Source organism: Ligilactobacillus murinus DSM 20452 = NBRC 14221 (genome assembly GCF_001591685.1).
GTDB classification, from domain to species: domain Bacteria; phylum Bacillota; class Bacilli; order Lactobacillales; family Lactobacillaceae; genus Ligilactobacillus; species Ligilactobacillus murinus.
In genome coordinates this window covers 1-43,976 of sequence record NZ_BCVJ01000010.1, presented here as the reverse complement: position 1 = coordinate 43,976, position 43,976 = coordinate 1, and the positions used below count along the sequence as shown (strand labels likewise).

46 protein-coding genes, 1 other RNA gene and 1 pseudogene are annotated in these 43,976 nt (G+C 40.7%); 38 read left to right on the top strand and 10 right to left on the bottom strand.

Translation table 11 applies throughout. The annotated features are described in order from the left end of the window. Window positions 1–387: 387 nt before the first annotated feature. From LMU01S_RS03500 to LMU01S_RS03430, 15 genes and pseudogenes are all read left to right on the top strand, one after another. The gene (locus LMU01S_RS03500) at window positions 388–819 is read left to right on the top strand and encodes a PH domain-containing protein (protein ID WP_056959898.1); all 432 of its coding nucleotides are present in this window, start codon (window positions 388–390) and stop codon (window positions 817–819) included. Between the two features lie 88 nt (window positions 820–907). After that, window positions 908–2,365: pseudogene (locus LMU01S_RS03495) on the top strand (glycoside hydrolase family 1 protein). A 125-nt stretch (window positions 2,366–2,490) separates the two neighbouring features. Continuing rightward, the gene (locus LMU01S_RS03490; protein WP_056959896.1) at window positions 2,491–3,096 is read left to right on the top strand and encodes a class I SAM-dependent methyltransferase; all 606 of its coding nucleotides are present in this window, start codon (window positions 2,491–2,493) and stop codon (window positions 3,094–3,096) included. Window position 3,097: 1 nt separating this feature from the next. After that, complete coding sequence (gene tadA, locus LMU01S_RS03485; protein WP_010689444.1) at window positions 3,098–3,550, top strand: tRNA adenosine(34) deaminase TadA; 453 nt, start codon at window positions 3,098–3,100, stop codon at window positions 3,548–3,550. Window positions 3,551–3,613: 63 nt separating this feature from the next. Next, window positions 3,614–3,700: signal recognition particle sRNA small type (gene ffs / locus LMU01S_RS03480), an RNA gene on the top strand. A 76-nt stretch (window positions 3,701–3,776) separates the two neighbouring features. Beyond that, complete coding sequence (dnaX, locus tag LMU01S_RS03475; RefSeq protein ID WP_056959894.1) at window positions 3,777–5,513, top strand: DNA polymerase III subunit gamma/tau; 1,737 nt, start codon at window positions 3,777–3,779, stop codon at window positions 5,511–5,513. Window positions 5,514–5,531: 18 nt separating this feature from the next. Further along, window positions 5,532–5,846: a YbaB/EbfC family nucleoid-associated protein gene (locus LMU01S_RS03470; protein ID WP_103050398.1), complete on the top strand. Its 315-nt coding sequence runs from the start codon at window positions 5,532–5,534 to the stop codon at window positions 5,844–5,846. 20 nt (window positions 5,847–5,866) lie between these two features. Further along, window positions 5,867–6,466, top strand: coding sequence for a recombination mediator RecR (gene recR / locus LMU01S_RS03465; RefSeq protein ID WP_004048359.1), 600 nt, complete (start codon window positions 5,867–5,869; stop codon window positions 6,464–6,466). 14 nt (window positions 6,467–6,480) lie between these two features. Continuing rightward, window positions 6,481–6,720 carry a YaaL family protein gene (locus LMU01S_RS03460; protein ID WP_039936044.1) on the top strand — a complete coding sequence of 80 codons (240 nt, stop codon included), beginning with the start codon at window positions 6,481–6,483 and terminating at the stop codon, window positions 6,718–6,720. 124 nt (window positions 6,721–6,844) lie between these two features. Then, window positions 6,845–7,477, top strand: coding sequence for a dTMP kinase (gene tmk / locus LMU01S_RS03455; protein ID WP_056959892.1), 633 nt, complete (start codon window positions 6,845–6,847; stop codon window positions 7,475–7,477). A gap of 10 nt (window positions 7,478–7,487) precedes the next feature. Beyond that, window positions 7,488–7,811 (top strand): cyclic di-AMP receptor DarA, encoded by a 324-nt coding sequence (darA, locus tag LMU01S_RS03450; RefSeq protein ID WP_056959891.1) that lies wholly within the window; start codon window positions 7,488–7,490, stop codon window positions 7,809–7,811. Window positions 7,812–7,933: 122 nt separating this feature from the next. Beyond that, on the top strand, window positions 7,934–8,926 hold the full coding sequence (gene holB, locus LMU01S_RS03445) for a DNA polymerase III subunit delta' (RefSeq protein WP_056959888.1): 993 nt from the start codon (window positions 7,934–7,936) through the stop codon (window positions 8,924–8,926). A gap of 21 nt (window positions 8,927–8,947) precedes the next feature. Next, window positions 8,948–9,298: a DNA replication initiation control protein YabA gene (locus LMU01S_RS03440; protein WP_010689434.1), complete on the top strand. Its 351-nt coding sequence runs from the start codon at window positions 8,948–8,950 to the stop codon at window positions 9,296–9,298. Continuing rightward, entirely contained in the window at window positions 9,298–10,179 is an 882-nt protein-coding gene (gene rsmI, locus LMU01S_RS03435) for a 16S rRNA (cytidine(1402)-2'-O)-methyltransferase (RefSeq protein WP_056959886.1), read from the top strand. The genes LMU01S_RS03440 and rsmI overlap by 1 nt, the downstream gene beginning before the upstream one ends. Window positions 10,180–10,193: 14 nt before the next feature. Beyond that, window positions 10,194–10,934: an acyl-[acyl-carrier-protein] thioesterase gene (locus LMU01S_RS03430; protein ID WP_056959884.1), complete on the top strand. Its 741-nt coding sequence runs from the start codon at window positions 10,194–10,196 to the stop codon at window positions 10,932–10,934. Window positions 10,935–10,983: 49 nt separating this feature from the next. On the opposite strand, the gene LMU01S_RS03425 is transcribed toward LMU01S_RS03430, so the two are convergent. Further along, the gene (locus tag LMU01S_RS03425; protein WP_004048344.1) at window positions 10,984–11,961 is read right to left on the bottom strand and encodes an asparaginase; all 978 of its coding nucleotides are present in this window, start codon (window positions 11,959–11,961) and stop codon (window positions 10,984–10,986) included. 204 nt (window positions 11,962–12,165) lie between these two features. Between LMU01S_RS03425 and tsaB the strand changes: the two genes are divergently transcribed. Genes tsaB through tsaD form a run of 3 tightly spaced genes read left to right on the top strand, consistent with a single transcriptional unit; the run spans window position 12,166 to window position 14,484 of the window. Then, window positions 12,166–12,888, top strand: a complete 723-nt coding sequence (gene tsaB, locus LMU01S_RS03420) for a tRNA (adenosine(37)-N6)-threonylcarbamoyltransferase complex dimerization subunit type 1 TsaB (RefSeq protein ID WP_004048342.1) — start codon at window positions 12,166–12,168, stop codon at window positions 12,886–12,888. Next, window positions 12,872–13,474 carry a ribosomal protein S18-alanine N-acetyltransferase gene (gene rimI / locus LMU01S_RS03415; RefSeq protein WP_056959882.1) on the top strand — a complete coding sequence of 201 codons (603 nt, stop codon included), beginning with the start codon at window positions 12,872–12,874 and terminating at the stop codon, window positions 13,472–13,474. The genes tsaB and rimI overlap by 17 nt, the downstream gene beginning before the upstream one ends. Next, on the top strand, window positions 13,453–14,484 hold the full coding sequence (tsaD, locus tag LMU01S_RS03410) for a tRNA (adenosine(37)-N6)-threonylcarbamoyltransferase complex transferase subunit TsaD (RefSeq protein ID WP_056959880.1): 1,032 nt from the start codon (window positions 13,453–13,455) through the stop codon (window positions 14,482–14,484). Before rimI ends, tsaD begins: the two co-directional genes overlap by 22 nt. 476 nt (window positions 14,485–14,960) lie before the next feature. On the opposite strand, the gene LMU01S_RS03405 is transcribed toward tsaD, so the two are convergent. Further along, a complete protein-coding gene (locus LMU01S_RS03405; protein WP_056959878.1) occupies window positions 14,961–16,919 on the bottom strand; it encodes an ABC transporter ATP-binding protein in 1,959 nt (652 codons plus the stop codon). 169 nt (window positions 16,920–17,088) lie between these two features. On the opposite strand from LMU01S_RS03405, the gene LMU01S_RS03400 reads away from it, so the two are divergent. Next, window positions 17,089–17,718, top strand: coding sequence for a redox-sensing transcriptional repressor Rex (locus LMU01S_RS03400; RefSeq protein ID WP_056959876.1), 630 nt, complete (start codon window positions 17,089–17,091; stop codon window positions 17,716–17,718). Between the two features lie 37 nt (window positions 17,719–17,755). On the opposite strand, the gene LMU01S_RS03395 is transcribed toward LMU01S_RS03400, so the two are convergent. Further along, on the bottom strand, window positions 17,756–18,394 hold the full coding sequence (locus LMU01S_RS03395) for a CPBP family intramembrane glutamic endopeptidase (protein WP_056959874.1): 639 nt from the start codon (window positions 18,392–18,394) through the stop codon (window positions 17,756–17,758). A gap of 207 nt (window positions 18,395–18,601) precedes the next feature. Between LMU01S_RS03395 and groES the strand changes: the two genes are divergently transcribed. The 4 genes from groES to LMU01S_RS03375 all read left to right on the top strand — a co-directional run bounded on the left by groES (window position 18,602) and on the right by LMU01S_RS03375 (window position 23,812). After that, a complete protein-coding gene (gene groES / locus LMU01S_RS03390) occupies window positions 18,602–18,886 on the top strand; it encodes a co-chaperone GroES (protein ID WP_004048331.1) in 285 nt (94 codons plus the stop codon). A 47-nt stretch (window positions 18,887–18,933) separates the two neighbouring features. Next, window positions 18,934–20,550, top strand: coding sequence for a chaperonin GroEL (gene groL, locus LMU01S_RS03385; protein ID WP_056959872.1), 1,617 nt, complete (start codon window positions 18,934–18,936; stop codon window positions 20,548–20,550). A 174-nt stretch (window positions 20,551–20,724) separates the two neighbouring features. Further along, a complete protein-coding gene (kimA, locus tag LMU01S_RS03380; RefSeq protein ID WP_061773553.1) occupies window positions 20,725–22,554 on the top strand; it encodes a potassium transporter KimA in 1,830 nt (609 codons plus the stop codon). Window positions 22,555–22,717: 163 nt separating this feature from the next. Continuing rightward, entirely contained in the window at window positions 22,718–23,812 is a 1,095-nt protein-coding gene (locus LMU01S_RS03375; protein ID WP_039936040.1) for a glycosyltransferase family 4 protein, read from the top strand. Between the two features lie 45 nt (window positions 23,813–23,857). On the opposite strand, the gene LMU01S_RS03370 is transcribed toward LMU01S_RS03375, so the two are convergent. Further along, window positions 23,858–24,505, bottom strand: coding sequence for a YigZ family protein (locus LMU01S_RS03370; RefSeq protein WP_056959868.1), 648 nt, complete (start codon window positions 24,503–24,505; stop codon window positions 23,858–23,860). Window positions 24,506–24,658: 153 nt separating this feature from the next. Here LMU01S_RS03370 and LMU01S_RS03365 point away from each other — a divergent pair, with 153 nt between their 5' ends. The 15 genes from LMU01S_RS03365 (at window position 24,659) to trxB (ending at window position 39,888) form a co-directional block, all read left to right on the top strand. Then, window positions 24,659–26,005, top strand: coding sequence for an ATP-dependent helicase ComFA (locus tag LMU01S_RS03365; RefSeq protein WP_056959866.1), 1,347 nt, complete (start codon window positions 24,659–24,661; stop codon window positions 26,003–26,005). Then, window positions 25,983–26,675, top strand: a complete 693-nt coding sequence (locus LMU01S_RS03360; RefSeq protein WP_056959864.1) for a ComF family protein — start codon at window positions 25,983–25,985, stop codon at window positions 26,673–26,675. The genes LMU01S_RS03365 and LMU01S_RS03360 overlap by 23 nt, the downstream gene beginning before the upstream one ends. Window positions 26,676–26,825: 150 nt before the next feature. Next, entirely contained in the window at window positions 26,826–27,380 is a 555-nt protein-coding gene (gene hpf / locus LMU01S_RS03355; RefSeq protein ID WP_004048318.1) for a ribosome hibernation-promoting factor, HPF/YfiA family, read from the top strand. A gap of 157 nt (window positions 27,381–27,537) precedes the next feature. Further along, complete coding sequence (gene secA / locus LMU01S_RS03350; RefSeq protein ID WP_056959862.1) at window positions 27,538–29,898, top strand: preprotein translocase subunit SecA; 2,361 nt, start codon at window positions 27,538–27,540, stop codon at window positions 29,896–29,898. Between the two features lie 74 nt (window positions 29,899–29,972). Beyond that, a protein-coding gene (prfB, locus tag LMU01S_RS03345) for a peptide chain release factor 2 (RefSeq protein WP_179211839.1) occupies window positions 29,973–31,089 on the top strand; the annotation gives its coding sequence in 2 pieces (ribosomal slippage) (window positions 29,973–30,044 and window positions 30,046–31,089; 1,116 coding nt in all). Between the two features lie 21 nt (window positions 31,090–31,110). Beyond that, complete coding sequence (gene ftsE / locus LMU01S_RS03340) at window positions 31,111–31,806, top strand: cell division ATP-binding protein FtsE (RefSeq protein ID WP_056959860.1); 696 nt, start codon at window positions 31,111–31,113, stop codon at window positions 31,804–31,806. Next, entirely contained in the window at window positions 31,787–32,674 is an 888-nt protein-coding gene (gene ftsX, locus LMU01S_RS03335; RefSeq protein WP_056959859.1) for a permease-like cell division protein FtsX, read from the top strand. Before ftsE ends, ftsX begins: the two co-directional genes overlap by 20 nt. 232 nt (window positions 32,675–32,906) lie before the next feature. After that, window positions 32,907–34,049, top strand: a complete 1,143-nt coding sequence (locus LMU01S_RS03330) for a PDZ domain-containing protein (RefSeq protein ID WP_056959857.1) — start codon at window positions 32,907–32,909, stop codon at window positions 34,047–34,049. A gap of 45 nt (window positions 34,050–34,094) precedes the next feature. Further along, window positions 34,095–34,808, top strand: a complete 714-nt coding sequence (locus LMU01S_RS03325) for a response regulator transcription factor (protein ID WP_056959906.1) — start codon at window positions 34,095–34,097, stop codon at window positions 34,806–34,808. Beyond that, window positions 34,801–36,180 (top strand): sensor histidine kinase, encoded by a 1,380-nt coding sequence (locus LMU01S_RS03320; RefSeq protein WP_082613098.1) that lies wholly within the window; start codon window positions 34,801–34,803, stop codon window positions 36,178–36,180. Before LMU01S_RS03325 ends, LMU01S_RS03320 begins: the two co-directional genes overlap by 8 nt. Window positions 36,181–36,205: 25 nt before the next feature. Next, window positions 36,206–36,529 carry a PspC domain-containing protein gene (locus LMU01S_RS03315; protein WP_056959855.1) on the top strand — a complete coding sequence of 108 codons (324 nt, stop codon included), beginning with the start codon at window positions 36,206–36,208 and terminating at the stop codon, window positions 36,527–36,529. A 1-nt stretch (window position 36,530) separates the two neighbouring features. Then, window positions 36,531–36,887, top strand: coding sequence for a phage holin family protein (locus LMU01S_RS03310; RefSeq protein ID WP_056959853.1), 357 nt, complete (start codon window positions 36,531–36,533; stop codon window positions 36,885–36,887). Window positions 36,888–37,090: 203 nt separating this feature from the next. Continuing rightward, window positions 37,091–38,035, top strand: coding sequence for an HPr(Ser) kinase/phosphatase (gene hprK, locus LMU01S_RS03305; protein ID WP_056959851.1), 945 nt, complete (start codon window positions 37,091–37,093; stop codon window positions 38,033–38,035). Between the two features lie 10 nt (window positions 38,036–38,045). Further along, on the top strand, window positions 38,046–38,888 hold the full coding sequence (lgt, locus tag LMU01S_RS03300) for a prolipoprotein diacylglyceryl transferase (protein WP_056959849.1): 843 nt from the start codon (window positions 38,046–38,048) through the stop codon (window positions 38,886–38,888). 73 nt (window positions 38,889–38,961) lie between these two features. Then, window positions 38,962–39,888, top strand: a complete 927-nt coding sequence (gene trxB / locus LMU01S_RS03295; protein WP_056959848.1) for a thioredoxin-disulfide reductase — start codon at window positions 38,962–38,964, stop codon at window positions 39,886–39,888. Window positions 39,889–40,511: 623 nt separating this feature from the next. On the opposite strand, the gene LMU01S_RS03290 is transcribed toward trxB, so the two are convergent. From LMU01S_RS03290 to LMU01S_RS10435, 6 genes are all read right to left on the bottom strand, one after another. Further along, on the bottom strand, window positions 40,512–40,706 hold the full coding sequence (locus LMU01S_RS03290) for a hypothetical protein (RefSeq protein WP_056959846.1): 195 nt from the start codon (window positions 40,704–40,706) through the stop codon (window positions 40,512–40,514). Between the two features lie 660 nt (window positions 40,707–41,366). Next, window positions 41,367–41,537: a hypothetical protein gene (locus tag LMU01S_RS10440; RefSeq protein ID WP_153551980.1), complete on the bottom strand. Its 171-nt coding sequence runs from the start codon at window positions 41,535–41,537 to the stop codon at window positions 41,367–41,369. 12 nt (window positions 41,538–41,549) lie between these two features. Beyond that, complete coding sequence (locus tag LMU01S_RS03285; protein ID WP_056959902.1) at window positions 41,550–41,975, bottom strand: ArpU family phage packaging/lysis transcriptional regulator; 426 nt, start codon at window positions 41,973–41,975, stop codon at window positions 41,550–41,552. A gap of 645 nt (window positions 41,976–42,620) precedes the next feature. Continuing rightward, window positions 42,621–42,812 (bottom strand): hypothetical protein, encoded by a 192-nt coding sequence (locus LMU01S_RS03280; RefSeq protein WP_056959844.1) that lies wholly within the window; start codon window positions 42,810–42,812, stop codon window positions 42,621–42,623. Window positions 42,813–42,824: 12 nt separating this feature from the next. Further along, window positions 42,825–42,950 (bottom strand): hypothetical protein, encoded by a 126-nt coding sequence (locus LMU01S_RS10745; protein ID WP_257577793.1) that lies wholly within the window; start codon window positions 42,948–42,950, stop codon window positions 42,825–42,827. 66 nt (window positions 42,951–43,016) lie between these two features. After that, window positions 43,017–43,163 (bottom strand): hypothetical protein, encoded by a 147-nt coding sequence (locus tag LMU01S_RS10435; RefSeq protein ID WP_153551966.1) that lies wholly within the window; start codon window positions 43,161–43,163, stop codon window positions 43,017–43,019. Window positions 43,164–43,976: the final 813 nt, after the last annotated feature.

Here is a 43,976-nt window from a genome sequence, read left to right as displayed (position 1 = left end):
CAAACTGCGAGTGCAAAAAAATTACCCTCCAACTTTTTGTTGGAAGGTAAGAAGGTTGCGAGTAACCAGTTCGCTAAGCAGGAGATGTCCCCATGCTCACTTCAATTCTAAGCTTGATCTTGGCTATCTTAGTCAATCTTGTATCAAGTATCATCTATGACTGGTTGAAAGATCGTCACTAGATGAATGTGCCCGCTCGGTTCGCTGATTGGGGTTGTTTTTTGTGCCCCCAAATGTCCCCCTAATTTTAAAACTTCATAGACTTTAGATAACACAGTAAAGTCATCTAAAATTTGTTTCAAACACTTCAGAAGGCTTTTTAGTAGCTGATCTGTCTAAAATCTTTTATCATCAAGATATGAACGATTTTGTGAAAGGATGAGTCAAATGTTTAAAAATCTAGTCCAGGGTGCCTTGGGAAATTATTCTGAAGTCAGTGTGCGTGAATTGACCCAGGAATATGGTGATTTCTTACTGACAGAAGAAACGATCAGCAGTGGCTATAAACTGGTTCGTGATGCCTTGATCTTTACAAATTACCGGATGATTTTTGTTGATAAACAGGGGGCAACTGGTAAAAAGACTGCTTACCACACGATCTATTTAGATGGAATCGTTGATGTGACGATCGAGACAGCGGGATTTGGGATCGATGACAGTGAGATCAAAGTGACTGTTTTAGAAAATGTTTATCAAAAGCCACATAAGGAAAATTTGACAACGATGAAATTTGAATTTCCTAAGCGGATCGATATCTTGCCACTCTATCGTTACTTATCCGAATTAGCATTGGCAAATCGGCAACGAATAAATGAATAAGACTAAAGGCTGTAGGTAAAACTGCAGCTTTTTATGTGCCTAAAAGTGCTACGCTCAAAGTGAGTTAATGATAAAGAAGGTAAGCAAGATGTATCAAACAGATTATCCACACACATTTCCAAAAGATTTTCTATGAGGTGGTGCTACAGCGGTAAATCAGATCGAAGGGGCCTTTGATACTGATGGCAAGGGACTGACGACTGCCGAAGTCGTAAAAAAGGCCACTGATAGGCGTCAGATCTCAATGGGAAATGTGACAAAAGCTTCCCTTAAAAAAGCACTAGCGGAGAAAACAGTAGGTGATTATCCTAAACGCCGGGGGATAGATTTTTATCATCAATATCCAGCCGACATCAAATTATTTGCGCAAATGGGCTTTAAAGCGTTACGGATCTCGATCGCCTGGGCTCGGATCTTTCCGAATGGTGATGAAAAGCGGCCAAATAAAGCAGGTCTGAGATTTTATGATAATTTGATCGCTGAAATGAAAAAGTATAACATTGAGCCGGTCGTGACCTTATTGCACTATGAGATGCCTTTGGGTTTGACCTTAAAATACAATGGCTGGGCCAGTCGAGAAGCTATCAGTGATTTTACACGCTTTACGCAAACTGTTTTTGAACGCTATAAAGATAAGGTCAAGTATTGGATCACTTTCAATGAGATCAATACTGGTGCATGGGGGTTCCATGAAACTGGGGCGCTGGAGGATGGTTTGACAGAGCAAGAAAAGTTACAACAACGCTATCAAGCTCTACATCATCAATTTATTGCTAGTGCTTTAGCAACAACGCAATTACATGAGATGGAACTAGAGGATAAAATGGGATGTATGGTGGCTCGGATGCAGACTTATCCAGCAACGACTGATCCAGCCGATGTTTTAGCTGCTCAGCAAGCAAATGACCAAAATCTATTTTGTACTGATGTCCAGGTCAGAGAAGAGTATCCTAACTATATGAACCGTTTCTTTGCTAAACACAAGATCACGCTCAAAATGGAACCTGGCGATCAAGCAGTTCTACGAGAAGGTAAAGTTGATTATTTGAGCTTTAGCTATTATATGTCGACTGTGACAGCTGCAGCAGAAGAGAAAAAATTAGGTAACTTTTCACATGGACTAAAGAACAAGTATCTAGAAGAAACTCCTTGGGGTTGGCAGATCGATCCCGTGGGTCTTAGGATATCTTTAAACGAGTTGTGGGATCGTTACCAGGTGCCATTATTTATTGTTGAAAATGGGATCGGGATGCTCGAAGTCCCAGATGGCAATGGCAAGATCCATGATGATCACCGAATTGATTATTTGCGGGCGCATATCGAACAGATGCAAGAAGCGATCGCTGATGGAATAAAATTACTTGGCTATTTGATGTGGGGACCGATCGATCTGATCTCGTTTTCAACGTCTGAAATGTCAAAACGCTATGGTTTTATCTATGTTGATCAAGATGACGAGGGTAAGGGAAGTTTGAAGCGGATCCCTAAAGACTCTTTTTATTGGTATCAAAAAGTGATCGCAACTAATGGTAAAGACCTTGATTGAGCAAACTAAGGATAGGTTAAGCCCTGTCCTTAGTTTTTTGTTATTGTCTTGTAAGCAAAGGCTAAAACTAGATATGATATAATTAAGAGCGTGAAGATAACTTGAAAAGGAAATTTGGTGACTGAATGGAAAACTACTATTATTCAAAGAATCCAAATGTCGAACACGATGAGAAATACTGGAATTTTGAACTATTGGGACACGATCTTGCTTTTGTAACAGATAATGGGGTCTTTTCTAAAAATACAGTTGATTATGGCTCACGCGTCTTGTTGAATGCTTTAGCAACGACCGAGCTTACGGGCGCGATCTTAGATGTTGGTTGTGGTTATGGCCCGATCGGCTTAGCTTTGGCTAAAAAAGTGCCTAGTGTGACAGTCGATATGGTCGATGTCAATGAATTAGCGTTAGAATTAGCTCAAAAAAATGCAGTACAAAACGAGATCGAAAATGTCAATATTTTTGCGTCAAGCATCTATGAAAATGTGACGAAGACAGATTATCAGTTGATCGTAACTAATCCGCCGATCAGAGCCGGAAAAGCAATCGTACATGAGATCTTGGAAGCTGCCAAAGAGCATCTCGCTGTCGGGGGTAAGTTAGTTGCAGTTTTACAAAAAAAGCAAGGGGCACCATCTGCGAAGAAGAAAATGGCAGCCGTCTTTGGTAACTGTGAAGTTATCTTAAAAGATAAGGGTTATTTCATTTTACAGAGTGTGAAAGAAAGCTAAAATGAAACGAGAAGAGTTTATGCAAGCTGCTCTAGCTGAAGCTAAGAAGGCTCAAGCTTTAGGCGAAGTCCCGATCGGTTGTGTCATAGTGCATCAAGGTCAGATCATCGGGCGAGGCCATAATTTGCGTGAAACGACCCAGCAAGCAGAAAAACATGCCGAGATGATCGCGATCGCTCAGGCTAATCAAGTGTTGGACAGTTGGCGCTTACCAGAAGCTGAGTTATATGTGACACTAGAGCCTTGTCCAATGTGTAGTGGAGCGATCATCAATTCGCGGATCGCTAAAGTTTATTATGGTGCAGCCGATGAAAAGGCTGGTACAGCTGGAACTTTGATGAATTTACTGACGGATCCGCGCTTCAATCATCAAGTCAAGGTGCAAAAGGGATTGCTCCAAGCTGAATGTGCGCAGATCCTAAGTGATTTTTTTGCAAATTTGCGTAAAAAATAAAAATAATTGATTTAAAGACTGGAAATTTTACTTAATTTCATGTAATATAGAATATGCCGTAAGGCCTTAGGGCAATGTTGTCCTTACGAAGCGTGTCAGGTCCGGAAGGAAGCAGCACTAAGTTTGGTTCAGCATGTGCCCTAAGTTAATATGAAATTAGGCTCTCGGTCATTTAACGTTGATCGAGATTTTTTTTTAAACTGAAAAAGAAAGGAAGCAATGGTTGATGAGCTATCAGGCTTTATACCGTGTCTGGCGTCCGCAAGTTTTTAGTGATCTTGTAGGGCAAGAATTTATCACGAAAACGCTGAAAAATGCGTTGTTGACAAAGCAAACGACACATGCCTATCTATTCACCGGCCCGCGGGGAACTGGGAAAACTTCGGCAGCTAAGATCTTTGCCAAAGCGATCAACTGCCAAAACCAAAAAGACGGTGAACCTTGCAATCAATGTGAGACTTGTAAGGCGATCACGGCGGGACGGTTAAATGATGTGATCGAGATCGATGCGGCCTCAAATAATGGGGTCGAAGAGATCCGAGATATTCGCGATAAGGCTAAATACGCTCCAACACAAGCGGATTACAAGGTCTATATCATCGATGAAGTTCACATGCTGTCGACCGGAGCTTTTAATGCATTACTAAAAACGTTAGAAGAACCACCCGCTAATGTCGTCTTTATCTTGGCGACGACCGAGCCACATAAGATCCCAACGACGATCATTTCGCGGACACAGCGCTTTGATTTTCGCCGGATCACCCCACAAGCGATCTTGAAACGAATGGAATATATCTTACAGCAAAAAGATTTTGCCTATGATGAAGCAGCACTCAAAGTGATCGCCAAGGCTGCTGAAGGTGGGATGCGGGATGCGTTGAGTATTTTAGATCAGGTGTTATCTTTTGGGGATAATCAAGTGACGTTGGATAATGCGCTACTTGTTACCGGAAGTGTCACCCGCGATAATTTGACTAAGTATCTACATCAAGTTGTGGCTAAAGATACGAGTAGTGCTTTAGCTACGATCCATGAGATCTTGGAAGATGGCAAGGATGCCAAGCGTCTGATCGAGGATCTGATCAATTATTGCCGTGATCTTTTATTGTACCAACAAGCACCAAAACTCGTCGAAGAAAGCGAGTTAGGGATGCTCGATGATGATTTTAAAAAATTCGCAGGTGAGGTCGATCCAGAACAGCTCTATCAAATGATCGATATTTTAAATGAGCAACAAGAAAATATGCGTTTTACTGTTCATGAAGCGATCTATTTAGAAGTGCTGACGGTCAAATTGTCACGGCTACAGGCCACAAGTGCGCCACTCACAACGCAAGTCACTTCAGATCCAGCAACTGATGCTAAAATGTCACAGTTACAAAAGCAACTCAACGCATTGGAGCAAAGTTTCAAACAGCTTCAGACCACGGGTGTACCTGCTAAAACACAGACACCACCAAGATCAAACCGTAAAGCTACTAAGCAAAATGGTGAGTTGAAGTTGAACTTGAGTAAGATCTATGAAGTCTTAGGTCAAGCTTCTAAGCAAGATTTGATGCAGGTCCGTCAAGTTTGGGGCGATCTGATGAACATGTTAAATGTGACTCAACGTGCAATGATGCAAGTAGCCAAGCCAGTCGCAGCTAGCCCAGATGGGATCGTGATCGGTTTTGAATACGACATCTTATGCCAACGTGCCCTTGAAAATCAAGAACTCCAAGATGTTTTAGGGAATGGCTTGAGTCGTTTACTTGGTGTTGCGCCCCATTTGATCTTTATCCCAGGTAACCGTTGGCCTGAGATCAGAAGTAACTATTTGAGTGAACATGGTGATGTCAGGCAAAAAGCACCTGAAAGTGATGAACAAGTGATTCAAGCACCGCCACAGCCAGTTGTGCCAGAAGTTGTTGCCAAGGCCCAAGAGCTCTTTGGGGAACAACTAGTTGAAGTCAAAAATGATTAGAATTTGAAAGGATGATTTATTATGATGCGTGGAATGAACATGCAAGGTATGATGAAACAAATGCAAAAATTGCAAAAGCAAATGCAAAAGGATCAAGAAGAATTACATGCAACGATCTTTGAAGGGCATGCTTCTGATGATGCGGTAGTAGTCAAATTTACTGGTGATCACAAGATGACTGATATTGCGATCAAAGAAGAAGCTGTTGATCCAGATGATGTTGATATGTTACAAGATCTAGTTATCATGGCTGTTAACGATGCGATGGCTAAGATCGATGACCAAACACAAAAGACAATGGGTAAATATTCCCGCAACATGCCTGGCTTTTAAGCGTGAAAGAAGGTTAGACGATGCAATATCCTGAACCGATCGCTAAGTTGATCGATAGTTATCTAAAGCTCCCAGGGATCGGTGAAAAGACCGCAACTCGCTTGGCCTTTTTTACGATCGACATGGAGCAAAGCGAGGTCGTTGCTTTTTCTAAAGCACTGGTCGCAGCTAAAAAAGATCTCAGTTACTGTAGCATTTGTGGCAATATCACGGAAAATGATCCGTGTGTGATCTGCGCGGATAAGACCCGCGATCAAAGTCAAGTCATCGTAGTTGAGCAAGTCAAGGATGTGATGGCTTTGGAAAAAATGCAAGAATATCGTGGCTTATATCATGTTTTACATGGTGTTTTGTCGCCGATCGAAGGTAAAGGACCTGAAGACATTAATATCACCAGTTTGCTACGACGGCTCCAGCAAAATAGTCAGATCAAGGAAGTCATTTTGGCGACTAATGCAACGCCTGAGGGTGAAGCAACGGCGATGTATATTTCGAAGTTGATCAAACCAGCTAATATCATGACAACTCGTTTAGCACACGGCTTAGCGGTCGGAAGTGATATTGAGTATGCTGATGAGATGACATTGTATAATGCGGTGAAAAACCGCCAAGAGATCTAGTTGGGGTGAAGTTGATGTTTAAAAGAAATAAGCAAAAACTTAGACGCTCTTTTAATGAATTATTATTAGAAGATATTGATCAAGCTAAGTTGGATTGGGATCAAGCCCGCCAAACTGCAGCTGCAGTCTATGACGTTGATGATGAATTGTTGGCTGAAGTTAGTCTAGCTCGTGCTAAGTATGAGTTTCTCTATCGTGAAGCTAAATATCGTCAGGTCAAGGGCCATATTCAAGCGTCAGTGATCAATTATTAAAAATTAGCCTGTCAAGCAGTCCAACTGAAGTGGCAGGCTTTTTCTTTTTGAAAAAATGGGGTCGTGGACAGCCAGCAAATGTTACAGTACAATAAAATCAATAAATGAAAATGGGGTTTTACAAGTGAACGGATTTTTTATTACCTTTGAAGGTACTGATGGATCAGGGAAAACTAGTGTCCTAAACGCGATCGAAGCCAAGTTAAAAACTACCAAGGTCGATTATTTACGGACGCGTGAACCAGGTGGTAATCGCATATCAGAACAGATCCGCAATGTTATTTTAGATGAGAGATCCACTGAAATGGATGCCCGAACTGAAGCTTTATTATACGCTGCTGCACGGCGTCAACATTTGGTCGAGACAGTGCTTCCGGCCTTAGAAGCGGGAAAAGTAGTGTTGTGTGATCGTTTTGTCGATAGTTCTTTAGCTTATCAAGGGGCTGGGCGCGGTATTGGAGTAGCTGAAGTAAAACAGATGAATCAGTTTGCAACAGCTGGATTAGAGCCAGATCTGACCATTTACTTAGCGCTCGAACCGAGACTAGGGCTGGAACGGATCAAGCAGAATCGTCAAGATGAAGTTAACCGTTTGGATAAAGAAGCACTCTCATTTTATGAGACTGTCTATCGCGCCTATCAAAAACTCGCTACTGAAAATGAGCGGATCGTGACGATCGATGCCAGCCAAAAACTTGCTGATGTGATAGCTGAGGTCGAGCTGGTCTTAAGTAGTAAAATTCCCGTTAGGAACTAGGTGTTTGGAAATGAAAATGATCATTGCGATCGTTCAAGATAAAGATAGCAATAATTTGAGCAATGCTTTTGTTGAAGCTGATGTTAGAGCGACCAAGTTAGCAACGACTGGTGGTTTTTTACGGTCGGGGAATACGACTTTTATGATCGGGATCGAAGATGATCGGGTAGCTGAAGTTTTAGCATTGATCAAGCATATATCCTCTAAACGCGCGGAATACCTTACACCGCCAGTGAATGTTGAAGGTCAAGTTGAGCGGACTTATCCGGTCGAGATCGAAGTCGGTGGGGCCACCGTTTTCGTTTTACCGGTCGAGCAGTTCTTTCATTTTTAAGAATAGATCAGTTAGAAAGAAAAAATGTGCAACTGATAACAAGAAATAATTTAAGAAGGGAAAACTATATTTTTTCTAGTCATCCAGTCTTGATGGCGCCACATTTGATATAGTTGAAGTTTATGGAACAGTCGATCATCGAGCTCCAACCACGTTTGACAAAGCACTTTGCCAAATTGGTGGACAATAAAAAATTGGCCCATGCTTATTTATTCTCTGGTCCACGGGGGACAGGAAAAAACAAGCTAGCTCATTGGGTCGCCCAAGCCGTTTTTTGTAAACAAAAGCAAAACGGTTATCCATGCTTAAAATGCAATGAGTGTCGGCGGATCGCCCAAAATAATCAACCTGATGTAGTCGAGATCAAGCCAGAAGGAAATTCGATCAAAGTCGACCAGATCAGATATTTGAAAGCTGAATTCGTCAAAAGTGGGGTCGAGAGCAATCGGAAGCTTTTTATCATTCAAAATGCTGAAAAGATGACGATCAGTGCCGCTAACAGTCTGTTGAAATTTTTAGAAGAACCAAGTGGCGATGTAACGGCCTTTTTATTGACAGATAGTGTAAACCAGATCTTGCCAACGATCATCTCCCGGTGTCAGTTAGTTGAATTGTCTTCGCTGACATTAAAGAAATTGGTTGCAAGGTTAGAAACTAAAGGGATCGGGGCAGATAAGGCTAATTTATTAGCACATCTGACCAATAGTCAAAAAGAAGCCCAAGAACTTGATGGTGATGAAGATTTTAATAAATTACTCGCCAATGTTTGGGAGTGGTTTAATCAAGTTTTACGAAATGATTGGCGTGCTTTTGTAGGGGTCCAGACCAAATTGATGCCATATGCGACCGATAAAACTAGCCAAGATCGGTTATTACAGTTGATAGTCTTATTAACACGTGATATTTTATTGTTAAAATATGGTAAAAATGAGGACGTTGCCTTTATAATGTATAGTAAAGAGCTCAATGAAAAAAATTTAAAGATCCCAGAAAATGGGGCTATCCGCGCCGTTGAAGCCGTCCTTTCGACTAAACAGCAACGAGCGGTCAATGTCTCATTTCAGAGTATCTTAGAGGCGCTGACTTTGAATTTATGCAGTTGGTATCAAGCATGATAACAGGTTGAAGGTGATTTTGTGGATAAACGCGAATTATATGACAATTTTGAAAATATGGAAGAAATGTCACGCGATGTACAAGCGATGTTGGCGAGCGTGAAAGAAGAGATGACACGGATCATCGAGAAAAATGCAGAGTTAGAGATCGAAAATCAGCATCTACGTGAAAGACTTCACGAATTAGAACAAAAGAAAACACAAGAGACAAGCAATGAAGAAGCCGGTCTTTCCAAGTCACGTAAAAATTTGGAAAAACTTTACGAAGAAGGCTTCCATGTTTGTAATGTAGACAACATGTATGGCTCACGGCGGATAAACGATGAACCGTGTGTCTTTTGTCAAGATGTTATCTATGGGGAGCGACACTAATGTCAATTAAGCAAAAGAGTAGTTTTAGAGAAAAAAACGAGCAGGGAACGTTGTATTTAGTACCGACACCGATCGGAAACCTACAAGATATGACGTTTCGGGCACTTGAGATCTTAGAAAATGTGGATCTGATCTGTGCTGAGGACACGCGGAATACGCTACGTTTATTGAACCATTTTGAGATCAAAACACCGCAGATCAGTTTTCATGAGCATAATACGCAAGAACGGATCCCGTATTTGATCGAAAAACTTCAGGCGGGACAAGATCTGGCCCAAGTAAGCGATGCAGGGATGCCTTCGATCAGTGATCCAGGACATGAATTGGTCAAAGCTTGTATTCAAGCTGATATTTCTGTCGTTCCACTGCCGGGAGCAAATGCGGCTTTGAGCGCACTTATCGCTTCAGGGATAACGCCTCAACCCTTTATGTTTTATGGCTTTTTACCCCGGAAGAAAAATGAGCAACGGGAAGTTTTAGAGCAGTTAGAGCAACAAACTTGTGCGCTGATCTTTTATGAATCACCGCACCGTTTGAAAAAGACGTTGCTGGCAATGCAAACTGCTTTTGGTCCTGAACGTAAGATCGCTTTGTGCCGCGAGCTGACCAAGCGCTATGAAGAGTTCTTGCGTGGTACGTTAGCTGATGCGGTAAAATGGGCTACCAAAGAAGAGATCCGGGGTGAATTTGTGATCGTGGTCCAAGGCAATAGTGCCCCTAAAGCTAAAAAAGCAGATCCTTTACTGGAGTTGCCATTAGCTGAGCAAGTGGCAACTTTGATCGCCCAAAAACAGTTGAAACCTAATGCAGCGATCAAAGAGGTCGCAAAATTAAATGGTTTGAAAAAACAAGATGTTTATAACAAATATCATCAATTATAAGGACAAATAAGACAATGACAGAAAATATATATCGGTTGCCCCATCAGATCGTTTACTATGAAACTGACCCTACTGGTAAATTGAGCCTAGGCAAATTAGTCGATTTGATGATGTTAGCTTCCTATGCGCAAGGAAAAGCTGTCGGGATGCCGGAAGAAAAATTAAATGCGCAAGGTCATGGTTGGGTGATCACACAGCACCTGCTTTCGGTCACTCGGTTACCTAGACGTGATGAAAAAGTTGTGATCGAAACCAAAGCAACGGCCTACAATCGCTATTTTTGTTACCGTGATTTTTGGCTTCGGGATGAACAAGGTGAAGTGTTAGCCCAGATGCATACTGCTTTTGTATTGCTTGATCTAAAAACACGAAAGATCACGCGAATAACCTCTGATGTGATCGCACCTTTTGGTCCTGAACCGCTCAGATCGATCGAACGTTTAGCCAGTCCTAAACGGTTAGAAGAAGTCGAGCTAGCCAAAGATTATCGTGTGCGGTATTTTGATATCGATAGTAATCATCATGTCAACAATGTTCATTATATCGAATGGATGCTAGATGTTTTAGATAAAGATTTTTTAATGGAACATGAGCCCGTAGCTTTGAATATCAAATATGAACATGAATTGAATTATGGGCAAACTTGCACTAGTAAAGTGGAATTACTTCGTTCAAAAGACGAATTGACCACATTACACGAGATCTATATGGCTGATGGGACTTTGAGTTGTAGTGCGCAAGTGACTTGGAGATAATAAAAAATGAGAGTGTGAGCAATACGGTGCTTACACTCTCATTTTTTATTTAAGAAACAGCATCTGAAACAAAATCGGCTAGTTCATCACCACTTAGTCCAGCGCTTAGCCCGACTAAGAGTTTGATCCGAGCTTTTTGACCATTTAAGCCGTGACAGAAGGTGACGCCCATTTGTTTTAGCTGGACGCCTCCACCAGGATAGGCATAAACATCTTGGGCGATCCCGTTGAAACTCCGGGATACAAGCACTACGGGGATCTTTTTAGCCAGTAATTTTTCGATCACAGGTAAAACTTTAGGTGGAAGATTCCCCGCACCCAAAGCTTCGATCACGACGCCGTTAGTTTGCTCATTGAGCGCGATCTCAAGTAATTCTGGATCCATTCCAGCATATGCTTTGAAAAGATAAACGTGGTCAACTACATGATCGAGCAAAACACTACGGTGGCGGAGTAATTTTTCAAAAAAACGCACTTCATCACGTAAGATCAGCCCGATCGGACCAAAAGTTGGCGTTCTAAAAGTCGCAACATTAGTGGTATGAGTCTTAGTCACATAGCGAGCAGTGTGGATCTCATCGTTCATGACCACTAAGACGCCCATGCCTTTAGCTTCCGGACTAGCAGCAGTCAAGATCGCTGTTTTGAAGTTATACAAGCCATCAGAACCGATCTCATTAGCCGAACGCATCGCTCCAGTCAAGACGATCGGCAGCTTAAATGGGATAGTCAGATCGAGAAAATAAGCTGTTTCTTCAAGGGTATCCGTTCCGTGAGTGATCACGACACCATCGATATTTTCATTTTCATAGGCTTTAATGATCCGCTGTTGCAATACGAGCATATTAGCGGGGTCCATATGGGGTGAAGGAATATTGAAGATGTTTTCGATCACGAGTTCATAATCAGCACCAAAAGGGTTCTTAAATTGATTGAGGGGATTTTCTTTTCCGGGAGCGACCGCACCGTTTTTATCTTCTGACATTGCGATCGTACCACCGGTGTGCAAAATAAGAATTTTTTTCATTTTGCGTCTTCCTTTCTAGGTGCACCAGTAATGCTAGTGATGCACAAAATTAGCAAAATACCGTTTTTTTATTATAACGATTAAACCAATGAATGTCGATAGGCTGTCTAATTGAAATAAAAGCTTTTTTCTGTAATGATTTATGTTAAGATATTCATTGTGATTTTAAGTAATAAGAATAGATAAAAGGAAGTTAGCTGCAAGATGAAGATATTAGCCTTGGATACTTCAAATCGTCCTTTGAGCGTGGCGGTTTTAGAAGATGATACGTTATTAGCAGAAACAACGCTCAATATGGCGCGAAAGCACAGTACGACTTTGATGCCGATCATTTCTGAAATGCTCCAAAAGTCAGATACGACACCACAAGATCTTGACCGGATCGTTGTTTCTGCCGGACCAGGTTCATACACTGGACTTAGGATCGGAGTGACGGCTGCTAAGACGCTAGCATTTACTTTGAATAAGGAATTAGTTGGAGTTTCAAGTCTAGAACTTTTGGCAGCTAATTGTCAAAATGATACGGCTGAACTTTTAGTACCGATCTTTGATGCGCGTCGGGAAAATGTTTTTGTCGGTGTTTATCAAAATAAAGCAGGCAAGCTAGTTGAAGTTTTACCTGATCAACATCTCTCAGTCGTTGAGTTATGCGAATTCTTAAAGGATAAAAAAGTTTGCTTGATCGGAGATGCCAAAGTTTATCGTGAACGCTTTGAAGAACTTCTGACAGCTGATAATTATCGTTTTAGTGCTCCTAAAGATGATTATCCGAGTGCATATTTGTTAGGACTTTTGGGTAAAGATCGCCCTGTAGCGGATACTTTGACATTTGTGCCACATTATTTACGTTTGACACAAGCAGAAGTACAATGGATGGAAAAACACCCTGGAAAGGATCAAGCGGATTCTTATGTTGAAAAAGTATAAAGATAAACTTTTGACGTTGCTAAAACCAGTTCAAGCAAGACCTAATTTAGATTTTGGTTGTCATAATATAGTCGTTGAGGATAAAAATTATTTGATATGTCGTGCGATCGTCCCCGACATTGCTGAAATGCTTGAGATCGAAAGTGCAGTATATGCGGGAGATCAACCTTGGAGCTACGAAGATTTTGAAAAGCATATTCAAAATAAACTGACCTCCCTTTATATCGTTGTGCGCTATGAAGATCGCATGGTAGCTTTTGCAGGATGTGACTTTACTTACGGACCTAGTGAAGCGCATGTGATTAACATTGCAGTTTTACCAAAATATCAACGTCAAGGCTTAGGTCTGATGATGTTAGAGACTTTGCAGACTGAAGCTAAAAAATATGGGTGCCGCCATTTGAGTTTAGATGTCAGACGTAGCAATTTAGAAGCACAAGCGCTATATAGACGAGCAGGTTTTAAAGAAGTAGCTGTTAAAAATGCTTATTACAAAGATGAAGATGGACTAGAATATAGCTATAACTTGGTAAATAGAAATTTAAAAAAGAGAGTTGAAAAAGGATGGAAAAAAATCAGAATTTGATTTTGGCTTTTGAATCAAGCTGTGATGAGACGAGCGTTGCAGTGATCGAAAATGGTAATAAGATCTTATCAAATATCGTCGCGACCCAGATCAAGAGCCACAAGCGTTTTGGCGGCGTCGTTCCCGAAGTGGCTAGTCGGCACCATATCGAACAGATAACTTTATGTATTGCGGATGCCTTAGAAGAAGCAGATGTGACTTATGACGACTTGGATGCTGTAGCTGTGACTTACGGTCCAGGTTTAGTGGGATCATTATTAGTTGGGGTCACAGCCGCTAAGATGATCGCTTTTGCACATGATCTTCCCTTGATCCCAGTAAATCATATGGCAGGGCATATCTATGCTGCCAATTTTGCTGGTGAGATCAAATTTCCAGCCTTAGCGTTACTTGTCTCAGGTGGACATACGGAATTAGTCTATCTTGCTGGACCAAATGACTTTAAGATCATTGGTGAGACGCGTGATGATGCAGCGGGGGAAGCGTATGATAAAGTCGGGCGTGTTTTAGGCTTAGCGTATCCAGCTGGAAAAGAGATAGATGAATTAGCGCATAAAGGAAAAGACACGTTTGCTTTCCCACGTGCAATGGAAAAAGAAGACAACTATGACTTTAGTTTTAGTGGATTAAAGAGTGCCTTTATCAATACGGTCCATCATGCTGATCAAGTAAAAGAGTCCTTGGATAAGGCTGACTTGGCTGCTAGTTTCCAACAAAGCGTCGTTGATGTTTTAGCTCAAAAAACAGTCAGGGCATTAGAGAATTATCCGGTCAAACAATTGATCTTGGCTGGTGGTGTGGCAGCTAATCAAGGCTTACGTGATCGTTTAGATGAAGAGTTGAAACAATTTGAAGATGTTGAATTATTAAAAGCACCTTTGAAACTTTGTGGTGATAATGCAGCGATGATCGGAGCGGCTGGTTATGCGGCTTACAAGGATAAGATATTTGCTGGTCTAGATCTAAATGCTGATCCAAGTTTAGAATTTGACTGGTTAGAAGAAGCCTAGGTAAATTAAGAATAAGCTCTACGAATAACACGAGGCTGTGACCATAAGGCTTCAAAAAACGGTCGTAAATGGACTTAAAAAATTGTTCATTTACGACCGTCTTTGTATACTATAAATAAAAAGGACTGATGCCCCGTAGTCTATCCCCAAAAAAGAAAGCAGATAAACTCATGCGCAGTGATTATAACATAAATCAACTCAGTTTCTACATGGCGACTTTCTATGAAAAGATTGTTGCCATGTGGTTGACTGAAGTAAGAAAAAGATAAATCGACAAATGGAAATAGCGTTAATGGCATTGAATATGTGAAAAATGTCTACCAGTAGTTCAAAAATATCACCAAATAATAAAAACAAAAAGAAGACCATCCGAATTTTTCAAAATTTTCAAAAAATTCGAGTGATCTTCTTCTTTTTAGGTTTGTGAGTTTAAAGATACCTGTTGGTCAATGTTTAGAAGTTATCTGTTTTGTGCTCTAGTTTTCACTTTTGAAAATTTCCAGTTCCAGGCTACTATTTTCCCAAGCTGTTTCTGCTTGGGCTAATTGGGTCGTGAGTGTTTCGAGCTGTGCTTGTAATTTTGCCATCTTATCGAGGTCATTGAAGTTTTCTGGTAATGCCATCGCTTGTTCTAATTTGGTCTTATTTTCATCGAGTTCTTCAACTTTAGCTTCTAATTCAGCGACTTTACGTGTGAGTTTGCGTTCCATTTTTTGCTGCTCTTTACTTTGAGCATAGCTTTGTTTTCCTGCAGAGAGCTCTTTTTTAGTTACGACTGGAGCCTGAGTTTCTTTGGCTTTTGCTTGAGCCAACTCAGCTTGTTCTTCTTTTTTAGCTACATAATAGTCATAATCACCTAGATAAAGTGTGCTACCCGTTGGAGCGATCTCTAAGACGCTGGTAGCTACTTTGTTGATGAAATAACGGTCGTGTGAGACTAAGAGGATCGTGCCATCAAATTCTTTGATAGCCTGCTCTAAGACTTCTTTACTGTCAATATCTAAATGGTTGGTCGGCTCGTCTAGAATTAGGAAATTATCGTGTTTCATCGCAAGTTTTGTCAGTAACAAACGGGCTTTTTCGCCCCCAGATAGACTGTGCACTGTCTTTTTGACATCGTCGCCACTGAAAAGAAAACTCCCTAAGAGCGAACGGATATCTTTTTCAGGTGTCGTTGGATGATCATCCCAAAGTTCATTTAAGACGGTTTTTTGTGGGTGAAGATTGTGTTGTTCTTGATCGTAGTAACCGGGATGAACATTGGTACCAAATGTAGCTTTTCCTTTGATGAAAGGGCGTTTACCAAGAATACTTTTTAATAAGGTCGATTTACCGATCCCGTTTGGTCCTACAACTGCAAAGATTTGGCGCTTGCGCAGCTCAAAGTTGATCGGTTCAGAAATGATCTGACCGTCATAGCCGATCGCACCGTCACTGACTGTTAAAACGACATTGCCACTTTCTTGCTCGGCTTTGAAGCGAAAATGCATATTTTTTTCGGGACCTTCAGGACGAGCGAGGCGATCCATTTTTTCAAGCTGTTTACGTTTACTTTGAGCGCGTTTAGTTGTAGAAGCCCGCACGAGATTTTTGTTGACGAAATCTTCAAGTTTATGGATCTCGGCCTGTTGTTTTTCATAGTTCTTCCACGCTAACTGAGCTCTTTTTTCGCGTTCAGTGATATAGTTAGAATAATTTCCTTTGTAATAGTGAGCTTTACCATGTGTGATCTCATAAACCTCATTGACGATCTTATCTAGAAAATAGCGGTCATGAGAAACGATCAAGAGTGCGCCTTGATAATTTTGGATATAACCTTCTAACCAAGTTAAAGTTTCGATGTCTAAGTGGTTAGTCGGTTCGTCTAAGATCAAAAGATGGCGTTTTTCCAAAAGGAGTTTAGCCAAAGCTAGGCGGGTCTTTTGGCCTCCAGAAAGCGAGGCGATCGGGCGGTCAAGATCTGCTGGATAAAAATGAAAACCGTGTAAAACAGAACGGATCTCATTTTCATAACCATAGCCGTTTTGCTCTTTAAAATCATGCAATAGTTGATCATAGCGATTTAGTAGTTGTTGATAAGCTTTAGAGGCATGCTCAGCATTTGGATCAGCGATCTTAGCCTCTAATCTGTGGAGATCTTGTTCCATTTGGCGTAAATTATCAAAGACGCTGAGCATTTCTTCATAGATCGTTTTATCAGATTCAAGTCCCGTATTTTGGGCAAGATAGCCTATTGTTAAGCCTTTTTTTGTTACGATCTGGCCTTCATCAGGCGCCTGTTGTCCGATGATCATTTTTAAAAGTGTCGATTTACCGGCACCGTTTTTTCCGACCAAAGCGATCCGAGAATGTTCCTGAATATCAAGATCGATATTTTCAAACAAGACATCCGCCCCAAAATGGCGAGCGACTTGTTGTGCTTGTAATAAAATCATTTTTTCACCTACTTGAATAATTAGTCGATTCACAAAGTTAAAAAAATAAAACCGCGCCAAAACAGCATTTATTGGCTATATTGTGAATTAATTTACAATTTTTTAATTTCTTTAGTACAGTTGTTATGCTAAAATTTATCATATTGATCAATCTGAGAGGAGAAACTAGATGGTGACCCCAAATATTCCTAAGGCAACGGCCAAACGTTTGCCGATCTATTACCGTTATCTCAACATTTTAGCGGATGCTGGTAAGAAGCATGCCTCTTCGACTGAATTAGCGGAAGCTGTTAAGATCGATCCAGCAACGATCCGACGTGATCTCTCATATTTTGGTGCTTTAGGCAAGCGTGGCTATGGTTATGATATCGCAAGCTTGCAAGCATTTTTCAAAAAGACGCTACGGCAAGATAAATTAAATAATGTAGCTTTGATCGGAGTGGGCAATCTAGGCCATGCGTTGTTGAATTATAACTTTCACAAGAGCAATAACGCACGGATCAGTGCGGCTTTTGATATTGACCCAAAGATCACCGGTTTGATCCAAAGCGGGATCCCAGTCTATCCGATGGAAGATATGCAAGAGCAACTCCAACTACAGCAAATAGAGATCGCGATCTTGACTGTTCCAGCGGATAAAGCTCAGAGCGTGACGGATGAATTAGTTGCAGCCGGTATCAAGGGGATCTTGAACTTCACTCCTTTGCGGATCACGGTCCCTAATGATGTTCGCGTCCAAAATGTCGATCTAACTAATGAATTGCAGACTTTGATCTATTTTTTGCAACACTTTGAATAACTATGAAAAAGGATGTGTGGTGCACACATCCTTTTTGTTACCAAGCACTTATAATAATAAGCAAGTTCATTAAACTATGGGATAAGATCGTGATGCGTAAGCGGCCCGTCTTAGCATATAGAAAACAAAGCACTAGTCCAATGCCAGCATAAGTTAGATAATGTCCATCTTGATGAGCAAAACTAAAAAGCAAACTAGAGGCAAGGGCAGCTCCGATCGGATCGATCACGGAGCTAAGATTAGCAAATAAGGCCTTGCGAAAGACAAATTCTTCCATGATCGGAGCCAAGATGACAATATTTACCAGATAGTATGGATATTTGGTAAGGACCGTCAAAAGATAACCAGTATTAGCCGAATAGCTGGGCTGTCCGAGAAGCGCGCTCTCTATATATGAACTGAGCCATTGCCACAAAATAAGCGCTAGTGTACCAAAGATAATGTAATAAATTTCTTGGCGAAGTGCAAGTTTTTTTGAAGCGCGCAAAAAACGATCCTTAAAAGAAAATTTATGCGCCAAGTAGAGCATCGTCCCACAACCAATGAGCTCCAAAACGGTCACGACTGGGTAATACCAGGCATTTTTGAAGATCATCCATAATAAAGGGATCAAAGTCATTGTGCCACAATAGACACTTAAAATGATAAGTGAATTTAATTGTAACTTTTTTTTCATCAATAAAGATCCTAACTATAAAGTTTCATAGTTAGATTATATGTTTTTACCGCTATTTATTCAAACTAATTTCAAAAATATTTTAGCACTCTGGGGGTGCGAGTGATAAAATGCTTGCAATTTAAAAGTAAAGTTAGTATAGTAATAGTTGTAATCGATTAGCACTCAAGTTGTTAGAGTGCTAAAAAGAATTTGGAGGGATATAACGTGCTTAAACCATTAGGAGATCGCGTGATTTTAGAGGTCGAAAAAGAAGAAGAAAAAACTGTGGGAGGGATCGTCTTAGCCGGCGGTGCTAAAGAAAAACCACAAACAGCTAAAGTTGTTGCTGTTGGTACGGGACGTATCCTTGATGATGGCAAAAAATTAGAAATGACACTTAAAGTCGGTGATGTTGTCGTTTTTGACAAGTACGCTGGTGCTCAAGTTGAATTTGAAGGCCAAGAATATTTAGTAATGCACGAAAAAGATATTCTTGCCGTTGTGGAATAAATATAATAAGTAAACATTGAACTTAATTCGTATGAGGTGAATTGGAAATGGCAAAAGAAATCAAGTTTTCAGAAGATGCACGCGCAAAAATGCTTGCTGGTGTAGATAAGTTAGCTGATACTGTAAAATCAACGATCGGTCCTAAGGGGCGCAATGTTGTTTTAGAACAATCATACGGTACACCAACGATCACAAATGATGGTGTAACGATCGCTAAGGCGATCGAATTAGAAGATCATTTTGAAAATATGGGTGCTAAGCTTGTAGCCGAAGTAGCTTCAAAAACTAATGATATTGCTGGTGATGGGACTACAACAGCTACTGTTTTGACACAATCGATCGTTAACGAAGGAATGAAAAACGTGACGGCTGGTGCTAACCCAGTAGGTATCCGGCGCGGAATCGAGTTGGCTACTAAAGCTGCGGTAGATGCTTTGCACAAGATGTCACATAAAGTTGAATCTAAGAGTGATATTGCTCAGATCGCATCGATCTCTTCAGCTAATGAAGAAGTTGGTAAATTGATCGCTGATGCCATGGAAAAGGTCGGTAATGACGGTGTGATCACGATCGAAGAATCCAAAGGGATCGATACTTCACTAGATGTTGTCGAAGGTATGCAATTTGATCGCGGTTACCTTTCTCAATACATGGTAACTGATAATGACAAGATGGAAGCAGATCTTGAAAATCCATATATCTTGGTAACTGACAAGAAGATCTCTAACATCCAAGAAGTTTTACCATTGTTACAATCCATCGTTGAACAAGGTCGTCCATTGTTGATCATCGCTGACGATGTTGATGGTGAAGCCTTGCCAACGCTTGTTTTAAACAAGATCCGTGGGACATTCAATGTGGTAGCAGTTAAAGCTCCAGGTTTTGGTGATCGTCGTAAAGAAATGTTACAAGATATCGCTATTTTAACTGGTGCAACTGTGATCACAGATGATCTCGGTCTTCAATTAAAGGACACGACTTTAGATCAATTAGGGACAGCTGGTCGTGTAACAGTTACAAAAGAAAATACAACGATCGTCGAAGGTGCTGGAGATAAAGCACAGATCGCTGAACGTGTTGAACAACTCAAAAAGCAGATCGCTGAAACGACCTCTGAATTTGATAAAGAAAAACTCCAAGAACGTTTAGCTAAATTAGCTGGTGGGGTAGCGGTCATCAAAGTCGGGGCTGCTACTGAGACTGAATTAAAAGAACGCAAATACCGGATCGAAGACGCTTTGAATGCTACACGCGCAGCTGTTGAAGAAGGTTTTGTTCCTGGTGGTGGGACAGCTTTGATCGATGTGATCGATGATGTAGCTGCTTTGAGTGAAGCTGGTGATGTACAAACAGGTATCAACATTGTTAAACGTGCCCTTGAAGAACCAGTTCGTCAAATTGCGATCAACGCTGGTAAAGAAGGCTCTGTGATCGTTGAAAAGCTCAAGGAACAAAAAGCTGGCATCGGTTATAATGCTGCTACTGATGAATGGGTCGATATGATCGAAGCTGGGATCGTTGATCCAACTAAAGTAACTCGTTCAGCGCTACAAAATGCGGCTTCTGTCTCAGCTTTATTGTTAACAACTGAAGCAGTTGTGGCTGATAAGCCAGAAGAAAACAATGATGTTGCAGCTCAAATGCCACAAGGGCCAATGATGTAAGCAAGTTAGATCAAAATTTTTTGAAGCATCCTAAAAATTTAGGGTGCTTTTTTTGTGAGATTGGTGTAAAATTCAACTGTTACTTTTTGAAGTGACCTAGAAATTTTGAATTTAAAATCTAATCAGCTAGTAGCTATCAAAATGGCTAACTAGCTAAAAGGGGTTTTTCTGTTTATGTATCGATATTTAAAGAGATTATTGATCGGACAACCATTAAAAACCGCTGAAGAAAGTGGGCAGTCTTTGACTAAATTCAAAGCTTTGGCCTTGCTTTCCTCAGATGCGTTGTCATCAGTGGCATACGGGACAGAACAGATCACAACAGCACTATTTATTTTATCGGCTGCTGCGACCTGGTATGCACTACCAGCTGCTGGGATCGTGTTACTCTTGTTATTTGCGATCACGATGTCGTATCGTCAGATCATCAATGCTTATCCTTCTGGAGGCGGAGCTTATGTAGTTGCGACCAAAAATTGGGGGACAAGCGCAGGCTTAGTTGCCGGTGGATCACTTTTAGTTGATTATATGCTGACCGTGGCTGTTTCAGTCACATCAGGAACAGAAGCTATTACATCAGCGATCCCGAGCTTACAAGCACACAGTGTTTTGATCTCTGTTTTGATCGTTTTATTTATCATGACATTGAATTTACGCGGGATGCGCGAATCAGCTTCGTTTTTGACGGTCCCAGTGTACTTTTTTGTGATCATGATCGTTTCGATGGTCGCCTTGGGCTTATTTAATATTGCAACAGGTAAGATCCAATATTCAGCCGCAGCTCATATTGGTGATGCAGTACCAGGGATGTCATTATTGCTGTTTTTAAAAGCTTTTTCAGCTGGTTCATCTTCATTGACTGGGGTAGAAGCTATCAGTAATGCAGTGCCTAATTTTAAAGAGCCTAAAAAGCGTAATGCGGCGAATACGTTAGCGATCATGTCGTTGATCTTAGCGGTCTTCTTTAGTGGGATCACCTTTTTGAGTTATTATCTAGGTGTTTTGCCAGATCCTAAACAAACAGTGCTTTCTCAGATCGCCGGTGCTGTTTTTGGTCACGGTATTTTCTACTATTTATTGCAATTATCGACGGCTATGATCTTGGCAGTGGCAGCTAATACCGGCTTTTCGGCCTTCCCGATCTTAGCTTATAACTTGGCCAAAGATAAATTTATGCCCCATATGTTTATGGATAAAGGTGATCGCTTAGGCTATTCCAATGGGATCATTGCATTAGCGATCGGGGCGATCGTGTTGATCTTTATCTTTAACGGTCAGACTAATTTGTTGATCCCATTGTATGCAGTCGGGGTTTTTGTACCATTTACTCTCTCACAATCAGGAATGTTGATCCATTGGAAGCGCCACAAGGGCAAACATTGGATCTTAAATTCTTGTTTTAATCTATTAGGAGCAGTGATCTCCTTTGCTTTAGTGGTCTTTTTATTTTGGTTACACTTTGATAATGTTTGGCCATATTTGATCATTATGCCAGTACTACTCTTTGGGTTTTATAAGGTCCATAGTCATTATATTACTGTAGCGGCTCAATTGCGCTTAAGTGAAGAACAACAATTGCATGATTATTCCGGTTCAACGGTCATCGTGCTAGTTAGCTCGGTCACACACGTAACGACCGGAGCGATCAACTATGCACGTTCGATCAGTGATAATGTGATCGCAATGCATGTTTCGTTTGATACTAATCCTAAAAAAGAACACGAAACAGCGCAGGAATTCAAAATGGCATTTCCTGATGTACGCTTTGTTGATCTGCATTCTTCATATCGGTCAGTCGTGCCACCAGTTTTGCGTTTTTGCGATGTGATCGCTAAGGATGCTAAGCAACGCAATTACTCGTTGACGGTTTTGGTACCGCAATTTGTACCGAAAAAACCTTGGCAAAATATCTTGCATAATCAGACGAGTTTACGCTTGCGGTCAGCTTTAGGGGCCCACGAAAATATTATCGTGTCGACCTATAGCTACCACTTGAAAAAATAAGCTATTAGGGACGTGGAAGGTTTATTTCACGTCCCTTTTTTAATTTTTTTATGCAAAAAATGACCCATTCGTTGGTTTATGGTAAAATGATACTTGAATTATAAGCTTTTTAGCTGATAATGAATTCTCAGTCTTTGAGGATTTGATGGAAAGAGGACGCTATATGTACAAAATCCTTGCGTCGTTATTAGCAACATTTGTCCTAGCTTTAGTGCTGACTCCGTTGGTCCGGCGTTTATCTTTTCGGATCGGAGCAGTTGATAATCCCAATGCTCGGCGAGTTAATCGGATACCGATGCCGACTATGGGGGGGTTAGCCATTTTTGTTGCGTTTAATACGACAAATTTCTTTTTATTACGCGATCAATATCCCTTAAGCCAACTAGTCGCTTTATTGTTGGCTCAAAGCTTGATCATTATGACAGGGATGATCGATGATATTTTTGAATTGAAACCGCGCCAAAAAGTTTTAGGGATCACACTGGCAGCGTTGGTAGTTTATTTTATCGCTAATATCAAAATGACGACTTTGACTTTACCGTTTCTTGGAGTTGTTTCTCTAGGCTGGTTTAGTTTACCGATAACGTTGATCTGGATCTTAGGGATCACTAACGCAGTCAATTTGATCGATGGGTTGGATGGCTTAGCTACAGGGGTCGCGATCATTGCGCTTTCGACTAGTGCTTTGACGGGATATTTCTTCTTAAATGTGACGTCGACATTTATTTCGATCATGATGGCGACCTTGGTAGCTGCTTTATTGGGCTTTTTACCATATAATTTTCATCCTGCTAAGATCTATTTAGGCGATACCGGTTCACTATTTATCGGTTTTATGATCTCTGTTTTCTCACTTTATGGTTTGAAGAATGCAACTTTTATCACGTTGATCATCCCAGTGATCATTTTGGGAGTTCCAATTACGGATACTTTATATGCGATCTTACGTCGACTTTTGAATAAGAAACCGATCTCGCAAGCCGATAAGCATCACTTGCACCATCGTTTGATGCAGATGGGGTTGACCCATCGCCAGACCGTATTGGTGATCTATGGGATCGCCTTGATCTTTTCGTTTATTTCCTTGTTGTACCCGCTGTCTAATTTATGGGGTTCGATTTTACTGACAGTCGCAACATTGTTTGGATTGGAACTATTTGTTGAGGCGATCGGCTTAGTTGGTGATACACGCCAGCCGTTATTGAACGGGATCAAATATTTAGTTTTGAAAGTCAGCCATTTATTTGAACATAGATGAATTACATAAAAAATACGCCACCCTTGACCTGGGGTGGCGTATTTTTTAGGCTTGATGGGGATCAAAATCGATCTCGTGATAGCGATTTTCCCCGACTGTGATCGTTACACGACCATTCAACAGATCAGTGATCTTAGTCATCAGTTCGTTAGCAAGATCCATATCGACTGCGATCAGGACTTCGACTTCTTCTGTGTAGTTGGTCGCTAAGGTAAATACCGGCTGACTTTCCAGATAATTTTGCAACTTGCCTAATAGTGGATAGCTGACCTTTAGTGAAAGTTCAGTTTGTACGACCCGTTTAACGATCCCTAATTCTTTTAGCGCTTGGGCAACAGCGCCACCGTAAGCACGGATCAAGCCACCAGTCCCTAGCTTGATGCCGCCAAAGTAACGTGTCACTACGGCACAAACATTATGCACCTGATTTTTCTTGAGAACATCCAACATCGGTACACCAGCCGTCCCAGAAGGCTCACCATTGTCACTTTCCCGTTGGATCTCGTCATTTAGGCCTAAAGTGTAGGCAAAACAGTTATGGGTGGCTTTGCGATGTTTGGTTTTGATCTCATCGATAAAGTCCCGCGCTTCTTCTTCGGTCTCAGTTCGTTTGATAGTACAGATGAATTGCGATTTTTTGATCACGATCTCGATCACACCATCTTGTTTTAAGGTAAGATATGGTTTATCCAAGAAAAATATAGCTATATTGTGAAATCAAAAGGATATAGCTTCCCCCTTAAAGAATTATTGTTTTAGTAGCTTCACAGATCCTACTACTATTATTCTTGAAACTCACAAATAATTTTACGCATAGTTTGCGTATTTTATAAGTGAGGTGAGAAAATGGAAAAAACATTGAATTTATTGATGGGTCGGCAATTAAGTGGCCCGCAGCTCAAAGCCCTAGGTGTAGCTTTAGACTCGACCAAGCTCAAACAACGTCCAGCTGTGATCGTAAAAAAGGGGCGCATATTTTGTCAACGCTGTGGTTTTCAGGCGCCAAGAGCAAATTATACTCTGCCAGATAAGAGTTATTATTGTCCAGCTTGCTTAGCATGGGGGCGTTTGACGACGACCATGTCACTTTATAGTATACCCGAAGCCAACGATTTTAAAAAGTATTCCCAAGATCCGTTGGAGAAAAAACCAAGATTATCTTTATGGCAAAAGAAGGCGGCTAAAGAATTATTGCAAACAGTCAAACGCAAACAAGAACGACTATTATGGGCTGTAACTGGAGCGGGGAAAACTGAAATGCTATTTGAAGCACTAAATTTTGCTTTGTTAGATCAACAGCGGGTCTGTTTGGCGACACCACGGGTCGATGTGTGTAATGAATTATATCCGCGTTTGTGCCAGGCCTTTCCAAAAGTCAAAAGCTGTTTGCTGTATCAAAATAGTGGGCAAGAATATACCTATACCCAGTTAGTGGTGTGCACGGTGCATCAACTATTGCGATTTTATCACGCCTTCGATCTATTGGTGATCGATGAAGTTGATGCTTTTCCTTATGTTAATGACCGTCAATTACATTATGCCGTCACACATGCTAAAAAAATAAATTCGAGTACGCTATATTTAACGGCGACCCCTGATCGTTATTTAAAACAGCAGATCCACCAAAATAAGTTAGCAGTCACCTGTCTACCACTACGCCATCATCGGCATTTATTACCCGAAATAACATTAGTCAAGCTTCGTTTTCCAAAGCAAAAAATTGAAGAAAGAACAAAAAAATATCTCATCAAGTGGGTAAAAAATAAAATACCTTTTCTAGTATTTGTTCCACAGATCGCCATGTTAAAGCCGATTTTAAAAGAAATACAACATTTATGGCCTACGCTAAATGGGGAATGCGTTTCGGCACTTGATCCTGACCGCCTACAAAAAGTCAAAAACTTGCGAGCTGGGATCGATCAATATTTGGTAACGACGACTATCCTTGAACGAGGGATCACGATCCCACGTTTAAATGTCATGGTATTACAAGCGGATGCACCGCTTTTTTCTGAGACGGTCTTAGTTCAGATCGCTGGGCGTGTTGGCAGAGATAAAGACTATCCATCAGGCGAGGTAGTCTTTACTTATCAGGAGATGACCTTTGCTTTACGCGCGGCTAAAAAACAGATCAAGCTGTTGAATCAAAAAGCTGAGCAGTTGTTAAAAAATGATGAAATGTCTACTTTGTAATACCACATTAGCGTTTGATTTTTCCTGGCGCTGGTTTTTTAGTTTCCGAGCTTTTGAAACTGTACCACTCTGTGAAAAGTGCCACCAAAAGTTTGTTGCGATCGCTGAAAAAACGAGTTGTCCGGGCTGTGGCCGTAAACAAAAGCAGCGTAAATTATGTCAAGATTGTCTTCGCTGGCGGAAGTTGCAAACCGAGCTATTGTATAACAAGGCCTTTTACGTTTATGCCGAACCTAATATGCGTGCGTACTTTGAAGCTTATAAGTTTCAAGGTGATTACCGCCTACGCCAAATATTTGTCAAGACCTTGCAAGATCACTGTAAAAAGTATTTGCATCGGGGCTGGTTAGTAGTCGTGATCCCTGTCGATGAACAAACCTTAGCTACCCGAGGTTTTGATCAAGTTGTTGGTTTTTTACCAGATATACCTAAGAAGATGTACTTATATCATTTAAAAAAATTTGACCGTTGTCCACAGTCGCATAAATCACGGCAAGAAAGACTGGCAATGCCTCAACCTTTTGGCTACTGCGGGCCAGTTGATCTAGAACGTAAAAATATTTTGTTGGTAGATGATATCTATACGACAGGTAGTACTTTGTATCATGCGCGTGAATTGTTGTTGGCCCATAATTGTGGTTGTGTGCGCTCAGTGACACTAGCCCGGTGATATATAAAATTTTATAAATGTTGAGTAGTTATTAATTGTTAATTTAACCGCTTTCTATTATAATGAAAGTAGAGATAAGGTAAGACTAATAAAGTATATACCTAGTCTTTTAAGCATATAAAATGCTTAGTTGTGAAAGGAGAGGTTATCATGTTAAAGATTAATGTTCGTGGTGAAAATATTGAGGTTACGGGTGCGATCCGTGAATATGTGGAAAAGAAACTTTCCAAGCTTGAAAAGTATTTTGAGGATACATCTAATTCTACCGCTCACGTAAATCTTAAAGTGTATTCTGACAAGAACAGCAAGGTAGAGGTTACGATCCCGCTTCCATACTTAGTATTGCGTGCCGAAGAGACTTCACCAGATATGTATGCAAGCATTGATCTGGTAACGGATAAGCTTGAACGTCAAATCAGAAAATATAAGACAAAACTCAACCGCAAATCACGCGAAAAGGGCTTCAAGCATATGGAATTCGTTCCGACCGAAGATCCAAAGCAAGCTGAAAAAGAAGATAAAAAATTCGAAGTTGTCCGTACAAAGAGCGTTTCATTGAAACCAATGGACGTAGAAGAAGCTATCTTGCAGATGGACATGTTAGGTCATGATTTCTTTATCTATGAAGATGCAGAAACTGAAGGCACAAACATCGTCTATCGTCGTAGAGATGGTCGTTACGGCTTGATCGAAGCTAATAACTAAGCTATCCTTGTGATGCTTTAAGCGCCTGATATATTTCAGGCGCTTTTTGTAGTCTAATTGTAATTGTTTGAGCAACAATAAAATGCTAAAATAAGAAGAAGTATATTTTTATTTGAAAAAAATAATGTAATCGTTGCAGAAAGGATTTATAAAGTAAATGGCAAATGTCCTAAAAAAATGGGTCGAAAGCGATAAACGTGAATTAAAACGCCTTGGAAAGATCGCTGATCAAGTCGAAGCTTATGCCAATGACATGGAAGCTTTGTCCGATGAAGAATTAAAAGCAAAGACCCCTGAATTTAAACAACGCTATCAAAATGGTGAAACTTTAGATGATCTCTTGCCGGAAGCCTTTGCGGTCGCACGCGAAGGGGCTAAACGTGTGTTGGGGCTATATCCTTACCGGGTGCAAATCATCGGGGGTACAGTATTACATGAAGGTAATATTGCCGAAATGCGGACTGGTGAAGGTAAAACCTTGACTGCGACAATGCCGGTCTACCTCAATGCCTTATCAGGTGAAGGGGTCCACGTTGTTACCGTTAACGAATATCTTTCAAGTCGTGACGCTACTGAGATGGGTGAATTATACAATTGGCTCGGTCTAACGGTCGGTTTGAACGTTGCAGATAAGACTCCAGAAGAAAAACGCGAAGCTTATGCTTGTGATATCACATACTCAACTAACAGTGAGCTTGGTTTTGATTATTTACGTGATAACATGGTGGTTTACCGCGAAGATATGGTCCAACGTCCATTGAACTTTGTTATCGTCGATGAGGTCGATTCGATCTTGATCGATGAAGCGAGAACACCGTTGATCATTTCTGGGCAAGCAACTGCAGCCACTCAGTTATATACTCGGGCTGATCGCTTTGCTAAGACTTTGAAAAAAGACGAAGATTTTAAAGTGGATCTAGAATCAAAGACAGTTTCTTTGACCGAAGAAGGTATCCAAAAAGGTGAAAAATATTTTGGCTTGACTAACTTATTTGACCCTGACAATACAGCTTTGAACCACCACTTAGATAATGCTTTACGTGCTAACTACATCATGTTACGCGATAAAGATTATGTGGTCCAAAATGATGAGGTCATGATCGTTGACCAATTTACTGGACGTATCATGGATGGTCGTCGCTATTCAGATGGCTTGCACCAAGCGATCGAAGCTAAAGAGCATGTTAAGATCGAAGAAGAAACTAAGACGATGGCTAACATCACTTACCAAAACTTCTTTAGAATGTATAAAAAGCTCTCCGGGATGACTGGGACAGCTAAAACGGAAAAAGAAGAATTTCGTGAAATTTACAACATGGAAGTCGTAACGATCCCAACGAACCGTCCGATCTTGCGTGAGGACCGTCCAGATCTGTTATATCCGACTTTAGAAAGTAAATTTAAAGCTGTTGTTGAAGATATCAAAGAACGCCATGCGACTGGGCAACCAGTTTTGGTCGGTACAGTAGCAGTCGAAACGTCTGAGTTATTATCTCAAATGTTAGAGCAAGCGGGGATCCCCCATGCGGTATTGAATGCTAAAAATCATGCTAAAGAAGCTGAGATCGTAGTCAATGCCGGTCAACGTGGCGCTGTAACGATCGCGACAAACATGGCTGGTCGTGGGACTGACATCAAGTTAGGACCTGGTGTGCGTGAGATCGGTGGTTTGGCTGTTATCGGGACAGAGCGCCATGAATCACGTCGCATCGATAATCAGTTACGTGGTCGTTCGGGACGTCAAGGTGACCCTGGTGTGACACAGTTTTATCTTTCACTTGAAGATGATCTGATGTTGCGTTTTGGTTCTGAACGGATCAAACATTTCTATGAAACGATGAATATTGCAGATGATACTGTGATCCAATCTAAGATGATCACGCGTCAAGTAGAATCCGCGCAAAAACGGGTCGAAGGTAATAACTACGACACACGTAAACAAGTTTTACAATATGATGACGTGATGCGGGCCCAACGTGAGGTCATCTACTCGCAACGTCAACAAGTCATCATGGAAACTGACTCCTTGAAACCAGTCATTATGCCGATGATCAAACGGACGGTCGAACATAACGTTCAAATGAATACAGTCGGTGATAAAAAAGACTGGAATTTAGATGGGATCGTTGATTTTGCGATCGGAGCGATGGTCAATGAAGATAGTATCAGTAAAGATGATTTTGCTGGTAAGAGCCAAGAAGAGATCGTTTCCTACTTGATGCAAAAGGCCGAAGAAAACTATGCAGCTAAAGAAGCCCAATTAAATGATAAAGCTCAAATGCTAGAATTTGAAAAGGTTGTTATTTTGCGTGTGGTCGATGCACGTTGGACTGATCATATCGATGAAATGGATCAGTTACGCCAATCGATCGGTTTGCGTGGTTACGGCCAGCTAAATCCGTTAGTTGAATATCAATCAGACGGTTTCAGAATGTTTGAACAAATGGTCGGTGACATTGAGTATGATGTGACCCGTCTCTTCTTGAAAGCTGAGATCCGTCAAAATATTAGTCGCTAATAGTTAGAAGAAGACCAGTTTTGACTGATCTTCTTTTAACTTGCATACGAGTAATTTGTAATTGAGGGAATAATATGGAAATTAATGAATATAAGAAAGAAATCGAAGCGATGAAAGCTAAAATTTCGGACTTTAGGGGGTCTCTTTGACTTAGAAGGTCTGGAAGAACTCATTTCAGAAAATGAAATGAAGATGGCTGAACCGGGTTTTTGGGATGATCAAGCTAAAGCCCAAACGGTCATCAACGAAAATAACGAGCTCAAAGCTAAATATGATAATTTTCACCAATTAGCTACGGCGGTCGAAGAATTAGAAGTTTTATATGAATTGGTCCAAGAAGCACCTGAAGCTGAAATGTTGACTGAATTAGCTGAAAACTATGCTACGACTAAACAAAAGTTAGAAAGTTACCAGCTGACATTATTGCTAAATGAGCCCTACGATAAAGATGATGCGATCTTGGAGATCCACCCAGGTGCTGGGGGGACCGAGTCACAAGATTGGGGTTCAATGTTGTTGCGGATGTATACTCGTTGGGCTGAGCAGCATAATTTTACAGTCACGACACAAGACTATCAACCCGGTGATGAAGCTGGGATCAAGTCAGTAACGTTGACGATCTCAGGGCATAATGCATATGGGTATTTACGTGGTGAAAAAGGTGTCCACCGCTTAGTTCGGATCTCACCTTTTGATTCAGCTGGGCGTCGGCACACGTCATTTGCTTCAGTCAATGTTATGCCTGAATTGGATGATGACGTGGAAGTAGAATTACGTCCAGAAGATATCAAGATGGAAGTCTTTAGAGCTAGTGGTGCTGGGGGGCAACATATCAATAAGACCTCCTCAGCTGTGCGCTTGATCCACGAACCAACAGGGATCGTTGTGTCTAGTCAAGCTCAGCGTTCGCAATTTCAAAACCGGGCGACCGCTGAAAAAATGTTACGGTCGAAATTGTATCAGATCGAGTTAGAAGAACAAGAGAAAAAACGGGCTGAAATCCAGGGCGAGCAACTAGATATCGGTTGGGGCTCACAGATCCGTTCCTATGTCTTCCACCCTTATTCAATGGTCAAAGATCATCGGACTAATTTTGAAACGGGTAATACGCAGGCAGTAATGGATGGAGAGTTAGACGGATTTATCAATGCTTATCTCCAATGGAAATTACAAAAAACAAATCCAAGCTAAAAAAAGAAAGGAAGAAACAGCTTGATAGAATATAAAGATGTTGTCAAAAAATATGATGGCGATACATTGGCAAATGATCATATTTCCTTAAAGATCGAGCAAGGCGACTTTGTTTATGTCGTTGGTCCTAGTGGGGCAGGGAAATCGACTTTTATCAAAATGATGTATCATGAAGAAGTACCAACTTCGGGTCATATCAAGGTAAATGATCATAACTTGGAGAGTATGAAAAATAATGAGGTCCCTTTTTTACGGCGTGAATTAGGGATCGTGTTCCAAGATTTTAAATTGTTACCGCGCTTGACTGTTTTTGAAAATGTAGCTTATGCGCTCCATGTTATCGAAAAAGAACCAAAAGAAGTAGAAAAACGGGTCGCTCATGTCTTAGATCTAGTTGGTCTAGCTGATAAAAAAGATAGTTTCCCAGATGCATTGTCTGGTGGGGAACAGCAACGGGTCGCAATTGCGCGTGCGATCGCAAATAAGCCAGCGATCTTGATCGCTGATGAACCAACGGGTAACCTTGATCCAGAAACTGCGCGTGGGATCATGGATATCTTAGAAAAGATCAATCAAGAAGGAACAACGATCGTTATGGCGACCCACAATAGTTTTATTGTAAATGAATACCGGCATCGCGTGATCGAAATCTCGGATGGCAAGATCGTTCGAGATCAAGAAGAGGGGGATTATACTGATGAAAACAGTCACGCTTAAGCGCCATTTAAAGGAAAGTTTAAAGAGCTTAAAACGTAATGGATGGATGTCAGTTGCTGCTGTTAGTGCGGTAACTGTGACTTTGATCTTAGTCGGAGTCTTGTTGTCGATCTTGTTAAATATCAATAAAATTGCTCATGATGTTGAAAATGATGTGCAAGTTCGAGTCGTTATCGATCGGGATGCAACTAAAGAACAACAAGCACAGTTAAAAGCAAAATTACAAAAGATCGATGGTGTTCAAAAAATCAGTTTTTCAAGTAGGAAAAACGAGTTGAACAACGTGGTCGGAACTTACGGGAAGGAATTCCAATTATTCAAGGGTGATGATAACCCACTTTACGATATTTTTATCGTTGATACGAACTCCCCAGCTGAAACTATCAGTGTAGCTAAAAAAGCTAAAAAGTTACAATATGTGTATGATACACGCTATGGTGGAGCTTCAGCTAAGAAGTTATTTAAGGCAGTAGCAGCGATCCAACGTTGGGGCTTAGTGATCAGTTTGCTCTTGCTCTTTGTGGCAGTCTTCTTGATCTCTAACACGATCCGGATCACCATCTTATCACGGAGCAATGAAATTGCGATCATGCGTCTAGTGGGGGCAACTAATAGTTATATCCGTTGGCCATTTATCTTAGAAGGTGCTTGGACGGGCTTTTTAGGCGCTATTTTGCCGATCGTTTTGGTCGATGTTGCGTACTTATGGTTATACGGGGTCATGTCAGGTTCAATGGCAAGTACAGGTTATCAGTTGTTAACGCCAGGAACATTTTTATGGCAGATCGATCTCTTGTTAGCAGCGATCGGGATCATTATTGGTGCTCTAGGTTCCGGGCTTTCAATGAGCCGTTTCTTAAAAATTTAGTAATTAAATAGTGAGCCGATCCGGTCAACAAAACAAAAGGTCCACCATGATGCTTGGTATCGTGGTGGGCCTTTCGTGTATTGTCTGACCATAGCTTAGATGTCGGTAGTTGTATTTTGATGGATTTATGGTACAGTCTTTTCTTTACTATGGTGGTTTTTAAAGCTATAAGTATGTTTCATCTGCAAAAATTGTTATAATGTAACCAAACACTTAGAAAGGACTGGAATCTTTGCAACTTTTAAAAAGTGTGGGTCTCTTTTTTATCCAGCCGTTATTTTGGGCGGGGATCTTGATGACCTTGATATCTTATCAATTACGATTAAAAAATGAACGCCGTAATTTTCGGATCGCGATCGATCGAGATTTTTATGAAGCACGGCACTTTATCAAACATGGCTTATTATTTTTAGTACTAGGGTCATTGTTTGCGCTTATTTTAGGGTTGAGTTTACCGACTCAGACATTGGTTTTATACCAGATCTTAGCAATAGTGGCACTTTTGTTCATTAATGTAGGAGATCTCAGTCTAGCAGCGCTTTTGGTCACTGGGATAGTGACATTTGTCTTGAGTGAGACACCGGTTGGAAGTGAGGCTAGTTGGGGAAGCTATATTTTGCCTCATGACCTGGGACCACGATTTGGTAGTGCTATTTTACTTTTAACTGCGATCTTAGCCCTTTTCCAAGCTTTTTTAGCACGTGAAAATAAGACTGACTGGTTTAGTCCCAAGATCTTTGCTGGTAAACGTGGGCGCCGGATCGCAGGTTATACTTGGCGTGAATTTACGGTCTTTCCACTGATAATGTTTATACCCGGCATGAATTTTGATTCGTGGCAGCAGTGGCTTGATCCGAGTCAATATTTAACGCATTTTATGGTAGTGCCACTATTTGTGGGGGCTTTTTGCAAGATCTATAAGCAACAACCAAAAGAGGCCTTACACTTACGCCAACGCCAAAGTTATCTGACTGCGTTTTTAGCAGGACTTTTAGCAGTAGTAGCGTATTTTGTGCCAGTGGTAGGTTTTTATGGGATCGCTGGTTTGTTATTAATTTTGGTGGCGCAAGCATTTAGCCGTTTGAAAGCCGATCATGATGCTAAACGCTGGTATGTAGAAACTTCGGAAGGCGTGCGGATCGTAGCGGTCAAACCAGAGACACCAGCAGCTAAGATGAAACTTGAAGTTGGTGATATTATCCTTGAATGTAATGGGATAAAAGTGGCGACAGGCGATGAACTTTATGAAGCATTACAAAAAAGTCCAGCTTATTGTCGTTTAAAAGTCAAAAATTTTGAAGGCGAACTAAAATTAGCTGAAAGTGCGATCTATGCAGATTCACCACATGAGATCGGACTGGTACTATTTGAATAAGATGCAAAGGGGGACGACTTTGGAAAAACAAGGTCGTAGATGAATGTGAGAAAAGTATTAGTAGTTGAAGATGACACTGCAATAAAGACCCTGCTCAAGTATAATTTGGAACAGGCTGGTTACCAAACGACAACTAGCAGTGACGGTCAAGCGGGCTATGAACTAGCTTTGAATAATGAATATGATTTTATTTTGTTAGATGTGATGTTACCTAATTTAGACGGTTTAGAGATAACTAAACGCTTGCGCCAAGAAAAAGTGATGACCCCGATCTTGATCATCACAGCACGCGATCAAGAACTTGATAAGATCATCGGGTTAGAATTAGGGGCTGATGATTATTTGACTAAGCCATTTTCACCTCGCGAAGTTATCGCCCGGTTAAAGGCGATCAGTCGGCGGATCACGCCTAAAGAAGTAACCCCTACGCCAAAAATCGACACGCAAACTCTTTTTAAATATCCAGACTTCACAGTGGATCTAGAACGAGTCAAAGTTATGGTCAAAGATCAGACCGTAGCCTTGACCCCAAAAGAGTTTGAGTTGTTAGCCTATTTTATCAAACGCCCAGGAAGAGTCTTGAGTCGTGAAAAATTATTGAATGGTGTCTGGGGATATGATTATGTGGGCCAAACGCGCATGATCGATATGCACGTTAGCCATCTACGTGAAAAATTAGAGCCTGACCCTAAAAAGCCCAAATATATAGAAACTTTGCGGGGCTTTGGCTATCGCTTCAATGGTGAGCCAGATGACTGAGATGCGTGAACTATGGCAGTATTTATTACTCTCGTTAGGCGAAGTTTTAGCAGTCGTATTGGTTTATGGCGTGATCTTTCATGAGCATTTTTTGACTGTCTGGCAAGAAGAAGGTGTAGCTTGGATCTTTTTAGCAGTGATCTTAGTAGCGCTAGGCAACTATCTCTTTTTTAAACGTCAAGCCAAACGTCGCTTAACCAGTCAAGCATTGTTGCTCAAAAAGCTAAGTGAGCTAGTTGAAGATCAGCCAAGTCGACATGTTCTGTTACCCAAAGATGACGAGTATTATCAACTTTCGCGTTTGGTAAATCGCCTGCAATCTAAGCAACGCAGCCTTTTGCGAAGGTATCAGCAACAAAATCGTGACTATTTAACGTTATTACAATCGTTGACGAGCGGTGTGATCGTCTTTGATCAGCGGAAAGAAACTGTTCTATATAATCACGTGTTAGCTAGCATATTAAATACGACTGAGCTCAAGGGACAACCGTTTTATCAAGTGTTTACGGCAGTCGAGTTGATCGCTGTGACCCAAAAAGTCTACCAGACTAAAGAAGATCAACGTCTCTTGTGGCAAAAAAAAGTTGCTCAAGGTAATGAGTGGTTTGAGGTGCAGGTGGTCTATGTTCCTTTGAGTAGGCACCATTATTCAGTTATGTGTATCTTTAATGATGTGACTGAGATCAAGCAATTAGAGGTCAAACAGCGTGAATTCATGGCCAATGCGAGTCATGAATTAAAGACCCCGCTAACTGCGATCCAAGGCTTTAGTGAGACACTTTTAGCTGGAGCTTTGGATGATAAAAAAACGGCGCGTGACTTTGTGCAGATCATCTTTGAACAAAGCCAGCAATTGACCGAGTTGATCGAGGACATCTCAGCGCTTGCACATAACAAAAAGACACAAGAACTCAAATTAGAGCAGATCAAGCTCAAAGCGTTTTGCGAGCAGATCTTGACTAGCTATTTAGCCCAAAGTAAGGCTAAAAACCTAACGCTCGAGGTGCAGATACCTGATGACTTTGAGATAAATTGTGATATCAAGTACCTGCAACATATAATCAGCAATTTGATCCAAAATGCGATCAGATATAATGTAGTAGATGGTAAGTTAAAGATCACAGCTACTAGCTCAGCTAATGAGTGGTGTTTAGTTGTCTATAACACAGGGCAAACACTTGCTAATGCTGATAAAGAGCGGATCTATGAGCGCTTTTACCGTGCAGATAAAGCGCGCTCAGCTGAAGGAAGTGGCTTGGGCTTAGCGATCGTTAAAGAGGCAGTCGAGGCTTTATCAGGGCAGATCGTAGTCACGAGTCCGTACAAAAATGGAACTAAATTTACGGTGACCTTACCGTTATTTTTAACATGAAAATGAAAAGAGAGGAAAAATGAGAATGAAAAAGAAACTTTATCGCTCCAATGATTCAGTGGTCTGTGGTGTGTGTGCCGGGATCGCCGAGTATTTTAATATTTCACCCTGGGTCATTCGAACTATCTTTTTAGTGGTCGCGATCGCTTGCAAGTTAGTGCCACTATTAGTTTATGTTCCGATATTATTATATTTAGGCTTGGCCTTTTATCTACCGAAGCATCCCAATGAAAAATATAATGACGTTTTTACCTTGCTCAGCCGTTTTGGTCAACAAGAAGAAAAACGTCGTCCGGTGACAGATGCTAAAGAAAGAGATGTTAAGCAAAATAAAAAGGGAGGCAAATAAAATGAATTTTTGGCAACGTACTTTGATCACTATCTTGGTCTTTTTAGCAACAGCGGGCTTTTTCCCGACTTATTTCCATGTTTCAAGTGTATGGATCGCTTGTTTAGCGGCGATCATCTTAGGCTTGTTGAACATGTTTGTCAAACCGTTATTGGTTATTTTATCTTTGCCGATCACAGTGATGACTTTAGGGATCTTTTATCTGTTCATCAACGCCTTTATGTTGGAGTTGACCTCGTTTTTGGTCGGAATTTCATTTGAATTTTCAAGTTTTTGGTCTGCGATGATGGTGGCTATCATTTTAAGCATCGTAAATTTAGTTATCACCAACTACACTACACAAAATAGTAATTATTAATTGCTGAAAACGCTTTTTACGGTTAGAATTATTTGTAGTTAGATCCTTTTAGAAAGATGAAATGTGGAGTGGATCAAGAAGAGATGTTAAGCTATCAGATCAGTTGACAGGCTGATAGTAAATAAAATCAAGAAGGGAAAAGCTATATTTCTTTCTATAGCATAGTTATCATTGCTAGTTCACGTTTATATAGCAGAAGACAAATGGCGAATACTGTTAATGTAAAAAAATTAGTAGCCGATATCAGTAATTTAGAAGTCTATTCTGGAGAACAATACTTAGAAGAACGCCAGATCACGACAGAAGATATTTCACGTCCCGGGTTAGAATTGACGGGATACTTTGATTATTATCCAGAAGAACGGATCCAGCTTTTTGGGATGACCGAGATCTCATATGGCAATAAGATGAGTTCAGAAGCACGTAAAAAGATCATGGATGAACTTTGTGGTCCTAATACGCCATGTTTTGTGGTCTCACGTTATTTAGCTGTACCAGCTGAAATGAAAGCTGCAGCTGAAGAAAATCATATCCCGATCTTACGGACTAAATTGCCAACAACACGGGTTTCAGCTAAGTTGACTGACTATTTGAGTGGTCGTTTAGCACAACGTAAATCGTTACATGGGGTCTTGGTCGATATTTATGGTCTTGGGGTATTGATCACTGGAGATTCAGGTGTTGGTAAATCTGAAACTGCGCTTGATCTTATCAAACGTGGGCATCGCTTGATCGCTGATGATCGCGTTGAAGTTCACCAACAAGATGAACAGACATTGATCGGTGAAGCTCCACGGATCTTACGACATTTGTTAGAGATCAGAGGTGTAGGGATCATTGATGTTATGAATCTCTTTGGGGCAGGTGCTGTCAGAGCTAAGACGGATATCTCCTTGATCATTCATTTGGAAAACTGGGAAAAAGATAAACAGTTCGATCGTTTAGGTAACGGTGAGCAACGGGTAACGATCTTTGATGTTGAGATACCTAAGATCTCGATCCCTGTGAAAGTTGGACGAAACTTAGCGATCATCATTGAAGCTGCTGCAATGAATTACCGAGCTAAGACAATGGGTTATGATGCGACAAAGGCCTTTGAACGTAATTTAAATGAGTTGATCAGTGAAAATTCAGCAGGAGAGAAATAGGTGTTAAGAATTGAATTTTAGTTTAGGTGTCATCGATCCGATCGCTTTTAGTTTAGGGGGGCTACAGGTCCACTGGTATGGAGTGATCATTGGATGTGCGGTCTTATTAGCCTTGTCCCTTGCAGTTAGCGAGGGTAAGAAAAGACAAGTTCCCGCCGATGATTTTTATGATTATATCTTATGGGCGCTACCGCTCGCTTTGATCAGTGCGCGAGCATATTATGTCATTTTCCAATGGCAGTATTATCAAAATGATCTTAGTGAGATCTACCGGATCTGGGATGGCGGGATCGCGATCTACGGTGGGTTATTGGGCGCATTGCTCGTTTTAGTGATCTTTTGTCGTAAAAAACAGTTATCAGCGTGGCTGTTTTTAGATATCATTTCACCGACTGTGATCTTGGCTCAAGGTATTGGTCGGTGGGGCAATTTTATCAATCAAGAAGCCCATGGTGAAGTAGTATCACATGCGTTTTTGACAAGCTTACATTTGCCGGATTTTATTATCGAGCAAATGAATATCAATGGGGTCTATTATCAACCGACCTTTTTGTATGAGTCTGTGTGGGATATCTTAGGCTTTGTGATCTTGATGTTGCTACGACATCGTAAGCACCTTTTTAAACGAGGCGAGATCTTTTTAACTTATGTTGCTTGGTATTCCTTTGGCAGATTTTTCATTGAAGGAATGCGGACAGATAGCTTGATGTTAGGTGCTTTGCGTGTTTCACAATGGTTGTCAGTCATCTTGTTTATTGGAGCGATCATCTTGCTTGCATATCGGCGTTACTATCGTCCAAATGAACCTTGGTATTTAGCCGGAAATGTTGAATACGAAGGGGAGCTTAAATAATTGAGCTTAATATTTGAAGTTGTTTCAGCAATTTTAGAAGAGTATCATCAAATAATGGGAAGGTGAAGATATTATGGCTAAAAAATATGATGTGATCGTGATCGGTGCAGGTCCTGGAGGTTTGACGGCTGGATTATATGCTTCACGGGCTAATCTGTCGGTTTTGATCTTAGATCGTGGAATCTACGGTGGTCAAATGAATAATACCGCTGAAGTTGAAAATTATCCCGGATTTAAGTCGATCTTAGGACCAGACTTAGCAGAAAAAATGTATCAAGGTGCGACCCAATTTGGAGCAGAATATGCATACGGTAGCGTTGAAAAAGTTGAAGTCAACGGTGATTTAAAACAAGTCATTACCGATAGTGAAACTTATGAAGCACCAGTTGTGATCATTGCTACAGGTTCACAATATCGGAAATTAGGTGTTGAAGGTGAAGCAGAATATGCTGGTCGGGGTGTTTCTTATTGTGCAGTTTGTGATGGTGCTTTCTTTAAAGACCAGCCCTTAGCTGTGATCGGTGGCGGTGATTCTGCTGTTGAAGAGGGGGTCTATCTGGCTAAATTAGCTTCAAATGTCAATATCATCCACCGTAGAGACCAATTGCGAGCTCAAAAAATCTTGCAAGAGCGTGCTTTCGCTAACGATAAGATCGACTTTACTTGGGATACTGTTGTCACAAAGATCAATGGTGATGGACAAAAAGTCACGAGCGTATCGACACATAACAAAAAGACGGGTGAAGACGGTGAATTAAAGGTCAATGGTGTCTTTATCTATGTAGGGGTCATTCCTTTAAGTGAGCCGTTCAAAGAACTTGGGATCACTGATGAACAAGGCTGGATCAAGACTGATGAGTTGATGCAAACTAGTTTACCTGGTGTTTATGCGATCGGTGATGTACGGGCTAAAGAATTACGCCAGATCACGACCGCTGTTGGCGATGGAAGTATTGCTGGGCAACAAGCATTTAACTATTTAGAGAGTTTAAAGGATTAAATCAGTAGCACTAGTGGTAGTTTTACTGCTAGTGCTTTTTTGATATCGAATAAATTTTTTGTAAGCGTAAAAGTGCTTGTTATAGCAAGTTTTGCCGATTGATAGTATACTAGATTTGAATTAAGCAGGGGTGTTTTCCCCGCCGTTATGCGCTTTTTAAAGGGTGTTTTTTACAGATTTCAAAAAATAAATAGCTAAAAATTGGATAAAAAGAGACCTAGGGGAGACCCTAAGAGAGACCCCGGAAGAGTCGGGCTAGGTGGTTTAGAATAGTGTATGATTTCAAGCGTTGGAAGTTCCAGCGCTTTTTTATTTTTACTTGGGTATGATATACTGAAAACAATCAAACAAGGCTAGCCACTTCCTAGATCGTCTACGGGCGCTAGGAAGCTTTTTTATTTTCTGATATATGCTATAATGCTGTTAGGGTTTCTCAGTCGATCTATTTACCAATGCTTATAAAACAGTTCTTTGACGTCTTGCGATCATGCAAGGCGTTTTTATTTGCACCGTTGGGATGTGATCGCCCACAATTGGACAACGTGCATCCCTGAGACGTGATATAATCACGGTATAGCTCCTTAGTTAAAAAGCTCTCTGCTATCGTGCAGGGGGTTTTTTGCTTATTCTGGAAAGCGTTCGGCTAGTTTCTCATTAGCAAATGTGATCAACGCTTCTAAGTCTTCCTTGGTGGCTACTCTGCAGTAACTGCGTGCCATGGATCTTTTAGCAAGATAGTATTTGCGTGCTTTGTTCTTTTCGTTCCAGCGGTTGGAAGCGTCAAGCTGTGCTTTGCTGGTCTTCTTTTTCTCTGTCATTGGTGTAACTCCTTACTTGTAACGTTCGTCTGTGTCTTTGGTCATCTTATAGCCTATATAGGTCGTAAAACCTGAGTAGATGAGCAAGCCTATAAATGCGATCAGTTCAAATAAACTCATTTTATCACTTCCTTACTTGCGTTCTTATATTAAATATAATATACTTAGATACGAATAAGGGGCTGATAGCCACCAACTACCAGCCCCCGAACGTGGATATTGAAACAGTGTTTTAGCTAGTCGCTACTTACGGCGATTAGCTTTTTTTATTGCCTTGTATGCTTCGGTACTTGCTAGGATAATCTTATCCAGCTTGTACGCTAGCACTAAGAGCAACGAAAGCAAAACGCTGTTCCTTTCTGTATTGAATTCCATAAACTCACCGCCTAACGTGTATTGATTAGTTGAATAGGCGTGCTTTATGTTTCAATACTCCACTAGACCAATTCAAAAGGTAGCTAGCCTTTATCCTTGACCATGTCCATATTATGTATTAAATTTCATATAAAAACAAGTATTTTATAGCATTTTTTTCAAACGATTTCATCATATAGCCATTCAGTAGAATGATCAATAAGGGATGTACCAGCAACTAAGCTAGTGCATCCCTTTTTGGGTATACAAAAACATAGCTCTAAAACTAACTGTTCAACTGGTGACTTATCTTTCATCGTCTAACTCCTTAAGTCTTTTATCGATCATCAAGCTAAGGCGTTGCAGGTCGTGCCTGCTGGATAGATGCTTGATGTAAAACCTAGAATACCAATGACGGTGTTTTAAATAAACGTTGATCGCTGTAACGATCGCAAGAATGATAATAAATTTTAACAAGCGGGATCACTCCTAATCTTTGTAGGCTGTGAGCTGTGTGCCTGCTGTCATGTCCATAGTCTGAGCGAATAGGGCGCAAGCTTTTCTAATCCTAGTTTGTGTTTGAGAATGCCCGAACCCTAAGCGTTCTTCAATTTGCCACGTTTGTAATTTCTTGATGTATCGTGCTTCTAAAAAAGGTTTATAATCGCCTAGACTATTGATCACGGCTTCCACGAACTCTAAAACTTGCTTGGCGTTGGCTCTGTTTACGTTCATATCTTCCACACTATTGGCGCTTGCTGTTCCTTTGGGTGCTAATGATAAGCGTACGCTTGAAATAACTGGGATGTTTGCTAATCGCTGATACTTGCTATACTCTGTATCAAACCAGTTAGTAACGTTATTGCGTGTTTTGCTGTAGTCTACTTCTCTGTTATCTGGTGGGTCAAGTCTCATCATGTCCAACGCTCCTAACTGTATCAAGCTGTTACAAGCTCTATAATTTGGGGTATTACTCTATCACGCTATAAAAAGCGTTCTAAGACGTTTAACACTATTCTAGTATAATTCTGCTGATTATATCAAATGGAGCTTATAACATGCTTAAAATAGCTTGTATCGTGATTATAAATTAAGGTCGTTTGGAACGACCCAAAGCAATTTAAAAAACAGGTCGTTTGGAACGACCCAAAGCATTAAATAACCTGTTTCGTGGTCAATATGGTTGACCTCGGATAAATACAGACTTTTAGCGTAGGTTTTCGTAGGTTTTACAAACTCGATCAATATGATTGACTCACTTCTTGAGGTCGTTTGAAACGACCACGGATAATTTACCTTTTTCGCTATCATTTTGAAAGACTGCGGACTAAAAGCGGGGGCTATTGCATGATTTGCAACTGTCACACCATGGATCTATTTATTTGCTTCTGAGATACAAGCGCAAAGCACTTCCAACGATTTTAAATGCTGTCTAGTGTAATCATACTCGGGCGGTATTTGACGTCTGTAAACTGTGTCCATTTGCCTAGTTCTGACGCTTAAAATCGATCGTGTGGGATGTCATACGAAAAAAGGGACGCCTTGAGCATCCCTTAATTGCTATTTTTCCATTTCATCAAGTCTAGTCTGTATCATCGTTGCCAACTCGTGCAGGTCTTCAGCTGCTGCAATGTCTCTAACGTACTTTCTAGCGTATGACCTATAACGGTAAATGCGTTGTTTGTCCTTGTTTTTGTCACCCCATTTTTTCGTTGCTCTGCTTTGGGCGTCTGTCGTTTTCTTCTCTGTCATCGTGTCAGCTCCTTACTTGCCTAGTAATTTTAAAATTAATTCCAGTAATAGCCAAAGAGTAGCAATAACGCCAACGATCGCAAAAGTAACTTTGTTAAGCTTTGCTAGTTTTTTGTTAAACTTTTCAACTTTGTTCATGACTTTCATTCCTTTCTTGGTTATACTGAAATAAAGGGGCAACCACCCCCTTTATATTTTCAGCTTTTAGAACCGTCCTAGTAACTTGATAATTCTTAGCAGGTATTCAATACCTGAGGCAATTGCTCCGAACTCTGCTAAAATTCTAGCAACTGCTTTGATTATCGACCACGCTAACGGTTCTTTTTTGTGGTCTTCTTTTCTTGGTCTCAATATCTCACCTCCTTAACTTTATATATTCATTATACATTATTAATCTATATAAGTCAATTGTTTTTACTAGAAAAATGCTAATTTTCACCAATAAATAATCAATAAAAACGCCAGTGTTATAGGTTTCTTGGTCAATTATCGTCAATACTTCATCAATAAACACCCAATAGCCTGTATTTGGCGTCAATATAGGTTTTTACTCCGACAATTTCCGACAATTTACCTGAGTATTACACTCACATTTTTCCAACATTTTCCAACATTTCATTACTTCATAAAATCACGATCGCAATTAGTCAGATAACCACCACTAACCCAGCTATAGCAATGAATAGGGGCTAGGGATGTCATTGCTATTTAAAGTGTGTTTCCTGCAATTTTCTGCAATGCTAGCAATCGGATAGGGTATTTACATTCAAGCAAGTTAAAACACTGCTAGAACGCTTATATTAGCTTATTTCAGCAATCAAAAAAGTATCCATTTACTCCGATTTTCTCCGATCGTCAGGAAGTGAACCAGTTATAGCGCCAGTCGTGGCGCTGGCTAACAAGTGTAACTATAACTACGGTTGTGATTTGTTGTGTAACTGAAATTGCATAGCTCTATATTTTCTACAACGTTGCTACTTGTGGCAAAAAAATAGGTTAGCAAATGTTAGCATTTGACCTCAACAATTCTCAACATTTTATTTCAGCATTTTTCAGCAATTCACCTTAACAATTCTTAACATTTTATCTTAGGTTTTCTTAGGGTTTTTGTACCTTTACCGTTGCTCTAACAGGCTTTGAAATAGTGTTTTTTTGCTTAAAAAA

Bases quoted from the DNA above. Each gene is read 5' to 3' on its own strand.
- LMU01S_RS03500 (WP_056959898.1), top strand. From the start codon at position 388: ATGTTTAAAAATCTAGTCCAGGGTGCCTTGGGAAATTATTCTGAAGTC.
- LMU01S_RS03490 (WP_056959896.1), top strand. From the start codon at position 2,491: ATGGAAAACTACTATTATTCAAAGAATCCAAATGTCGAACACGATGAG.
- tadA (WP_010689444.1), top strand. From the start codon at position 3,098: ATGAAACGAGAAGAGTTTATGCAAGCTGCTCTAGCTGAAGCTAAGAAG.
- dnaX (WP_056959894.1), top strand. From the start codon at position 3,777: ATGAGCTATCAGGCTTTATACCGTGTCTGGCGTCCGCAAGTTTTTAGT.
- recR (WP_004048359.1), top strand. From the start codon at position 5,867: ATGCAATATCCTGAACCGATCGCTAAGTTGATCGATAGTTATCTAAAG.
- LMU01S_RS03460 (WP_039936044.1), top strand. From the start codon at position 6,481: ATGTTTAAAAGAAATAAGCAAAAACTTAGACGCTCTTTTAATGAATTA.
- darA (WP_056959891.1), top strand. From the start codon at position 7,488: ATGAAAATGATCATTGCGATCGTTCAAGATAAAGATAGCAATAATTTG.
- holB (WP_056959888.1), top strand. From the start codon at position 7,934: ATGGAACAGTCGATCATCGAGCTCCAACCACGTTTGACAAAGCACTTT.
- rsmI (WP_056959886.1), top strand. From the start codon at position 9,298: ATGTCAATTAAGCAAAAGAGTAGTTTTAGAGAAAAAAACGAGCAGGGA.
- LMU01S_RS03430 (WP_056959884.1), top strand. From the start codon at position 10,194: ATGACAGAAAATATATATCGGTTGCCCCATCAGATCGTTTACTATGAA.
- LMU01S_RS03425 (WP_004048344.1), bottom strand. From the start codon at position 11,961: ATGAAAAAAATTCTTATTTTGCACACCGGTGGTACGATCGCAATGTCA.
- tsaB (WP_004048342.1), top strand. From the start codon at position 12,166: ATGAAGATATTAGCCTTGGATACTTCAAATCGTCCTTTGAGCGTGGCG.
- rimI (WP_056959882.1), top strand. From the start codon at position 12,872: ATGTTGAAAAAGTATAAAGATAAACTTTTGACGTTGCTAAAACCAGTT.
- tsaD (WP_056959880.1), top strand. From the start codon at position 13,453: ATGGAAAAAAATCAGAATTTGATTTTGGCTTTTGAATCAAGCTGTGAT.
- LMU01S_RS03405 (WP_056959878.1), bottom strand. From the start codon at position 16,919: ATGATTTTATTACAAGCACAACAAGTCGCTCGCCATTTTGGGGCGGAT.
- LMU01S_RS03400 (WP_056959876.1), top strand. From the start codon at position 17,089: ATGGTGACCCCAAATATTCCTAAGGCAACGGCCAAACGTTTGCCGATC.
- LMU01S_RS03395 (WP_056959874.1), bottom strand. From the start codon at position 18,394: ATGAAAAAAAAGTTACAATTAAATTCACTTATCATTTTAAGTGTCTAT.
- groL (WP_056959872.1), top strand. From the start codon at position 18,934: ATGGCAAAAGAAATCAAGTTTTCAGAAGATGCACGCGCAAAAATGCTT.
- kimA (WP_061773553.1), top strand. From the start codon at position 20,725: ATGTATCGATATTTAAAGAGATTATTGATCGGACAACCATTAAAAACC.
- LMU01S_RS03375 (WP_039936040.1), top strand. From the start codon at position 22,718: ATGTACAAAATCCTTGCGTCGTTATTAGCAACATTTGTCCTAGCTTTA.
- LMU01S_RS03365 (WP_056959866.1), top strand. From the start codon at position 24,659: ATGGAAAAAACATTGAATTTATTGATGGGTCGGCAATTAAGTGGCCCG.
- LMU01S_RS03360 (WP_056959864.1), top strand. From the start codon at position 25,983: ATGATGAAATGTCTACTTTGTAATACCACATTAGCGTTTGATTTTTCC.
- hpf (WP_004048318.1), top strand. From the start codon at position 26,826: ATGTTAAAGATTAATGTTCGTGGTGAAAATATTGAGGTTACGGGTGCG.
- secA (WP_056959862.1), top strand. From the start codon at position 27,538: ATGGCAAATGTCCTAAAAAAATGGGTCGAAAGCGATAAACGTGAATTA.
- ftsX (WP_056959859.1), top strand. From the start codon at position 31,787: ATGAAAACAGTCACGCTTAAGCGCCATTTAAAGGAAAGTTTAAAGAGC.
- LMU01S_RS03320 (WP_082613098.1), top strand. From the start codon at position 34,801: ATGACTGAGATGCGTGAACTATGGCAGTATTTATTACTCTCGTTAGGC.
- LMU01S_RS03315 (WP_056959855.1), top strand. From the start codon at position 36,206: ATGAAAAAGAAACTTTATCGCTCCAATGATTCAGTGGTCTGTGGTGTG.
- LMU01S_RS03310 (WP_056959853.1), top strand. From the start codon at position 36,531: ATGAATTTTTGGCAACGTACTTTGATCACTATCTTGGTCTTTTTAGCA.
- hprK (WP_056959851.1), top strand. From the start codon at position 37,091: ATGGCGAATACTGTTAATGTAAAAAAATTAGTAGCCGATATCAGTAAT.
- trxB (WP_056959848.1), top strand. From the start codon at position 38,962: ATGGCTAAAAAATATGATGTGATCGTGATCGGTGCAGGTCCTGGAGGT.
- LMU01S_RS03290 (WP_056959846.1), bottom strand. From the start codon at position 40,706: ATGACAGAGAAAAAGAAGACCAGCAAAGCACAGCTTGACGCTTCCAAC.
- LMU01S_RS03285 (WP_056959902.1), bottom strand. From the start codon at position 41,975: ATGAGACTTGACCCACCAGATAACAGAGAAGTAGACTACAGCAAAACA.
- LMU01S_RS03280 (WP_056959844.1), bottom strand. From the start codon at position 42,812: ATGACAGAGAAGAAAACGACAGACGCCCAAAGCAGAGCAACGAAAAAA.
- LMU01S_RS10745 (WP_257577793.1), bottom strand. From the start codon at position 42,950: ATGAACAAAGTTGAAAAGTTTAACAAAAAACTAGCAAAGCTTAACAAA.